Source organism: Peribacillus sp. P4_D6 (assembly GCF_056401795.1).
The window spans coordinates 1-50033 of sequence record NZ_JBFUIQ010000030.1 but is presented as its reverse complement, the minus strand read 5'-3'; the positions used below and the strand labels follow the sequence as shown (position 1 = coordinate 50033).

The following is a 50033-nucleotide window of genomic DNA, read 5'->3' as shown; positions in this document are numbered from 1 at the left end:
GAGGAGGCTTGGCAGACAGTCGGCGGAAAGGGAGCGGATTTCTGAAATCAGCTGGAACGTTTATTAAGAAAAAACTGTAGACTACTCTGATCTGCCCCGTAAATGTTAGACACCAAACTAACATTTACAGAGTGTTTTTATGGCTAATTTTTCTGCCGAAAAACTGGCTAGCCGAGACCCACAGACTTCTTGCATCGAGGAGGCTTGGCAGACAGTCGGCGAAAGGGAGCGGATTTCTGGAATCGACTGAAATSARATTTAAGAAAAACAGTAGGCTGGACACACCTGAACCAAGTTTAAGACGAGGTGATCCTTGAGGTTTTTTACATTAACCCTTAAAGGATGGAAGAAATATGCGACACTCCTGCCGAAAAACTGGCTAGCCGAGACCCCACAGACGCTTGCGTCGAGGAGGCTTGGCAGACAGTCGGCGGAAAGGGAGCGGATTTCTGAAATCAGCTGGAACGTTTATTAAGAAAAAACTGTAGACTACTCTGATCTGCCCCGTAAATGTTAGACACCAAACTAACATTTACAGGGTGTTTTTATGGCTGATTTTTCTGCCGAAAAACTTGTTAGCTAGACCCCGCAGCCGTTTACCGTCGAGGAGGCTTGGCAGACAGTCGGCGGAAAAAGGAGCGGATAAATAACTTTTCTCTTCTATTCTCTAATAAATGAAGACAAACTTTTCCAACCCTGCTACTTTTCCGTTAAAAAGTCTTATATAAACTTTGATGGGAACTTAAAAGGAGGGATGACAGTGAAAGTAGCATTACGGACATTATTGGAGCGATCAGTGAAAAAGATGGGCAAAGGGATGAATCCTGTTGTGAAGGCAGCAGCATTGGAAATGGTGGAACGTGCTTATAATGAAGGAATCACTGTACAGATAAGTGCAGGTTACCGCTCTTTGGAAGAACAAGCCAACCTTTTTGGTCAAGGACGAGTTTACAGCTACAAAGGAAAAAACTATAGTAATCTAGCTAAACCGATTGTGACGAACGCTAAGCCTGGGCAATCCTATCATAATTATGGACTGGCTATTGACTTCTTCATTGTAAGTGATGATGGCAGGAGAGCAATATGGACAGTTAATTCAAAATGGCAGCGAGTGGCTGCCATAGGTAAGGGTTTAGGATTTAAATGGGGCGGGGATTGGAGTTCATTCAAGGATTACCCCCACTTGGAGATGACAGGCGGGTTATCTTATACACAGTTACAAGCAGGAAAAGAACCCCGCCTTACCTTCAAATTAGAAAAAAGGGAAATGCAGAAAACCGGCAAAGGAGATAATCATATCATTTCGATTCAAAAAACGTTAAATGGCCGATATGAGGCGAATATTGAGTGTGATGGGTTTTATGGTCCCAAAACTCGAAGGGCCCTTATAATAGGTTTACAAACGGAATTGAATAAGCAATTCAATAAAAAGCTTGTTGTCGATGGAAAATGGGGGCCTAAAACGAAGAATGCTACCGTCACAATAAAAAAAGGAGCTAGCTGCAAAATCACATGGATCCTGCAAGCAGCGTTATATATGGAAGGGTTTAACCCCGGTCCTCTTGACGGAGAATTCGGGGAAAAAACCGAGGCGGCATTATTCAAATACCAGAAAGCAAGCAAGATTTCCGCTGATAAGCTTGCAGGCAAAGTAACATGGAATGAATTGTTTGCTTGATGGAAAATCCATACCGTTAGCAGAAAATAAAACTATGCAAGAGCGCATCAACTACCTTTTCCTCATTACTTATACTTCCACTCAAATAGTAATGATGGATTGCAAAGTTCTTAATATTCCTTTGGAGTACGTACCTGTCGCTATTTTAGTATGAGCTTCCTTTGCTTCTTGAGTTGCATTCCCAACAAGGTAACCATGTTTAACACTTTTTAACATGAGCAGATCATTGCCGCTATCCCCGAAAGCAAAGGCATGCTCCCGACTCAGCCCGAATTTGTCTAGCATAAAACGGACAATCTCATTTTTTCCAGTGCCTAATGGAATGAAGTCTATATCATAACTATCTTCAGGATCGCCGGCAAGGGGATTGCAACGATTGATATTTACCCCTATCCCATACTCTTTGGCCACCCTCTGGATGGTAGCTAAATTCTTCTTGTCGACGGATTCCTGTTGTATTTGATAATAATAATTTCTTTTGTAGCGTGAACTTCCCATTTGAGTCTGAGGAATCAATGGTATATTGCCGTTAAGTAGAACATTATAAATTTCATCGACTTTCCCCTTATTAAATTCTTCGATATTAATCTGCGAATGCCAATCTGGATCACTTTCCAAAAAGTTATTTTCCGAGAAATAGGTGATTTCGGTACCTAAGTCGCTGGCAATAAAATGCGGGAAAAACCTGAATCCACCTTGTTCCATTTTATGTAATATTGATTCGATACTACTCCCGGTGACCCAGCCAAAGACAAGTTCTTCATCCATGCTTTTTGCTTCTAAGTAATTTTCAAGCTCATATAAATCTTCCTGTCTCTCGTGACTCATGGAATGAGGATAATAGGTCTCATCGAAATCACAGAATACAATGTATTTTGGGTCTTCAACCTTTGGCAATAACTGAAACCCGCCCTTTTTATTCAAAAACATAACAATCCCTCCATTCGCTTAAAATATAACTTTTTAAAAATACAACTCAGATAAATTTTGTTAATATATTAGGAACGGTTTAATCATAACTTCTGAAATCGATAACATGTCAACCACATATTGCAAGGATGGGATTAAATGACGAGAATTAGCGAGATAGCCAAGATATGTAATGTCTCTAAAACAACGGTATCCAGAGTCTTAAATAATCATCCATATGTATCGAAAGAAAAGAGGGAACAAATCTTAAAGGTCATGGAAGAGCTTGATTATGCACCAAGTTCACTAGCCCGGAATTTTAGGGCAAATAAAACCCAAACCATTGCAATATCAGTCCCAAGTTTCGATCATCCATTCTTTGCCCAATTGGTTAAAGGAGTATCTCTAGCAGCCTTGGAAAATGATTATAAAGTTCTCATTTTTCAAACCTTTTATGATGCGAAAAATGAATTGGATGTTATGGGGAAATTAAAGAATAGAGAAGTAGATGGGGTTATTTTAGGAGCGTTAGAAAATGAATGGAATGTAATCAAGCCTTATTTGAAATACGGCCCGATTTTACTGTGTAATGAATACCATCATTCCGCTTCTATACCGATTATTGGATATGACGAATTCGAAGCGACATACAAAGCGGTTAATCATTTAATAGAAAAAGGCCATAGGAAAATAGGTTTTTGTTACGATACTTCTTATAGTCAGGCTCAGGGTCAAAGAAAAGAAGGATTTATAAAAGCGTTAGCGGATAATAATTTAATGCATAATGACGATTGGATATTTGGACATGGATTTAATATTGAAGATGGATTCCGTATTTGTGATGAAATAGTAAAATTAAAAGAAAAACCTACTGCCTTATTTACTGGAAATGACCAGGTAGCAGCAGGAATTATTAAAAAGGCAACTGTGTTGGGCTACAAAATACCGGAATGCCTAGCCATAGTTGGTTATGATAATCAATCTATTTGCCAAGTCACAACCCCCACCATAACCACAATCGATATACCGATTATGGAACTGGGACAACGCACTGTAATAGAATTGATAAAATATTTAAATGAAGATTTGAAATTAAAGCGCGACATTATTAAATTGCCTACAGAACTTAAAATCAGAGAATCAACCTAACCTTCATAAAGATATAAAAGCTCCTTATTCAGTACATTATCCTTTCAGACAAATACTAAAGAAATTCTAAGGGATGTAATCGGCCCTACCCCGGGAATAATCTGACCAACCCCCAGAATAATTCGACTTTCCCGGGAAATAATTCCCCTAAACCTAACATAATTCGACTTACCACGGAATGATCCTTCCTATACACAAATTCGCTATTCATCTATGGAATTCAATCAAGTTCCAGGCACCAATCATTGCATTGCATAAAGGTTCCTGGCGGGTATTCGAATTCACATTCGGAGATGAGATTGAAGCCGAGCTTGCGGCAAATTGCGTTAGATGCAGGATTAGTGATCGAAGGGAATGCGTGAATGTATTTGTAATTTCGTTCGGCTTTGATTTTCTCTATCAGTGCCTTCACGGCATGTGATGCGATTCCTTTTCCTTGAAAGGAAGGGAGGACGCTCCAACCGATTTCGTACACAAATTCATCGTTCCGCACTTTTTGCCAGTAGCCAACGGAACCGGCTGCCTTTGCCTCTGGAAACGGGATGATGCTAAACATGCATCCCTTATCACCAATCTGTAGATACCGCTGATGACGCTTCAGGATTTGTTCAATACTTTCTGGTCCGCCAAGATGTTCCATCATTTCTGGGGCATTTAGTTGAAATAGTAATGGAAGGTCTTTATCTTCCCACGGTTTAATTTCCAATCTAGTTTCCGAAATCCGACTCACCCCTAAATATTATATTTTCTCTTATAATCTTCTTGGCTTAATGCGAGATTCCTTTATTTGACCTTATTATTCTATTGCCTTTGTGCTGAAGTTTGGTTTTAATAAGATTAAAGAGATGAATGTTTCCCATTAAATGCTATAATTTACAGGTGATTCTATCAAATGGCAGAGAACGGAGATGAAGAAATGAAATCTTCAGTAAATCAGTTTTCCACTCAATTTGAATGGATATTGAATGTGATCAATGTGGGTGTCCATATTGTGAATAAAGATGGGGATACGGTCTTTTACAATGAAATGATGGCGCATATCGACGGGCTGGATCGGGAGCAGGTGCTGGGGGAGAATATTTTTCAGCTTTATCCTTCATTGACAGATGAATCCAGTACGCTGCATGTGGCCTTGGAAAAAGGCAATGAAACGATTGAGTCCATTCAAACATATGTCAATTTAAAGGAGAAAAAAATAACGTCGATCAATAGTACGTATCCTTTGTATGAGGATGGTGAAATTATTGGGGCAGTGGAAATCGCAAAGGATATTACGAAGGTCATGAATATGTATGACCAAATTGTCGATTTGCGTTCCCAGCTGGCCGAGACGCATAGGAAAAATAAGTTTTCTGAAGGGACGGCGACCTATCATTTTAGTGATTTGATTGGCAATAGTCCTGCTTTTAAGCAAGCGATTTCCTTGGCGAAAAAAGCGGCCCGTACACATTCCCCAGTCATGATTTATGGACCAACAGGGACAGGGAAGGAACTGGTCGCGCAAAGTATACATAATGTAAGTGCTCAGCGAAATCAGCCTTTCATCGCGCAAAACTGTGCGGCCGTTCCAAAGGAATTGATGGAGGGACTGCTGTTCGGCACGACGAAAGGGGCTTTTACCGGAGCGATGGATCGCATGGGCATTTTTGAGCAGGCAAATGGCGGTACTCTTTTCCTTGATGAGCTGAATAGTCTCGACCTCGGTCTGCAGGCAAAATTGCTGCGGGTGCTTCAGGAAGGTGAAGTGCGCCGTGTTGGAGGTTCGAAGGAGCAAAAGATTAATGTGAAAATCATAGCTGCGATGAACATTTCTCCGGAAGAGGCGTTGGAGCGGGGAATCATTCGTTCGGATTTGTTTTTTCGCCTCAATGTCGTAACGGTCCAGATGCCTTCTCTTTCCGAGCGTAAAACGGATATTCCGGAAATCGTCAGTCACTTCATTCAAAAATTCAACAAATCATTTTTTACGGAAGTGCGCGGAATCAGTCAAAAGGCGATGCAGCGGCTTCTTCAATATCCATGGCCCGGGAACATTCGTGAACTGGGACATGCCATCGAGTTAACCTTTAACGTAATGGACGCTGGGGAAGATATGATTGATGAACATCATCTTCCTGCTTATCTTTTCCCTTCAGGAAATTATGCTGCAGCAAATGCGCAGAGCCAGCCTTCCCCATTGAAAAACAGGATTGATTTACCTGTCGTTCTTGAAGAAATGGAAAGGGAAATGATCATCAATATGTTCGAGAAATATAACGGGAATATCAGCAAAACGGCAGAAGCCCTCAATATTAAAAGGCAGGGACTGCAATATAAGTTAAACAAGTACGGCATTGAAAAAGTTTATACGGCAGGGTCGAAGGAATCCAAGTGAATTCAGTTTTTTTGGAAACGCTGTCACTGTCATATCATGATGTAATCTAAAGAGACTTCAGAATGTAGACAAGCTCGATGAAAATCGAGTTCGTCTACATTTTTTTGCTTTTACAAATTTGGACGTTGATTGGAACGGTATCCCTTGGACTCGCTATTCCCGCAGGATTCTCGCACACTCGCTCTCCAATCAACTATGTTTAAAAATTTGGATAGAACTCCTTTTGTCTACAAACTGGAGGGCTCTTGTGTAAAGAGAGCCTTCTTTTTTATTGCTTGGCGCAAAGAATCTGGCTGCAAAAAATTATGCATAATGAAAAATATCTTGCGATTTTAAGCTCGGTTTGCCCCCTTTTGCTTATGTTTTCCTTGTTATTCATGTTGGCATCATTCTTGCGAGAGTATATATATAAGTTCTTACAATAAGGGGGCATATTAAATGAATTTGATGGGAATGGATGTAAAACATAAAGAATACCTAGGTGGACGCAGGCATTATAATGATATCGAATTATGGAAGGATGTAACGGAAGAGCAGTGGAATGATTGGATCTGGCAATTGACCAATACGATTAAAACACTGGATGATCTGAAAAAGGTCGTCAACTTGACACCGGATGAAGAGGAAGGAGTCCGGATTTCGACTCAAACGATTCCGTTGAACATTACGCCTTATTATGCTTCATTGATGAATCCCGATGATCCTCGCTGTCCGATTCGTTTACAGTCGGTACCGCTTTCGGCAGAAATGAACAAAACTAGATATGATTTGGAGGATCCGCTGCATGAGGATGAGGATTCCCCTGTTCCAGGATTGACACATCGTTATCCGGATCGCGTTCTATTCCTTGTAACGAACCAATGCTCCATGTACTGCAGATATTGTACGCGACGCCGCTTTTCAGGTCAGGTTGGCATGGGTGTTCCCAAGAAGCAGCTTGACGGGGCGATTGAATATATCCGGAACACTCCGGAAGTGAGGGACGTGCTGATCTCTGGTGGAGACGGCCTGCTGATCAATGATAAGATCCTTGAATACGTATTGAGTAACTTACGTGCCATCCCGCATGTGGAAATCATTCGGATCGGAACTCGTGCACCGGTTGTTTTCCCGCAGAGGATTACAGAAAATTTATGTAATATTCTGAAAAAATATCATCCGATTTGGTTGAATACGCATTTCAATCATTCACTTGAACTGACGGATGAAGCGAAAAAAGCATGTGATATGCTGTCGATGGCAGGCGTGCCGCTTGGTAATCAGGCAGTCATCCTGGCTGGAATCAACGATAGTGTCCATATCATGAAAAAGCTTATGCATGACTGTGTAAAAGCAAGGGTAAGACCTTATTACATTTATCAATGTGATCTATCTGAAGGGATTGGCCATTTCCGTGCGCCGGTTTCAAAAGGACTGGAAATCATTGAAGCGCTCCGCGGCCATACATCAGGATATGCGGTGCCGACCTTTGTGGTGGATGCTCCTGGCGGTGGCGGAAAGATTGCCTTGACTCCGAATTACCTTCTTTCGCAAAGTCCGGATAAAGTCGTTTTACGGAACTTTGAAGGAGTAATCACAAGCTATCCGGAGCCGAAGAATTATGTTGCCGGCAGTGCGGATGCTTACTTTGATGATGTGTATGGTACTGCGGATAGGAAAGAAGCCGTCGGGATTTCCGCTCTCATGACGGACGAGAAATTCAACTTGGTGCCGGAGGGCCTTCGTCGTCTTGACAAGAGAAAAGCTTATGAAAGCACTGATGAACATGCTTCTTTGAAGGATCGCCGTGATAAACGGGATGAAATGAAGGAAAAATTAAGGTTAGCCCAAGAAAAAAAGAACGCCATGGCCGCCAGTGGCTCGGTGAAATCTGATGGCAAGGAGGAATGAAGATGGACTGCTTGTGGTGCAATACCCCAAACGTAGAAGAAAGTGAAAAGAAGGATTGTTACTGGATCATGCCTGACGGGAAACGCTCAATAAAAGTCCTTCAAGTTCCAGCCTTGAACTGTCCTGAATGTGGAATCTATGTGTCTGATTCGATGAATCAAAAGGTGGATGAAGCCTTATCCATCTATGATGTGAGTGAATATCCTGATGAGTTTACGTATGATCAGCTTCTTCAGGCACCTGTCAAAAAATTATTTAATTGGAAATAGAATGCCGGGAGAAGCGGATGATATGCATCTCTTCTCCCGAATTCTTTAAATAAGGGGGGTACATAATGCCTGTTCAAAAGCTGCCTTTTTTCACCCAAATGGAGACTGGGGATTGTTATACGATGGAACTCTATCATGATCATGCCAATCAGCGCTTACGCCTGGATGATTATCGGGGAAATATCAACAAAGCGATCGATCGGGCCCTTGCCATCGCAAAGGAGCAGGGCTTTACTAAAGTGATACTTAAAGCCAGGAATGAAGATTTATCCGCTGCATTGAGTCAGGGATTCATGCTGGAAGGAATATTGAGCAAGTATTTCAAAGGGAATGATGCCTATTGCATGGCCTTCTATTTAACGGATGAAAGGCGGACTAGCGACTTTTGGGTCAAGGAAGATATGGTCATCCATGATGTAACCAAGGTTTCTAGACCGATTGAATCCCTGCAAATACCTGACGGTTATATCCTCCGGTCTGCTGCGGAGAAAGATGCACAAGAGCTGGCGAAGCTATATGGTGCCATTTTTGAAACCTACCCTACACCGATGAATGATGAACGGTATATCAAGAAAGTGATGGAGGAAGGGACGATCTTTAGTGTTATCGAATATGAAGGAACCATCGTGAGTGCTGCATCCGCTGAAGTGAATGAAATGTATCATAATGCTGAAATAACGGACTGTGCAACAATTCCCCAGCATCGAAAGCATGGTTTCATGAAGGTGCTCATCTCCGCATTGGAACAAGAATTATTCAAGAAAAACATTTATTGCTCATATTCATTGGCCCGTTCATTGTCAATGGGCATGAACGCCGTCTTTCATCAGCTGGGTTATGAATATGGCGGCAGATTAACGAAGAATTGCAATATTTGGGATAAGTATGAGGACATGAATATTTGGGGTAAAGATTTATCCCTCAAGTAGGAGGATTTTTCTATGGCTAAATACACATGGGTTGATAAAGAAACGTGCATTGCGTGCGGGGCGTGCGGTTCAACAGGTCCTGAGATTTATGACTATGACGATCAAGGGATCGCTTTCGTCATCCTGGACGATAATCAGGGGATTGCCGAAGTTCCTGAAATCCTGCATGATGACATGCAAGATGCCATGGAAGGCTGCCCTACAGAATCCATCCTGATTCAGGATGAGCCTTTTAGGGTCGGTTCCTTTTAAGAACTTAATTGATTAATAGATATTGCACAGTGGGTAAGAACGTAAAAAGGAGAGATGACATGACACGCAATTATTTGATTAAGCCTACTTTAGATCATGACTATCCCACTATCTCTCATGGGAATGGAATTTATCTTTATGATATAGATGGAAATCAGTATATAGATGGATCATCAGGAGCGGTCACGGCAAGTATTGGCCATGGCGTATTGGATGTTGTCGAGGCAATGACGGAGCAGGCCCGCAAAGTTTCTTTTGCATATAGGTCTCATTTTACGAGTGAAGCCGCAGAGGCATTGGCCAAAAAGCTAAGTGAGCTGGCTCCAGGGGATTTGAATTGGTCATTTTTCGTGAATAGTGGATCGGAAGCGACCGAAACGGCGATGAAGATCGCGATTCAACATTGGCAAGAAAAAGGGTTTGAGCGAAAAAACCGCATCGTTTCCAGGTGGACGAGTTATCACGGGATCACGATGGGCGCTTTATCGATGTCCGGCCATGTACCAAGAAGAAAGCGTTTTGTGCCGCTATTGGAGGATTTCCCTAGCATTTCGGCTCCATACTGTTATCGCTGTCCTTATAATAATGAAACTTCCGGATGCAAGCTTCAGTGTGCAAATGAACTGGAGACAGCCATTCAAAGGGTCGGATCCGAGAATATCGCCGCCTTCATTGCAGAACCGATAATCGGGGCATCCGCTGGTGCTGTAACACCGCCGGATGGCTACTATCAAAGGATTAAGGAAATCTGCGAAAACTATGACATTCTTTTTATTGCCGATGAGGTAATGACGGGAATCGGACGGACAGGAAAAATGTTCGCGATGGAACACTGGGGAGTCACTCCGGATATCATCGCATTGGGTAAAGGAATGAGCGCAGGCTATACTCCAATGGCAGCCACAATGGTTACTGACCGTGTCATGGAGCCCATTTTAAAAGGCTCGAAATCAATCATGGCTGGACACACATATAGTGCAAACCCTCTATCTGCTGCCGTTTCATTGGAAGTGCTTTCCTACATTGAGGGAAATGACCTGGTTCAGGCAGCGGAAAAGAAAGGTCAATATCTGTTTAAGAAGCTGCAAGGATTGGCTGAGAAATTCGACATCATTGGTGATGTAAGAGGGAAAGGGCTGCTCCTTGGGCTTGAGTTTGTCTCCGATCGGATTTCAAAAACTCCATTCGACTTGCAAATCGGCCTGACTACAAGGCTTGTCAATAAGGCTTTTGCGAAGGGGTTGTTAATCTATCCTGCTGCAGGTGCGATTGAAGGAATCGCTGGCGATGCGGTTATTTTATCTCCGCCATTAATCATTACGAATGAAGAAATCGATCGCCTCGTCATGATACTGGAAGCTTCCCTAGCAGAGTTGCAGCAAGAATTGTACGCGGAAGGTTTGATTGAGGACATGCAGGCTATTTAGGAGGAACGATATGAAGCAGGTCATTACGAAGAAAAACAAAATTGTGACCTTGGAAGAAGCGCTGGAGCTTATTTCCGATGGATGCACACTCATGTATGGCGGATTTGGAGGGGTGGGAACTCCTCCTACGCTCGTACAGGGTATCCTTGCCAAGGGCGTCAAGGAATTGACGTTGATTGGCAATGATACTGGATTTCCTGACATCGGCATAGGCCGGCTTGTGACTGCTGAAAGGGCAAAGAAAGTGATCGCCTCGCATATCGGATCCAATCCTAATGCCGGCAAGCTCATGACTGAAGGAAAGCTGCAAGTCGAATTTTCACCGCAAGGGACATTGGCCGAACGGATTCGTGCCGGCGGTGTAGGCTTAGGCGGGATTTTTGTCGATGTCGGGATTGGTACGATAGCCGAAGAAGGCAAGGACAAGATTGTGATAGAAGGAAAAGAATATTTGGTGGAAACCGCTTTGACGGCTGAGGTCAGCATCGTCCATGCCAAAAAGGCCGATTCACTTGGGAATTTAGTGTACGACAAGACTGCATGTAATTTCAATCCGCTGGTAGCGATGGCAGGGGCCTTCACGATTGCGGAAGTGGAGGAAATCGTTCCTGCAGGCGAATTGGATCCGGAATGTATTGCCACACCAGGCATTTATGTAGATATGGTGATTCCGACAAAAGGGGTGAATTGGAAATGGGCATGGCAGTAGATGTTCGAAATCGCATCGCGAAACGCGCCGCCAAGGAAATCCATGACGGATTGATCGTCAACTTAGGCATCGGCATCCCTACCTTGGTGGCCGACCATATTCCTCAAGATATCCATGTGCTGTTCCATGCGGAAAATGGGGTTCTCGGTACAGGTCCAAGTCCTGATCCCGGAAAAGAAGATCCTGCCCTCTGTAATGCGGGAGGTTTCCCAATCACCACTGTAATGGGAGCTTCTTACTTTGACAGTGCAACGGCATTTGGGATGATCAGGAAAGGATACATCGACATCACCATCCTTGGGGCCCTGGAAGTCAGTGAAAAAGGGGATTTGGCGAATTGGATCGTCCCAGGAAAGCGGGTGCCGGGTATGGGCGGGGCAATGGAGCTTGCCCAGAAAGCCAAAAAGGTGATCGTACTGATGAATCACGTGAATAAGCAGGGTGAATCTAAGATCTTGAAGACTTGTACGCTGCCATTGACGGCTAGAAAGAGTGTGGATTTAATCATTACGGATATGGCKGTCATGGAAGTTACTGAAGAGGGATTGGTGCTAAAGGAAGTCATGGCGCCATATACAGTGGATGATGTGCTAAGGAATACGGAGGCAACGTTGAAAATCCATGCTGCTGTCAACACCATTGAATAGGTAAGAGGAGGAAAAAAGCATGAATGAGGTTGTCATCGTTGCTGGAGCGCGAACTGCAGTTGGATCCTTTGGAAAATCACTCAGGAATGTTAAAGCCACCGAATTGGGCCGTCAAGTATTGGAAGGTTTAATGGATAATTCCGGTTTGGGTAAAGAAAAGGTAAATGAAGTGATTTTCGGACATGGCTATGTCCACGGAGGCGGACTTAACTCGGCCAGAATTTCGTCGCAGATGGCATGTTTCCCCCACAGTGTCCCAGGGCACGTTGTAATCAAAGCATGTGGATCAGGTTTAAAGGCCATTACCAACGCCGCTTTAACTATCGCTGCTGGTCAAGAAGACGTAATCATTGCCGGCGGAGTGGAGAGCATGAGCAATGTGCCATATATCGTGAAAAATAGATGGGGCGGTAAATTTGGAAACGTAACGATGGAGGATGCTCTGCTGGCAGATGGATTAATATGTTCCTTGGAAAATGATCATATGGGAATCACTGCCGAGCGCTTGGCTGAAAAATATGGTATCAGTCGTGAAGAACAGGATCAATTTGCTTATCAAAGCCACAAGAAGGCTTGGAAAGCTATAGAAGAGGGTCGCTTTAATAGAGAAATCATTTCACTTAAAATCAAGGATCGAAAAGGTCTTCAAATCTTCAGCCATGACGAAGGGGTACGCGAGGACATTCATCTAGATCAACTAGCCAGTCTTCCAGCAGTATTCAAAAATGAAGGGACCATTACGGCAGGAAATGCCTGTCCTATGAATGATGGGGCGGCAGCTGTACTTTTAATGTCCAAGCAGCAAGCAGAAGAAAAGGGATTAAAACCGCTCTTGAAAATAAAGGCTTTCGCCAGTGCAGGAGTTGAACCTGGAGTTATGGGGATTGGACCAGTACCCGCTACTCGAAAGGCATTGGAAAAAGCAGGTCTATCTTTACGGGATATCGGACTGATTGAACTTAATGAAGCCTTTGCTGCCCAAGCACTTGCAGTGATCAAGGAGTTAGATTTGAATCCGGATATTGTCAATGTCAATGGGGGGGCAATTGCACTTGGTCACCCTGTAGGAGCAACAGGTGCAAAATTGACAGTCACACTGATGCATGAAATGTTGCGTTCACAAGTTAAGTACGGAATGGTAACGTTGTGTATGGCAGGAGGAATGGGACTTTCAGTAATCTATGAGAATATGTGTAATTAAGGAGGATAAACGTGCCGGATATACAAAAACGGATAAACCAATGGATCAAGGATCATCGGGAAGAAGGAACGAACCTATTGCAAAAAATGGTACAAGCCCCGAGTACACAAGGAAATGAAGCGGGGGCACAGGCCATCGTCGCCCAAAAGCTGAAGGAAATGGGTTTGCAGATTGATAGTTGGGAACCAGACGGCAGCGAGCTGAAAAAGCATTCTTATTTCTATTCACCGCGCAGTGAATTTTCCAACAGCCCCAATGTGGTGGGTATCATGAAAGGGACTGGAGGCGGACGTTCCATCATCTTGAACGGACACATCGATGTGGTTCCGGACGGAGACCGAGATCAGTGGGACGACGACCCATATAGCGGAGCGATTAAGAATGGAAGGATGTTTGGACGCGGCGTAACCGATATGAAGGGTGGAAATGTTTCGCTGATCCTGGCGATGCAGGCTTTGAAGGAAAATGGCATCCAATTAAAAGGAGATGTCATTTTTCAAAGTGTGATTGAAGAAGAAAGCGGCGGTGCCGGAACATTAGCGGCTGTCCTGAGAGGATATAAAGCCGATGCCGCCCTGATCCCTGAACCGACGAATATGAGGATCTTCCCGAAACAGCAGGGTTCGATGTGGTTCCGAATCCAAGTTAAAGGACGGTCAGCCCATGGCGGAACGAGGTATGAAGGCGTTAGTGCGATTGAAAAAAGCATGACCGTCATCAATCATATTCGTGCATTGGAAGAAAAGCGAAATGCACGTATCAGTGATCCGCTTTATCAGAACACGCCCATTCCGATTCCAATCAATCTAGGCGTCATTGAAGGCGGTAATTGGCCGTCATCCGTTCCCGACCTTGTGAAAGTCGAAGGAAGGATGGGTGTTGCGCCGGAGGAAACGATGGAGCAGGCGAAAGACGAAATGGCGACCTGGTTGCTGCAACTCGGGGAAGCGGACCAATGGTTCAAGGAAAACCCGCCCGTATTGGAATGGTTCGGGGCACGCTGGGTTCCAGGGGCAATTGATGTAGAGCATGAACTGATGAATGCACTTGTTCATCAATATCGGCAGGTTGCCGGACAGGACCCGGTCATTGAAGCCTCCCCTTGGGGAACGGACGGGGGATTGCTGACACATGTCGGTGAAACGCCAGCAATCGTTTTCGGACCGGGAGTAACCGAGGTTGCCCACTATCCAAATGAATACATCCTGCTCGACAACGTGTTCTCCACAGCCGAAATCATTGCGCTCACTCTAATTCAATGGTGTGGAATGGAGACTGAGCAGGATGGGGTCACCCAATCCGGGAAGAGAGAGACTATACCGGGAAATGGCAATTGAACTGGATGGCATCCCAGCAAGTGAAGCGAACGATTAAGTCTTTCACAAAGCGGTTGTTAATAAACTCTTTTATTCTTGAACTTTTAACTTTAAAAGAAAATGAGGTAGGAACCTTATGGACATGAATCTCATTGATAATGAAGAACCGACAGTTAAAAGGAATCCCATTGATAATCAAGAACCGACAGTTAAAAGGCAACTGAAAGCAAGACATATGACCATGATTGCCATTGGCGGTTCAATAGGAACCGGATTATTCCTGGCGAGCGGGGCAACCATCCAGAGCGCAGGGCCCGGCGGTGCCCTCGCTGCCTATGCCTGCATTGGGATCATGGTTTATTTCCTGATGACGAGCTTAGGGGAAATGGCGACATATATGCCTGTGTCGGGATCCTTTTCCACCTATGCCACACGCTTTGTTGATCCCGCATTCGGTTTTGCACTTGGCTGGAATTACTGGTTTAACTGGGCAGTCACCCTTGCCGTGGAAATAGCTGCAGCAGCCATCATCATGAAATTCTGGCTCCCTGATGTACCCAGCCTGATTTGGAGTGCCTTATTTCTTGGAATCGTCTTCACCCTCAACGCCMTATCCATTAAAAGCTATGGTGAATCTGAATATTGGTTTGCACTAATAAAAGTCATTGCCATCATTTGCTTCATCATTATTGGTTTATTGACCATATTGGGGATTTTTGGCGGAAAGGTGATCGGATTTGAAAACTTCACCATGGATGAGGCACCATTCAAGGGAGGATTTTTATCGATCATCTCAATCTTTCTAATCGCGGGATTTTCTTTTCAAGGCACAGAACTGGTTGGTATTGCTGCCGGGGAAAGTGAAGAACCCGAAAAAAATGTTCCGAATGCAATCCGCCAAGTATTTTGGCGCATCCTATTATTTTACATCGGTGCGATCCTGATACTTGGTCTCTTAATACCGTATACGAGTCCAAGCTTGTTGAACGGAAATGTCGAAAACATTTCTGTAAGCCCTTTCACGCTTGTCTTTGAACGGGCAGGGCTGGCATTCGCGGCATCCGTCATGAATGCGGTCGTGTTAACTTCCTTACTGTCCGCCGGAAACTCGGGGCTATATGCATCAACGCGGATGTTATGGTCGATGGCAAAAGATCATCAAGCTCCCAAATTCCTGGCCAAAGTCAACCGCAGGGGGATCCCGATGAATGCCTTGATCATGACATCCATAATTGGGGGATTCGCCTTCTTGACCTCCATTTTCGGGGACCATGTATTTACATGGCTATTGAATGCATCCGGGCTGACTGGCTTCATCGCCTGGATTGGAATCGCCATAAGCCATTATCGCTTTAGACGAGCCTATGTTGCACAGGGTGGTGACCTGAACGAACTCAAATATAAAGCAAAATGGTTTCCATTCGGTCCGATTCTTTCATTCACCCTGTGCATACTCGTCATAGCAGGACAGAACTATGGAGCATTCCTAAGCGGCAGCATCGACTGGTATGGAGTCGCCGTCTCCTATATTGGATTACCGATATTCCTGGGAGTCTGGCTAGGATACAAGATTTATCACAAGACCAAATTAATAGCATTAAAAGATTGTCAATTCGATAAATCAGATGTGGCTTGATACCAATGGAAAAAACCTGAGCTCCCCTTTGGGGACTTAGGTTTTTTTATGAAGATTTGTATCGAAATCGAGTTATATCTGCGAAAATCGGAATATATCTGCGAAAAACGGAATATATCAACGAAAATCCAGTTATATCTGCGAAACGGCAATTATCTCATCTCAAATGATTTTTTTATAGCTGAATAATTGGGGAAGTGGTGCAATATTATTCTATGTACGATTATACTGTGGATGAAAGGAAACTGATGATGAAAGAGGCGTTTCGCGGTTCTGGAATTGGAGTCATTTTCATGGCGGTCTTCGGAACACTGTGGGCGGGTACCGGTGTAATGGGATTGCAGGGGTGGGGGTTTCCCTATGTGGAACTCGCAGCCATATTCGTGGGAATCATCATGGTTATCGTTGGCATTTCATTAATACATGCTTCACAAAAAATGTCCAATCAAGTTTCAGATGATGGGGCAAGACGTCTTAAGCGTATCGGATTTTTGTTTAATATGGTCTTCATTGCCGAAGGTTTGCTGATTGGGATTGCCATTGCCATCTGTAACTTGATCAATCAGACGGATCTTATACCGGGAGTCATCGCCATTATTGTAGGGATTCATTTTTTACCATTGGCGTCACTTTTCCAAATCAAGGTTTATTATGCAACAGGTATGCTTCTCTGTTTATTGGCGCTTATTACATGGCTGATTGTGCCAGACACCGTCATGGTTGGGGAGCACCAAATCCTTGCACCGTTATCATTGCTCGGCTTTGGATGCGCGCTAATACTCTGGACCACTGGACTTACGCTATGGCTTGGAATAAAGAATTCAAGCCGAACGATAACCGATGAAGAATGAATCAATGAAAAAACCCGTCATGGTGAACGGGTTTTTTCATTTAATTTTTCATCCAGGTCAAGAGCCTGACAATTTGAAAGGGTTCATTCCAAACGAGTATAAAACTTAAAAGAAAGAATACAGCCACAGCCAGAAATTTCGACTTTCCTTTTTCATTTTTATACATGGCGCCGAAACTGCATAACATACCAATAACTAACGCACCGAATCCCGAAATCATTAGCAGTTCGGAGGCTGTTGGTAAGGCAAGGGAACAGCAAAATGATAGTGTACCAATCATTGCAAATAGAATTGACCAATTGCTTAAACGTTTCATAGAGACTCCTTTTTTACTAATTATACCAATTCGGTGCTTGCAATGAAATTAATAAATTTGAGGTTGTCACTTATGGGAATATATTGTAATATATATAACAATATAAAAATCCATTTCATTTTAGAAGCATTGATAAGGACATGAATCATTTTTACGGTCTTCAGAGAGGGAAGAGAAGCTGCGAACTTCCTGGCTTAGGAAAATGTTTTACCGCCTTTGAGCYATATCGGTGAACAAGAGTAACTGATATCGTCTAAGCTGCGTTACAAGCTCCAGAGCCATGAGTATTTCTTGCTTATGGGAAATTGGGTGGAATCACGGGTATAAACGCACTCGTCCCTTACTTAGGGATGGGTGCGTTTTTTTATATATAAAAATATTGCCATGATAAGGACATGAATCATTTTTACGGTCTTCAGAGAGGGAAGGGTTAGCTGCGAACTTCCTGGCTTAGGAAATTGATTTACCGCCTTTGAGCTATATCGGTGAACAAAAGTAACTGATATCGTCTAAGCTGCGTTACAAGCTCCAGAGCCATGAGTGTTTCTTGCTTATGGGAAATTGGGTGGAACCACGGGTAAACGCACTCGTCCCTTATATAGGGATGAGTGCGTTTTTTTATATATAAAAATATTGCCATGATAAGGACATGAATCATTTTTACGGCCTGCAGAGAGGGAAGGGCAGCTGCGAACTTCCTGGCTTAGGAAACTGATTTACCGCCTTTGAGCTATATCGGTGAACAAGAGTAACTGATATCGTCTAAGCTGCGTTACAAGCTCCAGAGCCATGAGTGTTTCTTGCTTATGGGAAATTGGGTGGAACCACGGGTAAACGCACTCGTCCCTTGCATAGGGATGAGTGCGTTTTTTTATTACTTAAAAAGGGGTGTTTATGTGATGGGTGAAAAAATGATTAAAGTTCAATTCCCGGATGGGCAGCAAAAGGAGTATCCGCAAGGGATCACAGTGGAAAGTGTGGCAGGCTCAATCAGCCCAAGTTTAAGGAAAAAGGCAGTAGCTGGAAAACTGGATAAGCAATTGGTTGATCTAAGTCATAAGCTTAATAAGGATGGCGAACTGTCGATCTTGACTCTCGATTCGGTTGAAGGATTACAAGTATTGCGACATACATCGGCGCATGTTTTGGCACAGGCTGTGAAAAGAATTTACGAAAATGTGGAATTAGGGATGGGACCAGTCGTGGAAGACGGTTTTTACTATGATTTTAAGTTAGACCACTCTTTGAGCTCAGAAGATCTGCAAGCCATTGAAAAAGAGATGGAACATATCATAAGTGAAAATCTGGAAATTAAAAGGATAGAAGTGACTTATGAAGAAGCTGTGAAGTTATTCAAGGGGAGAGGGGAGTCATTCAAGTTGGATATAGCAAAGAACATACCCAATGGTGAAAAATTAACGCTCTATCAACAGGGGGAATTCATCGATCTTTGCAGAGGGCCGCACCTTCCATCCACATCATTTGTAAAATCATTCAAATTGACTCGTGTATCTGGTGTATATTGGCGAGGAGACAATCAAAATGAAGTTCTCCAAAGGGTGTATGGCGTGGCTTTTCGAAAGAACAAGGATTTACAGGATCATTTTAAATTCCTGGAAGAAGCGGCCAAACGCGACCACCGTAAATTAGGGAAGCAGTTGGAGTTATTCATGTTTTCGGAGGAAGCCCCTGGAATGCCATTTTATTTACCGAAAGGACAAATCGTTAGAAATGAATTGGAGAAGTTCTCGCGCGAGCTTCAGACTGAAGCTGATTATGACGAAGTTCGGACTCCTTTGATGATGAACCAGCGGTTATGGGAACAATCGGGCCATTGGGATCATTATCACGAGAATATGTACTTCACTGAGGTGGATCAAACAAAATTCGCGATGAAGCCAATGAACTGTCCGGGTCATATGCTTATTTTCAAAAACAGTCTTTATTCTTACAGGGATTTACCCATCCGGATGGCCGAATTCGGTCAAGTCCACCGTCATGAATATAGCGGTGCATTGAACGGGATGCTGCGTGTCCGTACATTTTGTCAGGATGATGCCCACATCTATGTACGGCAGGATCAAATCGAAAGTGAAATTAAACAAGTGTTTCATCTGATCGATAAGGTGTATCGCACTTTCGGATTCGAGTATTCCGTGGAGCTCTCGACTCGTCCTGAGGATTCAATGGGCGATGATTCCCTTTGGGAAGCTTCTGAAACAGCCCTGAAAAATGTTCTGGAAAGCATCGGGATACAATATCAAGTAAATGAAGGAGACGGGGCATTTTATGGACCGAAAATTGATTTTCATATTAAAGATGCATTAAAACGAAGCCACCAATGTGCAACAATCCAACTTGATTTTCAAATGCCCGACAAATTTGATTTGACTTACATCGATGAAAATAATGAAAAAGTCCGTCCGGTCGTCATTCATCGTGCCATCTTTGGATCGATCGATCGATTTTTTGGAATCCTCATAGAACATTTTGCCGGTGCTTTTCCGGTATGGCTCGCCCCGGTGCAAGTACAGATCATCCCAGTCTCACAAGTTCATCTGGATTATTGTTTACAGGTTCAAAATGCACTGAAGAATCAAGGCATAAGAGTGAAGATCGATGATCGGAATGAAAAGCTGGGGTATAAAGTCAGGGAAGCGCAGATGGGGAAAATCCCATATATGCTGGTCCTTGGAGATAAAGAAGAGAAAGAAAATGAAGTAAATGTCCGGAAATACGGGGAACAAGAATTTGAAAATGTCACAATAGAAACGTTCATCAAGAAAATGGTCCAGCAAATAAAAGAACGCAGCATCTAACAAGAAAGCAGCTTAAATTGGAACTCACGAGTAAATGGCCGAAATTCACGAGTAAAAGCGAGAAACTCACGAGTAAAAGGCCGAAATTCACGAGTAAAAGCCCGAATCTCACGAGTAAACGGAATAAAAAAGACAGCCGAATAAATCGGCTGTTTCTTTTTATCTACAAATCCATACCCAGCCAACACCAGGAATGAACTGCTGAAAACAGTTACCCCCAGGGCCGCCATGCCCGCTGCCAGGGCAGGTTAATCCTAAGTAGTGTAATCAAACTATATCTAGAAATCCTCCCTTTGTGTTTACCCTTTCAGGCTATGAACAATGAGGGATAAGTGTCCGACATGGACAAAGAAGGATAATAAAATAGGCGGCCTATTTTATATAAAAGCAAGAAATTTATTCGAATTCCCGAGTAATTGCTCAACTTCTTATGTAAATAAAACCTTTGCTGCCTGGATGGCAAAGTATATGCCGATCCCTATAAGGGATATCCCCGAAATGATCGAGATGCCCATTAGAATGGGTTTGGATAAAAAGCGTCTGAAGGTGCTGGCGATGATGGCCATTACGAAATCCCAGATTAAGAGGCCGATAAGGATTCCTGAGCTGTATAAAAGTAAATGATCCATATCATATTTTGAAGCGGAGTTTGCGAGAATGGATCCGTAAATCCCCAGCCAAAACAAAATGGATAAAGGATTCGAAAGGGACATGATGAATCCTGTCAGGAATGAAGAAAAAAGGGAATCTTTCGCTTTTCGTGCATTCACTTCAATTTTACCTGCACTTAGCAGACTTTCGATTCCGGTATAGGTCAGGACGAAAAATCCAAAAAGCCATAAAAATGTCTTCATGAAGGAGTTGTCCAAAAAGTGGACGACACCGAAAAAGACGAGGGCTATAAAAACAAAATCCGCTAAAATGGCACCCCAGCCAAAAATCCAGGCATGCCAAAAACCCTTCTTGATTCCTTTGTCCAATTGAGCAGCGTTTATGGGACCGATAGGAGCCGCCAGTGATAAACCTAATAATACATAGCTGAAAAAAACACCCAATTCATCACCTCATTGTTTAATACATTTTCGCTTATTTGAATGTATTCAAACAATTGGACTTGTACCACCTTTTTAGTCCTTTTTGAGTGGACATGGTGAATCAGTCCGGTTTGCGCTTACCTAGTTGTGACAATTTTAAAAAAGAGAAGAATATTTTTCTTTTATGAAGACGAAAGCGGGAAACCCATTCTTAAACAGAATAGTTTTTTTGTTTTAAAGGGAATAGGGGTAATTTTGGGAGAAGCGCAACTGAATAAATGTTTCTGCACTATAACATAATAATTTAAGACATCTAATATATGATGGCAAAACAAATTGGTTTCACAAATGGTTACCTTTTATGCAATAAGTTGCTTTTATAATGGATGAGGAGTGTAAGTATGGAAGGTCATGAGAAGCAAAATAAAGATGTAAGCGTGTGGTGCTTGATTAGTATGGCATCGATTCCATTGGTTATGACACTTGGAAATTCAATGCTTATCCCGGTTTTGCCCATTTTCGAGGAAAAGGTGGGGATATCTTCATTTCAATCAAGTATGGTGATAACAAGCTATTCCGTTGCATCCATCTTTTTAATTCCCATTGCTGGTTATTTATCAGATCGATTCGGAAGGAAAATGGTCATTCTGCCAAGCTTGATCCTAGCCCTTATCGGTGGTTTGATAGCTGGTTATGCGTCATGGAAAATGGAAAATCCCTATACATGGATTATCATTGGGAGGGTATTGCAAGGGATTGGGGCGTCTGGTGCCTCACCAATCATTTTGCCTCTGGTGGGGGATTTATACAAAGATGATGATGAAAAAACGAGTTCTTGTTTGGGAATCATAGAAACCTCGAATACGTTTGGGAAAGTGCTTAGTCCAATATTGGGTTCCCTGTTTGCTGCATTTATCTGGTTTTTACCATTCTTCTCGATTTCATTCTTCAGTTTAATATCTATTGTTTTGGTCTTTTTCTTTATAAAGGTACCAAAGGAGAAGGATGAGCCGAAGAAATTCAAAGATTTCTGGCATGATACGAAAAAAATATTCAAGAAGGAAGGAAAATGGTTATATACGGTTTTCCTCATTGGTGTCTTTGTCATGTTGGTTTTGTTCGGTGTTCTTTTCTTTTTGTCTGATAATCTGGAAAAAATCCATGATTTGCATGGAATCAAAAAAGGTTTAGTGATAGCGATCCCGCTATTTTTTCTTTGCGTATCTTCTTATGTTGCAGGGAAAAAAATCAAGGGGGAATTACCAATCATGAAAAAGATCATCATGATCAGTTTAGCTGTCCTTTCAATCAGCCTTGTATTTGTCGGTTTTACTAAAAACAGGGTCGTCCTTCTATTGGTAATAACAAGCTTGGTGGGCATAGCAATTGGTGCTTTATTGCCGACACTCGACGCAATCATCACTCAAAATATAGAAAAGGAACAGCGGGGGACGATAACCTCCTTCTACATGTCATCAAGGTTCATCGGCGTTGCGGCAGGCCCTCCGGTCATGTCCCTTGTCATGAAAAATCATATCAATATGACCTATATCATTTCTGGGATCATCGGTATAGGCATCGTATTGATTGTTATGAAATTCATTAGTTCGGACAAAAAAGAAGCTGCTGCCTAATCGCTTCAATACATCTCCAAAAAGCCGGGATTTCCCACGGATTTTTTTGTGTGAATTGGGAAATTTTTTTGGCATGTGGTTATAGGGAGAGGGGTGTCACATAAAATGTACAAGTCATGAACTAGCTCGAAGGAGTGATGCTTTTTGAGTGTACATTTACTGCTAAGTTACTTTTTCTTAGGACTTACCCTTGCAGCACCGATCGGCCCGGTGAACTCCGCTCGTATCGATAAAGGAATCAAGAACGGGTTTTGGCACGCCTGGATCGTTGGGGCAGGGTCGATGATCGCAGATGCCTTGTTCATGATTTTAGTATATGTAGGAATGGTACGATTTTTAGAAATCCCGATCGTCCAGATATTTCTTTGGCTTTTTGGCGGATTTGTGCTTATTTATTCCGGGGTGGAAAGTGTATTGCGGGTTAATACGATATTATTAAATGAATACAGGAATAGAGATTCATTAATTTCCTGTTTTTTGACCGGGTTCATCATGTCCGTGACCAGTCCATTATCCATTTTATTTTGGTTGGGGATTTATGGATCTGTTTTAGCTAAAACAGCTTCAAGTTATGGGACATCCCAACTTTTCATTTATAGCGGGATGATCTTTCTTGGTCTTACCTGCTGGGATTTTTTTGTAGCGGCATTAACGAATGGATTTCGCAGGTTCTTAAATGAAAAAAGCTTAATGGCCATTTCGATCATCTCTGGATTATCATTGGTCGGTTTTGGGGTTTATTTTGCTTACCAAGGAATTGATGCCATCCTATCATAAAGCAGAATGCATTAGATTATTACATAAGGTATTTGAAAACTTCTTCCTTGCATAATTCATTGTGGATTATCAACACTATGAATGTTGGAAGGGGGTAATGTTATGACAACAAAAGCCAATTGCAGTTCAGCGAAAGGAAAGGCTGTCCAAGATTCCAATGCTTCGGGTGAACAACAGGGCGACATGAAATGGTGGCAGCTTTCATTGGTCGGCGTAGGCTGTACGATCGGGACAGGGTATTTCCTCGGATCGACCATAGGGATTAAAACGACTGGGCCTTCCATTGTATTTTCATTTGTATTGGCTGCACTGGGTACCTATATCGTTTATAATCTGCTTGCCAAGATGACGGCGGCCGATCCTCAAGAAGGTTCTTTTTGTTATTATGCCAATAWAGCATTTGGACGATGGGCGGGCTTTAGCTGTGGCTGGAATTATTGGTCCTCCAATATATTGATCATGGGAAGCCAGCTTACTGCGCTTTCGCTATTATCTCAATTTTGGTTCCCGAAAGTGCCGCTTTGGCTATTTGCATCCGGTTTTGCCATTGTTTCAATCGTGGTGGTATTGCTTGGAACAAAAGGGTTCGACAGGGTGGAAAACATCCTTGCTGTAATTAAGACAGCAGCAATCGTAATGTTTATCATCATTGCAATATGTGCCGTTTGCGGCTGGTTCGGTCTTGCTGGAGCAAAACCGCCATCATTTCCGAATACGTTCAATGAATTATTCCCAAAAGGGTTAAAGGGGTTTTGGACATCCCTTATCTATGCCTTTTATGCGTTTGGCGGCATTGAGGTCATTGGATTGATGGCGATGCAGCTTAAAAAGAAAGAAGATGCACCAAAGGCAGGGACGATCATGCTCTTGGTCCTTACCATTATATATGTGGTTTCATTGGGATTAGCCGTAACCATGATTTCGTTAGGGGCATTCAGTGAAAAAGAAAGCCCATTCGTTACGGCATTGGACAGTTACCACCTGACATTTTTCCCGCACGTTTTTAATGGTGCGATCATCATTGCCGGTTTCTCGACGATGACCGCTTCACTATTCGGTGTAACCAATTTATTGGTAACGCTATCCAATGATGGGAATGCACCCGCATTATTCATGCAAAAGATCAAGAAATTCAAAGATCTTCCGCTGCCGTCACTGGGGCTTGGAGCCTTAGGTCTTTTAGGATCAATCATCACTGCCTTGCTCCTGCCAGGAAAGATTTATGAATACATTACAACATCTGCCGGTATATTGCTTTTGTATAACTGGGCATTCATCATTCTTTCTTCATTCAAAATCTTGGAAAATAAGATGTGGAGTAAGATTACGGCGGTTTTCGGACTGCTTTTAATTTTAGCGGCCGTAAGTGGAACACTGCTTGAAAAAGAGATACGTCCAGGGTTTTTCATCAGCCTTTTATTCATTGTGATCATCGGTCTTGCAGCCCTTTTCATGAAGTTCAAGGTATGGAATAAGAACAAGGCAATGGCCGCAAAAGCGAGTAAATCAGGACTCGATTAAAAAAGGAACTCGACTAATTCAAAGTCGAGTTCCTTTCAATTTGGCGCTAAATTTCAATGATTATTGGAAGGATCATTGGTTTTTTCTTAGTTTGATTAAAGAGATATTGCCCCAGTTCCTTCTTAATGGTTTGTTTAATGATGTTCCACCGGTATATTTTTTCACTTTGTAAGTCGTTGACCGTTTTCGTGACAATACGATTTACATTTTTAAGGAGGTCCTCGGAATTTTGAACATATACAAATCCACGGGAAATGGTATCGGGTCCTGAGACTATTTTTCTTTCTGTCTTGCTTAGTGTTATGACGATGACGAGCATTCCATCTTCGGAAAGCTGTTTGCGGTCCCGCAGAACGATTTCTCCAACATCCCCGACGCCAACACCGTCGACAAAGGTATTGCCGGCAGCCACCTTTCTTGTTTGACGGGCAACGGAGTTTTCAATATCCACCACATCACCATTATTGATGATGAAAGTGTGGTCCTTCTCCACCCCGACAGACTCAGCTAACAATCGATGCTGGTGCAGCATCCGATACTCACCGTGAATCGGGATGAAATACTTAGGTTTCATCAGGGTAAGCATGAGCTTTAACTCTTCCTGATAAGCATGTCCGGATACATGCATGCCCGTTACAGTCCCAGAACCGTAAATGACCTTGGCACCTAGTTGAAACAGGTTGTCGATGATACGTGAAACATCCCGTTCATTTCCGGGTATTGGTGTGGAGGCAAGAATCACTGTGTCATCAGGCAATATGCTCATATCCCGATAATTCGAACTGGAAAGGCGGGAAAGGGCGGCAAACGGCTCTCCTTGACTTCCTGTACATAAAACCGCGACCCTTTCAGGGGCATAACTATCGACTTCTTGTGGTTGGATAAGCATCCCATCAGGAACCTCGAGATAGCCGCGTTCAATGGCAACGGTTACGACGTTCACCATGCTTCGTCCAATCAGGGCTAGTTTCCGGTTTGTCTTTTGTGCAGCGTTCACAACTTGTTGAACACGATTGACATTTGAAGCGAATGTCGAAAGGATGACTTTCTGTTTTGCCTGCATGAAGGCCTCTTCAATATGGCTGCCAACCAGATGCTCCGAGGGACTGGAGCCGGGACGCTCTGCGTTCGTGCTTTCCGATAGTAGAACGAGGACACCTTCACTCCCGATTTTGGCCATTTTATGAATATCGGGATACTGATCATTCATCGGAGTCAAGTCAAACTTGAAGTCCCCTGTATGAACGACCGTGCCTTCCGGCGTATGCATGGTGACTCCGAGGCAATCGGGAATACTATGATTCGTTTTGAAAAAGTCCAGAACCATTTCCCCGAATTCCAGCTTTGAATCCGAATCGATCTGGATTAATTCCGTATCACCCAAAAGGTTATGTTCTTTTAACTTCAATTCAATCAAACCAAGTGTTAAACGTGTGGCATAAATGGGCACATTCAATTTTTTCAAGAAATAAGGGATACCGCCGATATGATCTTCATGCCCATGTGTCACAATCAAAGCGCGGATCTTCTCCTTATTCTCCTGAAGAAAGGAAATATCAGGAATGATCAAATCGACTCCTAATAAACTTTCATCAGGAAACTTTGCACCACAATCAATAATGACGATATCGTTGGAATATTGAATCACATACATGTTTTTACCGATTTCATTCACTCCGCCCAGAGCCAATATGGACAAAGCATTCTCTTTCACACTCAAGTAGATGGACCTCCCTTTATTATGATAAGGATAGTGTTTCCTTAGGTTGCTTTTATAAAACTAACTCTTTTTTTAAATCAGGCTAATTCAAAAAGCCATAAAAAAAACACCTGCCGCTTTCGGTAGGTGCGTATCTTCAATCTTCATCGGCTCAAGCAAGAATGGATGCTTTCTTCAAAAGTCTCCAATGCTTGGATCTGTGAAGCATATCCAGTTTTCAGAGTGGCCAGCAGACTTTCTATCAGAAATTCTCGCGGTTTGTCTGACTGCATCAGCTCATCTTGGATGAAATCGACCAATTCAATGGCTCTTCTTCGATCTTCATCGCAAGGAATAGCTTTGTTTATCGCTTTTTTCAATTCCGTGGTGGAATGAAGCAAATCATTATGGCAAGCATCAAGCTGGTTTGTGAATTCGGGAAACCACGTATCCATTAATTCCGGGTCAATGATCTGTTCCCCGCTTTCAGCCACTTCATTGACTAAATGGACAATGCGATTCATGCAATAGCGGATAATTTGTATGTCCGGTGTACCGGCGGGATTAGCACGGTAACTAAAATGATTCATGTGGGTCATCATCGAATGAAAGATAATGACGCTATCTAAAAGATAGGGTTTTTTACTTTCACCGAAGATATCGATAAAACGGTTATACATCCAGCGTAAGCTCAACAATAGCGTCTTATTGATGAATTGCTTTAATTCTTCATCATTGGAAACACGGACTTCTTCGATCAAGATAAGCAATTTGCTTTGCTTGTTCACCATCAATTGCAGTTCGAGCTGCCGGATGAAAATTTCAATATCGGCGGAATCTTGACCAATCAATAGTTTTTCCCGTTCATGGCGAATCTTTGTATAAAAGGAGCGGAAAATAGCTATAAATAATTCACCCTTCGAAGGGAAATAATTATAAAATGTACCTTTTGATATACCGCTGCCGTCTAAAATGTCCTGAATGGACGTCGCCTGGTAGCCTTTGTCAATAAACAGCTTATGAGCCGTATCGATGACATTCTGCCTTCGATTGTTCATTATATCACCTGATTTTCATTATACTGCTTGTATAAAATTAATCGTACTCTATTTTTCATCACAGCACAAACCCTTATTTAAACCAGTAAATTTTTATTGCAAAAAATGAACTAGGGGTATATTATTGATTTTGTGAGTTTTTAATATACCGCTCGTCTAATTAAATGAACCAATAGTTTGAATGGAGGAATAGATAAAAAGTGAGTACTGCACAAATAAATGAGAAAAAAGGTTCGTATGGCATTTTGGCCATACTGATGGTCGGTGCGTTCATAGCGATACTGAATTCAACCCTTTTAAATATTGCACTGCCATCAATCCAAATAGACCTGGGAATCGAGACTTCCACAGTCCAATGGCTGACAACAGGCTACATGCTCGTGAACGGAATCATGATTCCGACAACTGCCTTCTTAATAAAAAAATATTCGGTGCGTAATCTGTTCCTGACAGCCATGCTCCTATTCTCAATCGGGACGATCGTGGCAGGTGTAGCGCATGTATTCCCGCTATTATTGAGCGCACGTATGGTTCAGGCTGCAGGTTCGGCAATCATGATGCCATTATTAATGAACGTACTTTTAACTTCTTTCCCTGTTGAAAAACGGGGCTCGGCAATGGGACTATTCGGTTTGGTCATGATGTTTGCCCCTGCAATCGGGCCGACGCTTTCAGGCTGGATCATCGAACATTATGATTGGAGAATGCTATTCCATTTCATTACTCCGCTAGCTTTACTAGTGCTTATTTTCGGCTTCTTTAAACTTAAAGACCACAAGGAAAAAGTCGATATCTCAATTGATAAAATATCGGTCATCCTTTCAAGCTTAGGCTTCGGCGGTTTGCTTTACGGATTCAGTTCGGCAGGCAGCAAGGGGTGGGATAGCCTTGAGGTATACGGAACACTGATTGTCGGTGCCATCTCCCTGATCCTTTTCATAACACGCCAGCTTAAAATGGAAACACCAATGCTTGAGTTCAATATCTTCAAGCACCCGATGTTCGCTTTATCCGCAACGATCTCAATCGTACTGAACATGGCGATGTTCTCGGGGATGATCTTAATTCCGATGTACACACAAACAGTACGTGGCATTTCACCATTCGATTCTGGATTATTGATGCTTCCAGGTGCGTTATTAATGGCCCTCATGTCACCGGTCACCGGTAAGCTTTTCGATAAGTTCGGTGCCCGCATCCTTGCTTCAATCGGTTTGCTTATCACCGTGGTAACTACGTATTTGCTAAGTAAATTATCAATGGAAACCACGTATACACAAATTGTAATCCTGTTTTCCGTTCGTTCCTTCGGGATGTCAATGTCCATGATGCCGATCATGACAAATGGTTTGAACGCGTTGCCAGCCCGCATGAACCCGCACGGTACAGCCATGAATAACACACTGAACCAAATTTCCGGTGCGATCGGTACGGCATTGCTCGTTACGGTCATGTCTAACCGTGCAGCTTCTACTGCCGAAGATTTAATGACGAAAGCGATGAGCAAATTAACGAGCCAGCCCACCGCTGAGATGATGGGCCAAATGAAAGCCCAAATCGGGATGCAGGCAATGCTGGATGGAATTAACTTCTCCTTCTTTGTATCTACCTTCATTGCCGGTGTGGCGCTGATTCTGGCATTATTCATTAAGCGTGCTTGGCCGGCTGAAGAAAAACCAGCTGTGAAAAAAGATCAAACCGCTTAAATGAAACAATAAAAGGCCCTATGCCACCTGAATCGTTCAGGCAGCATGGGGCTTTTTCTATTCTGCTTTTCACGTTAAGGCCCGTAACGGAATGTAATTCAGGCTGCTGCGGAATGAAGCCAAAGGATGAATAAATGGATGAAGGCAGGAATAGAAGGTGTGAAGGCAGAAATGAACAGATGCAGGATGAATAAATGGGTGAAGGCATAAACGTATAATTTACTTATAGTCAACATAGTATTTTAGAGGTTTTTTTAAAAATAGATCGGGGTTCAAAATGGCGAATCCGATCCTGGGAGTGAACGGAGATGGAAATTCGGGTTAATCAAATTGAGTTGAATGGACTCACGTTTCAATATCGGGAGTGCGGGGATGTTTCTGCTCCACCGCTTGTTGTTCTTCATGCACTGGGAAAAAGTTCGGAATCATGGGATGAAGCGGCTGCCGCATTAGGAGAAAGTTATCGTGTTTTAGCTTTAGATCAACGGGGCCACGGTGGGAGTGCGAGAACGAATACATATACTTTTGAATCGATGCGTGATGATTTGCTTCTTTTTGCAGATGCGCTTGATTTGGGAAGGTTTTCGCTAATGGGGCATTCCATGGGGGGGACGGTTTCCTATCTTTTCTCGCAAACCTTTCCTTCGAGGATAGAAAGGTTGATTGTCGAAGATACGCCGCCTCCTTTCTCGGATAAACCAATGGAGGTTCCTTCCAGGCCTTCTGTCCCACTGCCGTTTGATTGGCAGGTAGTGCCTTCGGTTCTACAGCAGCTTAATGAACCCGATCCCGAATGGTGGGAACGCCTCACCGATATTATGATGCCGACGCTTGTTATAGGGGGTGGGGCCAGCCATATTCCCCAAAACAAATTGCAGGAGGTTTCCGAGCTTATCCCGAATTGCGAATTGGTGACGATAGAGGATGCCGGACACTTTGTCCATGAAGATGATTTATCAGCTTTCTTGTCTGTTGTAAAAAGGTTTCTTTCCAAAGGGCAGGCGCTTTAATACGATAGGAGGGTTGCCTGCGCAGCCCTCTTATTTCTGCTTTAAGTGGTTTATTTTAAAGACGGCATTTACCGATTTATTATTAAGGATTTCCAGTAGCTGTTCAGCCATATAGTCAGCGCTATATTTAAAGCCAGTGTTGACCCATTCGATGATCATGCCCAATATCGCATATGCTTGGTAACTGGAGGCAAGTTCTTTATTGATCTTAGGGTTCGGCCGGTAATCTTCCAGGTCCTCCACTGGAAGCTTCTTCAACTCATTACAAATCCGTTCCAGTAATGTAGGCCATGCATTCGACTTTAGGATGAGGGTATAAATGTTTGCATGGTTAGCTACATGTTCAAATATTTTGATGACCGAAGCCGTTAGTTCATTGATGGTGAAAGTTTCGGCGTTCTTATAAGGTTCCCGGTAAGATATGATCAAATCGGCAATCACATCCTCCATGACCTCTTCAAGCAGCTCCTCTTTGTACTGATAGTGTTTATAAAATGTACCCCGATTAAGGTCGGCGAGTTCTACAATATCAGTAATCGATATCTCCCTGAAATCCTTACTTTGCATTAAAGAAATGAGGGATTCTTTCAAAGCCATTTTGGATTTCCTGATCCTTCTATCAATCCCAGTATTATTATCAGTCATTTTCTTCATCCTTTGTTCGTTATTGTGCTTTTAATAAACATAGTTACTACTTTCTGTTCATTATTCAACATTGAGGACAGCATTTGCTGATTGTATAAGCCTACTGAAACTAATTATACTATAAAGGAAGGTAGATAATGAACATCTGTACAATAAGTAACGCTTCACTAGAATGAATGGGGGAGTTCAAATGAAATTACAAGACAAAGTTGCCGTTGTGACAGGAGCAGCATCAGGCATGGGGAAACAAATTGCCATAGATTATGCTCGAGAAGGAGCTAAAGTCGTCGTATCGGATTTAAATCTTGATGGTGCGAACGATACGGTGGAAGAAATAAAAGCGAATGGCGGAGTGGCCTTTGCCATTAAAACGAACGTAGCGGTGGAGGAAGATATTCAACATTTAATCGATACCACGGTCAGTACGTATGGAACGGTGGATATTTTGGTGAATAACGCGGGTATCATGGATGGCATGGAACCTGCTGGGGACATTGAAGATTCTAAATGGGATCGGATTTTTGCCATTAACACGACAAGCGTCATGCGTTCGACTAGAAAGGTGATGCCGATCTTTTTAGAAAAACAAAAAGGGGTCATCATCAATATTGCTTCTGCTGGCGGTTTGTACGGTGCCCGGGCTGGTGCTGCTTACACTGCCTCTAAACATGCAGTCGTTGGTTTCACGAAAAACACGGGCTACATGTATGCCAATAAAGGGATTCGCTGCAATGCTATAGCACCAGGCGGAGTAGAAACCAATATTGGTTCCAGCATGACGAATATCAATGAGTTTGGCTTCTCTCGCCAACAACTGGGTATGGCGATCAATCCACGAAACGGCAAACCTGAGGAAATCGCTAAAGTGGCATTATTCCTTGCTTCAGACGATTCCAGTTTTGTTAATGGTACTGTCATTACGGCAGATGCTGGTTGGAGTGCATATTAAGCCATGAATTAAAAAGAATCCATGCATTCCTGCCAGTAAGCAGGGATGCATGTTTTTTTGAGTGGAGCCTTGGCAGGGTATTTGGAGGAGGATTGTGGTTAGCCAACAATTTCCATGAGGAAGGTTCTGACTTCAACGGGTGATTTCAATCGAAAGTGGATTAGTGGGGGCTGGATAGTTCCGCTACTATCCAGTTTTTCTCAAAAAGAATTATGCTATCAATGGATTTAAAAGATAAATTGAACTCTGAAATCTCGGAAGCAAAATACGTTCCCTGAAAAAATCCACTTTCCTTATGAAATAGAATCATTGAGTGATCCATTAGTTTGCTGCGGTACCTCGCAAACAATATATTAATGTTCGTGAGAATATTGAAGGACTTTCTGACGGACATAATCAAGATGCTTGTACATTTGGCTGAATGCTTCATGTGGATCATGTGCTGCAAGTGCAGCATAGATGGCTTTATGATACTTCACGGTCAGTTCCCGTTCCCTGAATTGAATCAAGCTATTTATTTTATTATGAGTGATCAATAAGGAATCGATCATGCCTTCAATGATGGGATTGTTCGCACTTAAAGCGATGATCTTATGGAATTCTTTATCGGCCTCTCCATAATCGTTGTCTTCACTATTGGCAATCGTGTCAATCGTAACCTGCAGTTTCTCCAGTTGCCCGTCTGTGATCTTCTCGGCAGCCATTGTTACTAATCCCAACTCCAAAGCCATTCGCGCTTCGATGATCGCTGGTAAATTATCCGTAGCCAGCGCAAGCATGACAGAGAATGGATGTGTACCGATTTTATCGTTAAAAAAGGTTCCTTCACGCGTTTTCCGCGTAATGACCCCTAGTGTATCAAGGGCACTGAGCGCCTCACGTAAAACAGGCCGGCTTACTTCAAGTTCTTTCATAAGTTCCATTTCAGGAGGCAGTTTGTCGCCCGCTTTCATTTGTCCAGTGACGAGCAGATGCACAATTTGATCCACGACTTGTTGTGAAAGAGTGTTGCGATGTACCGATTGTACGCCTAATTTCTTTGACGATTCTTCCATTGTGTAACCCCTTTTCTGTTAAATCCTATATGTATTCCTACTGTAAGACTAATTATATAATATAATACACTTATTTGCATGTAGACCTATGTCCAAAAAAAGTAAAATGCGCCGCTCTTAAGAGAGAGACGCACGCATTGTTGGAAAAAAATCATCTGACAAGGCAAGGTGATTTCGGATTGAACTTCCATCCGGAAACCAAGTATTGCATAGCCATTGAATCATCACGGGCACCAAGTCCTTTTTGTTTATAAAGCTGATGTGCCTTCTCGATTTGTTCCATATCCACTTCAATTCCAAGTCCGGGTTTGGAAGGGACATCGACCATTCCGCCGACAATTTTAAAAGGTTCTTTCGTCAAACGCTGCCCATCCTGCCAAATCCAGTGGGTATCGATCGCAGTGATTTTTCCAGGTGCGGCTGCAGCAACGTGTGTAAACATGGCAAGTGAAATGTCAAAGTGATTATTCGAGTGTGATCCCCAAGTCAAGCCCCAGTCGTTACACATTTGAGCGACACGGACGGACCCTTGCATCGTCCAAAAATGCGGATCGGCAAGAGGAATGTCCACGGATTGAAGTTGAATGGAGTGCCCCATTTGCCTCCAGTCCGTTGCAATCATATTCGTAGCGGTTGGAAGGCCCGTTGCACGCCTGAATTCCGTCATGATTTCCCGGGCGGAAAAACCATTCTCCGCTCCGCATGGATCTTCCGCATATGCCAAAACATGATGTTGATCGCGGCAAAGTTTAATCGCATCCTCAAGCAGCCAGCCGCCATTTGGGTCAAGGGTGATCCTGGCTTCAGGGAAGCGTTCAGCAAGTGCCGTCACCGCTTCGATTTCTTCTTCCCCGCGCAAAACCCCGCCTTTCAATTTAAAATCATTGAATCCATAGCGAGAGTGGGCGGCTTCTGCCAAGCGGACGATCGATTCGGGTGTCAGCGCTTCCTCATGACGGAGGCGAATCCAGTCATCTTCCGCTTCCGGTTCGCTTAAATAACCAAGATCTGTTTTATTGCGGTCGCCTACATAAAATAAGTAGCCCAGCATTTCCACTTTATCACGCTGCTGTCCTTCGCCGAGAAGGGCTGCGACTGGAACACCTAAATGTTGGCCAACTAAATCAAGAAGTGCCGCTTCCAATGCTGTTACGGCATGAATGGCAATACGAAGATCGAACGTCTGAAGGCCGYGCCCTCCAGCATCCCGGTCCGCAAACTGCTTGCGGATGGCATTTAGAATGTTGTTGTATGTCCCAATGGACTGGCCCACAACCAATTCTTTAGCATCTTCGAGTGTCTGGCGGATTTTTTCGCCTCCAGGAACTTCACCTACACCCGTATTACCTGCATTGTCTTTTAGAATGACGATGTTCCGGGTGAAATAAGGAGCATGGGCACCACTCAAGTTCAAAAGCATGCCGTCATGGCCCGCAACTGGAATGACGCTCATTTCTGAAATTACCGGTGTGCCGATTTTTACATGATCCTTTAGTAATTGATTGTTCATGATCTTTCCCCCTATATCAGAATATTTAGTTGATTATGATTTTAACTTTACACGTTTAATTTCACCAACTAGGAATAAATAACTTAAAATCGCGACAAGAGCATTGGCACATACGAAGACTAGCGCACCATTAAACGAGCCTGTCGTGGCAATGATATATCCGATGATAATCGGTGTTGTAATGCCGGCAATGTTTCCAAATGTGTTGAAAAGCCCGCCGCTGACACCTGACATTTCCTTTGGTGAGGTATCGGCCACTACCGCCCAGCCGAGTGCCCCGAATCCTTTACCGAAAAACGCAAGGGCCATAACGAAAATGACAACCCATTCCGTATCTACATAGTTTGCTGCCACCAAGCTCATCGATAGAATCATCCCAACAACAATTGGCACTTTTCGGGCGACAGTCAATGAGAATCCCTTCCGTAACAAGAAATCCGAGAATGTCCCTCCGAGAATGCCGCCAAAAAATCCACAAATGGCCGGAAGGGAAGCGACGAATCCAACTTCAAGAATGGTCATGCCCCTTTCTTGTACTAGGTACACAGGAAACCATGTCAAGAAGAAGTACGTTAACGTCGTAATGCAATATTGTCCGAGATAAACACCTAACAGCATGCGATTTGATAATAGCTGCTTAATATGATTCCAGTTGACGCCTTTCTTTTCCTCCTTATTTGTACTGGTTTGATCCATATTGATCAAAGCGCCGCCCGCTTCGATATATTCAAGCTCAGCTTGGTTGATGCGAGGATGTTCCTTTGGGCCATATATCGTTTTCATCCAGATGAAAGCAACGATGATCCCTAAAGCACCCATAAAGAAGAAGACGTATTCCCAACCGAATTTATACGTAATGTAACCCATGATCGGTGCAAAGAGAACGGTTGCAAAATACTGTGCCGAATTGAAAGTGGCAGCCGCGGTTCCGCGTTCATGGCTTGGGAACCAGGTGGCAACGATGCGGCTGTTGGCCGGAAAGGAAGGGGCTTCCGCCAATCCAACTAAGAAGCGCAGTCCGAACAATACCATGACAGCCGTTCCCGCAGAACCGAAAAAACCGAGAAACCCTTGTAAAAGCGTAAAGGTGGACCATAACGTAATACTCCAAAAATAAACTTTTTTCGAGCCAAAACGGTCTAAAAGCCAACCGCCTGGAATTTGTCCAGCTACATAAGACCAAGCGAAAGCGGAGAAAACATAGCCCATCATGACTGAATCGAGACCAAGCTGACCAGACATGTCCGTACCCGCAATGGATAGCGTCGCACGATCCGCATAATTCAGGGCTGTAACCAAAAAGAGCATAAAGACAATGAACCATCGTGTGCGTGTTTTTTTCTGGGCACTTGGCAGTTTAGGAGATGGTTGAAAAACTTTTTCTTCAGCGTTCATATACTCACTTCCTTAATCGTATTTTATTATATTTTCTAATTGATACCGCTTACAATGTTAACTGTTTCCTCCTTCGTGAAAATTCTTAATATTTAGTTTTGTCCAATGGTAAGACAAATAAAATTGTTTGTCAATGGCTTTTTTTCTTAAAAGTTTTTCATTTTAGCTCCTTCATTATCGTGTTTTTTTTGTATATATTAGAAGCGAAATTATCGAGGGATAAAGTAGTGCTTCATTTTTCAGAAAATAAAAAAAATACGATTGACCAGATGGTGTATTTGTCTTACAATAAAACAATAATACACAAGGGGGAATAAAAAATGAATAAGATCCGCAAGGCACCTAAAGGAATTCTCGGATTTCCCGTGGCACCATTCACAACGAGTAATAAGCTTGATGAACAAGCACTCGCCCAAAATATCCAATTTTTATTAGATGAGGGACTAGAAGCTATTTTCGTGGCATGTGCAGCAGCGGAATATCCATCATTAAGTAAAGAGGAATATGAAGCGATGGTTGAGGTAGCCGTATCCGTCACCGCTGGAAAAGTACCTGTATACACAGGGGTAGGCGGGAATATTCAAACTTCCCTCGAACTTGCCAGAATATCTGCGGATAAAGGGGCAGATGGTTATTTAATATTACCTCCATATCTCGTTACTGGAGAACAGGCTGGTCTGTCGGCTTATTTCAAAGCCATCGCAGAGAGTACAGACTTGAATTCCATCGTATATCAGCGTGATAATGTGGCATTTTCACTTTCAACTTTGGAAGCGCTTGCTGAGGTCCCGCAGGTAGTCGGCGTCAAAGACGGTCTGGGCAATATGGAGTTGAATGGACTCCTTACACAAACCTTCGGAAAACGTTTCGGCTGGCTGAACGGAATGCCGCTTGCGGAAGTTACCATGTCGGCCTACGTTCCACTTGGCTTTGATTCCTATTCATCGGCGATATCCAATTACATCCCGCATATCTCACGAAAGTTCTATAATGGCATCCTGAGCGGAGATCAAGAAACGGTCAATGAAATTTACCAGCAGGTCATCATGCCGATCAACAACATTCGCCGTCAGCGAAAAGGGTATGCCGTTTCTCTCATTAAAGCAGGTATGGAGATTATGGGAATGCCGGTTGGGCAAACAGTCAGATTACCGATTCTTCCGGTGGAAAAAGAACATTATGCAGAAATGCAAACGATATTAGAGAATGCTTTAGATCGTTTTCCAAAAGAAACACCAATTCAATCAATCTAATAAGGGTGGGGATTATATATGATAACTACAGTTCAAACAAAAACGTATCTTAACTATATTAATGGTGAATGGGTTGCTTCCATTTCAAATGAAGTTGAAAAAAGTTTAAACCCGGCAGATAAACAGGCAATTGTCGGTTATGTACAAAAATCCACCAAGGAAGACTTGGACCTGGCAGTGGAAGCAGCGAAAAAGGCGAAAGATAAATGGCGCAAATTAGCTGGTTCAGAGCGCGGGGAGTATCTATATAAAGCAGCGCAGATTCTTGAAAAGCGGATTGATGAAATCGCAGAATGTGCAACACGGGAAATGGGCAAGACATTTGCTGAAACAAAAGGGGAAACGGCACGCGGTATTGCGATCCTGAAATACTATGCAGGAGAAGGAATGCGTAAGGTGGGGGATGTCATTCCATCCACCGACAGTTCTGCGCTTATGTTCACGACGCGCGTTCCGCTTGGTGTTGTCGGCGTCATTACACCTTGGAATTTCCCGATCGCCATCCCAATCTGGAAGATGGCTCCTGCCCTCGTATATGGGAATACGATTGTGGTGAAGCCAGCCACCGAGACGGCGATCACCTGTGCGAAAATCATGGAGTGTTTTGAAGAAGCCGGTTTCCCGGCGGGTGTTGTCAATATGGTTACAGGGCCGGGCAGTGTCATAGGGCAGGGCATCGCCGATCACGAAGATATAAACGGGATTACCTTTACCGGCTCAAACGGAGTCGGAAAAAGGATTGGACAAGCGGCGTTAGCACGCGGAGCGAAATACCAGCTTGAAATGGGCGGGAAAAACCCGGTGATCGTTGCAGCGGATGCGGATCTTAACCTGGCTGTAGRAGCAGTCATTACAGGTGCGTTCCGTTCAACGGGGCAAAAATGTACCGCGACAAGCCGTGTCATCGTTGCAGCTGAAGTATATGAAGAGTTCAAGCAGCTGCTGGTGAAAGAAACGAAAGGCATTTCCATCGGGGATGGATTGGACAGCGGGACATGGATGGGACCATGTGCCAGCGAAAGTCAATTGAATACGGTTCTTTCCTATATCGAAAAAGGAGTGGAAGAAGGTGCTGCACTTCTAATTGGCGGGAAGCGTGCTGAAGAAGGCCCTCAGGCGAATGGTTTTTATGTAGAACCTACGATTTTTGATAATTGTACGTCAGATATGACAATTGTACAGGAAGAAATTTTTGGTCCGGTGATTGCCTTATTGAAAGCTGATTCAGTTGAAGAAGCCCTGCAACTTGCGAACAGCGTGGAATATGGCCTTAGTGCTTCAATTTTCACAGCCAATATCAAACATCTGCTTTCATTTGTTAATGATATGGAAGCGGGATTGATCAGGGTCAACGCCGAGAGCGCAGGCGTTGAATTACAGGCGCCATTTGGCGGCATGAAAAACTCCAGCTCCCACTCCAGGGAACAAGGAGAAGCAGCAAAAGAGTTTTTTACTTCAATTAAAACGGTGTTTGTCAAATAAGGGAAAAAAACAGTATTTTAACTGAAAATTACCGGCACGTGTATGTTTAGTGATGTCTGTTTGCTTTTTTAGAATGAAGGAGTGGTGAAGTGGATACGAAAACGCAACTGACGGAGGTACCGCTTTATATTAAGGTGAATGGGATCGACAATGTCGCCATCGTGGTTAATACGGGAGGCTTGGATCAAGGAACCGTATTCCCTTGTGGGCTTGAATTGAAAGAAAGAGTGCCACAAGGGCACAAAGTGGCTTTAATGGATATAGTCGAAAATGAAGCCATCATACGCTATGGGGAAGTTATCGGTTATGCGGCTAAATCAATCAGTAAGGGATGTTGGATTGACGAATCACTGGTGATACTTCCGTCTTCTCCGGATTTAAAGGAATTACCGGTAGCAAATGATATTCCGAAAACTTTACCCCCGCTTGAAGGGTATACATTCCAAGGGTTCCGCAATGAAGATGGCAGTGTTGGAACCAAGAATATATTGGGCATTACAACAAGCGTCCAATGTGTAGTGGGCGTGCTGGATTTCGTCGTGAACCGGATAAAAAAAGAGCTACTCCCGAAGTATCCCAATGTTGATGATGTTTTCGCCATAAATCACAACTATGGATGCGGAGTCGCTATCAATGCACCGGAAGCGGTCATTCCCATTCGCACGATACAGAACCTTGCGAAACACCCGAATTTCGGCGGGGAAGCCTTGGTAGTCGGACTGGGGTGTGAAAAACTGTCTCCAATGAGAATAAATCCAAGCGGGGACGATTCAGATATCATTTCACTTCAGGACCAGCAGGGATTTGCGGGGATGGTCCAATCCATTATGGACATGGCCGAGGAACGTTTAATCAAGTTGAACCGCCGGGAGCGCGAGACATTTCCGGTTTCCGAATTAGTCATCGGCACCCAGTGCGGAGGAAGTGATGCATTCTCTGGTGTCACAGCTAACCCTGCCGTAGGATATGCCACAGATCTGTTAGTCAGGGCAGGGGCAACCGTTCTATTTTCCGAAGTCACAGAAGTACGGGATGCGATTCATCTATTAACGCCTCGTGCAGTGAATGAAGAAGTGGGGAGAGCTTTAATAAAGGAAATGGATTGGTATGATAACTACCTTGCTTTAGGTGATGCCGACCGAAGTGCCAATCCGTCGCCAGGAAACAAAAAGGGCGGGTTGGCCAATGTAGTGGAAAAATCATTAGGCTCCATTGCCAAATCCGGAAGCAGCCCCATTTCAGGCGTACTGGCTCCAGGTGAAAAAGCAACGGAAAAAGGGCTGATTTTTGCTGCTACACCAGCTAGTGACTTTGTTTGCGGAACGCTTCAGCTAGCTACCGGCATGCACCTTCAAGTTTTTTCAACTGGAAGAGGCACACCTTATAATCTCGCAATGGCTTCCGTCATCAAAGTATCTACACGAAATACATTGACCGAGCAATGGAAAGATCTGATCGATATAAATGCTGGAACGATCGCTACTGGTGAAGCAACCATAGAGGAAGTCGGGTGGGAAATATTTCACCTTATTCTGGAAGTGGCCAGCGGTAAAAAGAAAACCTGGGCAGAACATTGGGGCCTGCATAATGATTTGGCACTGTTCAATCCTGCGCCAATTACCTAATAGTGAATGAATTGAAGGACTTCCTTTTATAGGGGGTCCTTTTTTTGATGGTCCAATTTTTACAGTTGCATTATTTTTCCTCCAGAAAAGAGGACCGCCGGACTATTGGCAGAAGTTATTAATGAAGGAATGATTTACATCAGGGTGATACGGAAGTACATTATGAGGAGGGATACCATGGTCACATTCAGGAATGCGACGGCAAAAGACTTAAGTGAAATCGTACGGATGCTTGCGGATGATGCATTGGGGAGGGAGAGGGAGCGATATGAAAATCCGCTTCCTGAAAGCTATCTAAAAGCATTTGAATCCATTGATGCAGATGAAAATAATGAATTGATCGTTGCATGCCTTGGTGCGGAAATCGTTGGAGTGCAGCAAATCACGTTCACACCTTATATTACCCATCAAGGCGGCTGGAGAGCTACGATCGAAGGAGTTCGGACGGCATCTACAGAACGGGGGAAAGGCATTGGAAGCAAGTTGATTCAATATGCGATTGACCGTGCAAAGAAGCGGGACTGCCATATCATTCAGCTCACGACTGATAAAAAGCGGGAAGAAGCGCTGCGATTTTATGAACGGTTAGGATTCAAAGCCACTCATGAAGGCATGAAAATGAAGCTTTAATTCACGGTCTTTTGTCCCCATTTTTTGTGCACAACAATTCGTCTGGCATTATATGTTAAAATTATGCGTGAGATAGTAATAGATGTATATAGGCTTTAAAAACTGATGAAAGGGGTGAGCTCGATGGAAAACGAAGCTTGTATTCAGAAGAGGTACGGTGTAATTAGTTTTACTTCATTCATCATTGGAATCATTTGCTTTTTTACTGTTTTTATTACACCTATCAGAATAGGAAATATCGGAAACTTGACTGGTGGTTATATCACATTTTTCCTTACGGTTGCCGGCATCGTTCTCTCTGTCATGGGAATTTTGAAGAAATCGGAGAAAAACATGATTTCCATCATCTCATTGGTTTTCTCCTCATCATTCTTTATATTTTGGGTAATCATCATCACTTTGTTGTTAACGGGTGAAATAGAATGGCCCCGCAGATCATACTAGCAGTTGCATTGGTAGAGTTAACCTTTCGTGATGCTCAGCGGAGCTGCAAAACAGAATGGAGAATCATAGAATGAATGTCAAAGCGGAATTATATTGGAATGAATATTGGCAAGGGAAAGATGAAAAACCCCAGTCTGTCAGTGCATGGCAATTCGGGGCCGATCCCGATCATTTGGCTCAGTTAGTGATGGATAGGATAAAAACGGCTACCTGCTCTGGGCATGTTTTTTACGGAGAGGAAAATGAACCATTACCATCCGTGGGTGATTACAGCATTATCTTAAGCAGTGAGGATTTGCCCTTAGCCATCATACAAACAGTGAAAGTCGAAGTATTGCCCATGAATGAAGTGAGTGAAGAGTTTGCGATTGCAGAAGGGGAAGGAGATCGTACCTATACTTACTGGTGGGATGCTCATGAGAAATTTTTTAAAGAAGAACTGGACAAAATTGGCCACACCTTTAAAGAAGAAATGCTGCTGGTGTGTGAGCGTTTTGAGTTGATAGATGTAAAGTGAGTGTGAACGGTTCAATTGGAAGATAACTAGTCTTTTATAGAGATTACCTAGTTATGGTTTCTTCAAAATGATGATCAACATTGAGTAATAACCTTCGATTTTAATAAGGGGCAAGATAAGCCTTCATGTAAATGCTTGCCCTTGACTACTACCATCCATCCCCCGTCACAGCGAATCCCCATCATGATCACAAATAATTTGGAGTCTCTTTTCCCACTCTTCCATTCTTTTTAATACGTTCTCCTCTTGGAACAATTTTAAGATGGTATTAATACAGAAATCATATTTTCCTTTGTGGTAATATAAGGTGAACTAGTACGTTTTAGGTAGAAAGTAATGAATTTGGAAGTTGAAGAATGAGTTCTATTAATTGTTACTAGTGAAAGAAGTGTGGAAAGGAGTGTTTCGTATGCAGTTGACGATTCAGGCATCGGGCGACAATGTGCAAGCAATATCTTATTTATTGTCTAAGAACCCGAATAATTTATATGAAAGAAATCATAAAGGGCATTTAGTGCGCCTTTTTTATAGTAAGTTCACGGAATCAGAAATGGAGGCAACAATCTTTGTTACTCCGGATCCCATAGAGTTAGTGAAAAATAATGCTAATTCCTACGATATCACTCACTACATAAATGATCGGGAATTCGCGGTGAGCAGCATTTTCTGTTCATTGATCAGGTCAGCACTTGGAACAGCTTTGAATGGGCAGCCGAAGGAAGAACATGCAGAGTGGGTGAACCATCCGTTTTCATTTCAGTTCAATTTTGGTCCGGTGGTCTCTACTCTATCCGATAATCAATTAAGTGAATTATTTGAGCCGATTGGTTATGAAGTGATAATTACGCGCCCGGACATCAAGTATTCTTTCGATATTAAGGATAGGAGTTCGGCAAGAAATGTTTCCTTGAAAGGAATGAAGACGCTACAGGATGGGTTAAGGCATTTGTTCATATTGATTCCAGTCATCGACAACTATAAGCATTATTATATTGATGAAAAGGAAATCGAAAAACTTGAAAGATATGGTGAGGGGTGGCTTGACGATCATCCTATGCGTGACTTTATCTATCGCCAATCCCTTAGATTCAAGGACGTATACAGCATCGTGGAGAACAAGAAACCTGAAATGAAGAAAGATGAAAAAGAAAGCAAGGTTCGGTTGAATGATCTTCGCTATGAAAAAATCGTTGATATCGTAAGTCAAATGCACCCAAGAAGCGTGGTTGATTTTGGGTCAGGCGAAGGAAAACTTTCAGTTCGTCTTGGATTTATTGAGGGGGTAAAGGAAATCTTGGCCGTCGAGCCATCCGAATCTGCATCCATCAAAGCGTTAGGGCGATTCGATAAAGTGAAGKATAAAGAAAAATTCGTGATTCCAGAGACACTATGGGGTTCACTCTTTTATTATGATGAAAGATTGAAGAATAAAGATGTCATCATTTTATGTGAGGTCATTGAGCATATCGATGAGTGCCGCCTTCCTAAGGTGATGGATACGACATTGCATGATTATCAACCGAAAGCATTGATCATTACAACGCCAAACCGTGAATATAACGAGGTATATGATATGGACGATTCCCTTCGGCACAATGATCATCGGTTTGAGTGGACAAGAGCTGAATTTCATCAGTGGTGCACTTCGCGAAATCATGGCGGTTACTATGATCTTCGATTCGAAGGAATTGGTGAAGAGCATGCCACACAAGGCTTTCCGACACAAATGTGTGTGTTCGAAAGGAAGGGGGACTGAATATGAATATCGTATTGCCATATGCAGGGATTGTCTTGTTGATTGGACCATCAAATAGCGGTAAGTCAACCTTATTAAAAAGAATGATTGAAAAAGAAGAGATTTTACCTTCTGAAGTAATAAGTTCAGATGACTTTAGGATAATGGTAAGTGATGTGGAATTCATTGATTGGCATGATAGACCAAAGGATGAAGCGGACAGCCTGATGGACGAATACCAAACCATTTCAGGTGAAGCCTTTTCAATGATGGAATCTGTCATTGAAGCAAGATGCCGTTTAAATAAATTAACCATTATCGACGCGACCAATCTTCACCCTGATGATCGGAAAAGATATATCACTTTAGCCAAAGATCATAATGTTCCAATTCAATCGATTGTGCTGGATATCGCTGAAGATGAACTGCTTGCAAGGGATGAACGAAGAGAACATCCAAGGGGAAAAAGACGGATTAGACAGCAATGCCAGACCTTCAAAAGAGAAAAGCGATACCTGAAAAAAGAAGGCTATGCATCGGTTTACACTATAAAGGAAGCAGAAAATCTGCGGGTCAGCAGAGGTACCAATCCTCTTGAACAAGACATCGGGTATGGGATCGATATCATCGGGGATATTCATGGCTGCMATGAAGAGTTGATTCTCATCCTTAAGAAGCTAGGCTATCAAAAAAATCAGGAAGGTATTTATCTGCATCCCGAAGGACGCAAGTTCGTTTCAGTTGGAGATGTCATGAGCAGGGGGCCGGAGTCGCTTAAAACCATGCTCTTTTTCCATGAACATGTTCAAAAAGGCGTTGCCTATATGATTGACAGTAATCATGGATGGAAGATTGCCAGATGGTTGGATGGAAGAGGCGTCACATTAAACCATGGAGATGAAAAAGTTGAAGAAGAATTTAAAAGATATGAAGAGGAATATGGCAGCGAAAAAGCAGCGGAAACGAAAAACAAGCTAAAAGAGTTTCTCCTGCATGCCCCTTCGCATTACGTGTTCACCAAGAATGGTGTGCAAACCGTGATTTGTGTGCATGCCGGAATCAAAGACACATTCATCGGGAAACATTCTGAGGCCATAAGTGACTTCTGCCGTTATGGTGATACGGATGGTTTTGATGAAAGAGGAAAGCCAGTACGTAAAGATTGGTATATTTCCCATAAGAAAAGTTCCCTAATTGTCTGGGGACACGATCCCAAGCCGCAGCCGTTATTGATCAATAATACCATCAATATTGATCAAGGTGCTGTCTTTGGCGGAGCACTGACCGCTTTCCGCTATCCGGAAAGGGAGGTCATTTCCGTACAAGCGAGTCAAAATCATTCCGGGGACGACGACAACCCATTGAAAGAATGGGAGAAAAATCGGCTGAATCCGCCGAATATCGGTAAATTCATCAATGGCTATTCAGTATTGACAGAAAAAATGGGCGAGATAAAAGTCCAAAAGGATATTGTAAAACCTGCAATCGATAAAATATCACACTTTACGATACCTATTGAACAATTAATCTATATCCCGCCAACCATGAGCCCGACACCTAGTCTCTCTTCATCGGCAATCTATCTGGAACATCCAAGAGAGGCCATCGATTATTACAGAAGCCAGGGAATCCAAACCTTGATAGCTGAAAAGAAACATATGGGAAGCCGGGCCATCCTTTTTCTATTCCGGGATACTGAAGCATCTAAAAAACATACGGGTATCGAATCATTGGGGGTTATCTATACAAGAACGGGCAGACGTTTCTTTGACGTAAAGACGGAGGAACAACTTATCTTGAATATCAATCGAGATTTACATGAAAGTGGCTATTTTGAAAAGTATGAGACGGATTATGTCCTTCTGGACGCTGAAATCATGCCATGGAATCTGAAGGCAAAAGAGCTCATCAGAAATCAATATGCCCATGTAGCTGAAAATGCGATTCTTGACCGAACCATGCTTAAGGAAAAAATCGAGAAAGCGGTCCATGAAAATGCCGATTTAAAAGGATGGCTGGAAGAATATGAGCTGAAGCTGGAAAATGCCCATACTTTCAAAGAAGTCTTTCAAAAGTACTGCTGGGAAATTGAAGATATGAATTCCATTCAAATTGCACCATTCCATGTGCTTGCCCATAGTGATCATACCTTTTTCGATAAGCCACATAAATGGCATATGGAGATGAACCGAAATTTTGCAAAGTGTTCCCGTTTATTTGTGGAAACAGAATATAAAATGATCACGGATGAAACAAGTGAAGAAGAAGTCATTAAATGGTGGGAGGATATCACCAGCGAAGGCCATGAAGGCATTGTAATCAAGCCGGAATTCTTCATCGCAAAAAATAAAGGCAAGCTTTTGCAACCTGCCATAAAAGTAAGGGGAAGAAAGTACCTAAACATCATTTATGGAATGGACTATTTGCTTCCGGAAAATCTTGAGAGACTGAAAAACAGGAATACAGGCAAAAAGCAAAAACTGGCACTGAGAGAATTCTCCCTGGGAATCGAAGGCATTCAAAGATATGTAAAAGGTGAATCGATCGAGCGAGTACACGAATGTGTTTTGGGAACCTTGGCCATGGAATCAGATCCTGTTGATCCCAGATTGTGAGAGTTTAGCTTAAAATGGGGTTGCTGCAGCAGCCCCATTTCTATTTGTAGAAGGACTAGGGCGTTAAATATAAAGTTGAAACGTTCAGTGATTTGCTATAATAGGTCATTGAATTAAAAAACTTATAGAAAGATAGGTATTTGCATGAAAAAGAAACTGATATTCATTGGCTTGGGAATCCTGGTTGTTTTCCTGCTGATGCTTGGTACGTATAAATTAATGAATTCGAGAACCTATCAGGTGTTCGGTGGATTAACGGATAATGTCGAGACGAATGAAAAAGTGGTCGCTTTGACTTTTGATGACGGCCCATCGAAGAATGTAAATGAGATTCTGCCGTTGTTGGCTAAATACGATGTGAAAGCTACATTCTTCCTGATCGGTAACGAAATCGAAAAGTACCCGGAGGAAGCTGGGAAAATAGCGGAAGCGGGACATCAGATTGGGAATCATACGTATTCACACAGGCGGATGGTGTTCAAATCGCCTTCTTATATCAAGGAGGAAATCGAGAAAACGGATAAATTGATTCAGAACGCCGGATATAAGGGTGAAATTGATGTCCGGCCTCCAAACGGGAAAAAAATCATAGGTTTGCCTTATTATTTAAATAAAAATGATAGAGAGACCATTACCTGGGATCTGGAACCAGATAGCTATTACACTACCGCTTCTGACAAAGTGAAGTATGTGAAGGAAAATATAAAACCAGGTTCGATCATCCTGATGCATCCGATGTATGATGATACGGGTAAAGAGCTTCAAGCGATTGAAGGGATCTTACGAGAGTTAACGAACGAAGGGTATACGTTTGTGACGGTCAATGAACTTCAGGAAATGTAGTTTTTGGTCCAGACGATTTTCGAAGAATCGGGGTGCTGCGGCAGCCCTTTTTTATTTGATATAAAGAATAGTACAAAACATGGGCTGCATATTGTTTCTTAACGGAAGGTTGTTGTTAGGGCTTGGATTCGCATGAATTTTTCCTTAGTGGAAATAAAGCTATTAAAATGGGGCTGGTTACTTGTATCGGAATAAAAACACCGCTCTGATCATGATTTTGTGTTTCCTGTTATTCCTATTTCTTGTGGTGCTCATTTTTCGCCACATCACGGTATACTTCGTGTATAGCTCGGGCATCGGCCCGTTATTACTTATCGGGGTAATGGTTTTGGCTATCGTTATGCTTTTTATCAAAGGGTATAAATAATCGAGTTTCTTCATTTTTTTAGGTTTGTGCATTTTGAACGTTGATTTTCACTCCAGGCACTCGCTTTCCGCGGGCGGTCCGCCCTCGGCGCCTTTGCGCCTGCGGGGTCTCCCCTGGACACGTTTTTCCCGCAGGAGTCTCGTACCTTACGTTCCAATCAACTTTGTTTTGAAATTTAGAAACCCCTTTTGTCTACAAACTGGAGGCTGCTGCGCAGCCTTTTTTTATGTGGAAAAAGTTCTCCGCATCGATAGACCTAAAAAAATATAAAAATCAATAAAAAATTAACACTCCAACATTAGTAATATATGGTAAGATTTGAAATGGAATTATTTTCTTATAAATTTTATTCAGGGGTGATTAGTGCGTGGAGTTTTTTACTAAGTGGTCGTTTAAGAACAAGGCTGCCGTTTCATTGGTAACCATATTTATTTTGATGATAGGAGTTGTCAGTTATTTTAAACTGCCGATGGAGTTTTTACCATCTGCTGATAATCCACAAGTTACGATTATCACAATGGGGCAGGGCACCGATTCGAAAACGATGGAAGCACAAGTTACAGATCCGATTGAAAGGGCAGTTACGGGCGTTAAAGGAAAGAGTTCCATATACTCCACCACTGGAGATGGTTTTTCTAAAGTAGATCTATTCTTTGAAGCCGGATCGGATATGAAACAAGCGAAACTTGATGTTCAGGAAGCATTAGGCAGTGTAGCATTGCCGCAAAGCATGGCAAAGCCTACTGTTACACAGTTAAATACGTCAATGATTCCCATTTCATTTGTATCAGTTACTTTTAAGGATGGGTTAACAGCTGAAAATATAGACTTTGCCAAGAAAGAATTGGAGCCTTTGTATAAAGATATTAAAGGGGTTTCGGATGTCCAGACATTCGGGGTTTCGCAATCCATTCTTTCAGTCAAAGTGGATAATGAAGAATTGGCTAAAAAGAAAGTCTCCATTCAAGATGTCATGAGCGTTCTTAACGGTCAGAATGCAGCTCTGGCCGTAGGCGAAAAAGTGATTGATGGGAAGGCAAGTAACATCAAGGTGATTGGTGATTTAACAAGTATTGAAAAATTAGAAGCGCTGAAGGTCACTCCTAATGTCGCACTTGGACAGATAGCAAATGTTCAAGAAGCGAATGATGGCAACCTCATCAGTCGTTTTAATGGAAAGGAAAGCATTGATTTAAGCATTATCAAGGACAGTCAATCAAATGCTGTCACAATCAGTAAAGAGGTTGAAAAAGTAGCGAAAGAAATTAATGAAAAGTATAGTGACCAGAAATCGACCATTTATTTATCTACAGCTGATATGGTGGAGACGTCCGTTCAGACGATGGTAAAAGAAGTTCTGCTGGGTGCGCTATTCGCTACGATTGTAATCATGGTCTTTTTACGGAATGTACGATCTACATTCATTACAATCGTATCCATACCGCTATCTCTTGGCTTTACGTTATTTTTGCTGTCATTGTCGGGAGTGACGCTGAATATTTTGACGCTGGGCGGTGTCGCTGTAGCAATCGGGCGCTTGGTGGACGATAGTATTGTCGTTATTGAAAACATTTTCCGGAAAATGCAGCAGGAGAAGATTTCAGTCGAATTGGTGATGGATGCAACGAAAGAGGTGGGAGTGGCAATCACAGCTTCAACCCTTACGACTGTAGCCGTTTTCTTGCCGGTTGCTTTATTGAATGGAGGGCTTCAGGAGTTTCTTCTTCCTTTTGCTTTGACTGTCACTTATTCTTTGCTGGCTTCATTAATTGTGGCATTGACGGTTGTTCCGTTAATGAGCGCAGGATTGCTGAAAAGGACGGAGCTGCCAAAACATCGACCGGCCAAGCGTTTTACAAAGCTGGTTACTTGGTCACTAAACCATAAATGGGTTATCCTGATTGTTGCGATGCTGTTGTTTGTCGGTTCCATTGGTACATATTTTGCCATGCCAAAAGGGGCGATTGATAATTCTTCAGCAGACTATGTCTCTGTGACATTAACTTATCCAAATGATCAGCCCTATGAGAATGTAAAGGAAAAAGCGATTGAACTCGAAGAAACGATGCAGGGTATGAGTGAAGTGGATAATATTTTCATGCAATTAGGAAACTCGCCCGAGACAGCACAATATGGCGAAGTCGCATCACCTACAGA

The 50033-nt window shown here is 42.9% G+C and carries 43 protein-coding genes and 3 other annotated features; of the genes, 32 read left to right on the top strand and 11 right to left on the bottom strand.

Annotation, left to right across the window (positions count from 1 at the left end; all coding sequences use genetic code 11):
• The first annotated feature begins 313 nt into the window (after positions 1-313).
• Both AC1DVB_RS12035 and AC1DVB_RS12030 read left to right on the top strand, forming a co-directional pair.
• The gene (locus tag AC1DVB_RS12035; protein WP_477589399.1) at positions 314-475 is read left to right on the top strand and encodes a hypothetical protein; all 162 of its coding nucleotides are present in this window, start codon (positions 314-316) and stop codon (positions 473-475) included.
• A gap of 279 nt (positions 476-754) precedes the next feature.
• Positions 755-1678, top strand: coding sequence for a M15 family metallopeptidase (locus AC1DVB_RS12030; RefSeq protein ID WP_477589397.1), 924 nt, complete (start codon positions 755-757; stop codon positions 1676-1678).
• Positions 1679-1759: 81 nt separating this feature from the next.
• On the opposite strand, the gene AC1DVB_RS12025 is transcribed toward AC1DVB_RS12030, so the two are convergent.
• Positions 1760-2608, bottom strand: a complete 849-nt coding sequence (locus AC1DVB_RS12025) for an HAD-IIB family hydrolase (RefSeq protein ID WP_454861658.1) — start codon at positions 2606-2608, stop codon at positions 1760-1762.
• 138 nt (positions 2609-2746) lie between these two features.
• Here AC1DVB_RS12025 and AC1DVB_RS12020 point away from each other — a divergent pair, with 138 nt between their 5' ends.
• Positions 2747-3736 (top strand): LacI family DNA-binding transcriptional regulator, encoded by a 990-nt coding sequence (locus AC1DVB_RS12020; protein ID WP_454861657.1) that lies wholly within the window; start codon positions 2747-2749, stop codon positions 3734-3736.
• Positions 3737-3956: 220 nt separating this feature from the next.
• On the opposite strand, the gene AC1DVB_RS12015 is transcribed toward AC1DVB_RS12020, so the two are convergent.
• Positions 3957-4442, bottom strand: a complete 486-nt coding sequence (locus AC1DVB_RS12015) for a GNAT family N-acetyltransferase (RefSeq protein ID WP_477589394.1) — start codon at positions 4440-4442, stop codon at positions 3957-3959.
• 186 nt (positions 4443-4628) lie between these two features.
• On the opposite strand from AC1DVB_RS12015, the gene AC1DVB_RS12010 reads away from it, so the two are divergent.
• The 12 genes from AC1DVB_RS12010 (at position 4629) to AC1DVB_RS11955 (ending at position 17237) form a co-directional block, all read left to right on the top strand.
• Positions 4629-6110: a sigma-54 interaction domain-containing protein gene (locus tag AC1DVB_RS12010; protein WP_454861655.1), complete on the top strand. Its 1482-nt coding sequence runs from the start codon at positions 4629-4631 to the stop codon at positions 6108-6110.
• 453 nt (positions 6111-6563) lie between these two features.
• Positions 6564-8000, top strand: a complete 1437-nt coding sequence (gene kamA / locus AC1DVB_RS12005; RefSeq protein WP_477589405.1) for a lysine 2,3-aminomutase — start codon at positions 6564-6566, stop codon at positions 7998-8000.
• A gap of 2 nt (positions 8001-8002) precedes the next feature.
• On the top strand, positions 8003-8269 hold the full coding sequence (locus AC1DVB_RS12000) for a YokU family protein (protein ID WP_057276913.1): 267 nt from the start codon (positions 8003-8005) through the stop codon (positions 8267-8269).
• A gap of 65 nt (positions 8270-8334) precedes the next feature.
• Positions 8335-9198 carry a putative beta-lysine N-acetyltransferase gene (gene ablB / locus AC1DVB_RS11995; RefSeq protein ID WP_082609284.1) on the top strand — a complete coding sequence of 288 codons (864 nt, stop codon included), beginning with the start codon at positions 8335-8337 and terminating at the stop codon, positions 9196-9198.
• Between the two features lie 12 nt (positions 9199-9210).
• Positions 9211-9450 carry a ferredoxin gene (locus tag AC1DVB_RS11990; protein ID WP_057276912.1) on the top strand — a complete coding sequence of 80 codons (240 nt, stop codon included), beginning with the start codon at positions 9211-9213 and terminating at the stop codon, positions 9448-9450.
• Positions 9451-9509: 59 nt separating this feature from the next.
• A complete protein-coding gene (locus AC1DVB_RS11985; RefSeq protein WP_057276911.1) occupies positions 9510-10877 on the top strand; it encodes an aspartate aminotransferase family protein in 1368 nt (455 codons plus the stop codon).
• 10 nt (positions 10878-10887) lie between these two features.
• Positions 10888-11586 carry a CoA transferase subunit A gene (locus AC1DVB_RS11980; protein WP_057276910.1) on the top strand — a complete coding sequence of 233 codons (699 nt, stop codon included), beginning with the start codon at positions 10888-10890 and terminating at the stop codon, positions 11584-11586.
• Positions 11571-12233, top strand: a complete 663-nt coding sequence (locus AC1DVB_RS11975) for a 3-oxoacid CoA-transferase subunit B (protein WP_057276909.1) — start codon at positions 11571-11573, stop codon at positions 12231-12233. Before AC1DVB_RS11980 ends, AC1DVB_RS11975 begins: the two co-directional genes overlap by 16 nt.
• Before the next feature lie 19 nt (positions 12234-12252).
• Positions 12253-13434, top strand: a complete 1182-nt coding sequence (locus AC1DVB_RS11970; protein WP_057276908.1) for a thiolase family protein — start codon at positions 12253-12255, stop codon at positions 13432-13434.
• 11 nt (positions 13435-13445) lie between these two features.
• Complete coding sequence (locus AC1DVB_RS11965) at positions 13446-14771, top strand: peptidase (RefSeq protein WP_328118212.1); 1326 nt, start codon at positions 13446-13448, stop codon at positions 14769-14771.
• Positions 14772-14892: 121 nt separating this feature from the next.
• Positions 14893-16386, top strand: a complete 1494-nt coding sequence (locus AC1DVB_RS11960; RefSeq protein WP_477589403.1) for an amino acid permease — start codon at positions 14893-14895, stop codon at positions 16384-16386.
• Positions 16387-16601: 215 nt separating this feature from the next.
• The gene (locus AC1DVB_RS11955; protein ID WP_328118210.1) at positions 16602-17237 is read left to right on the top strand and encodes a DUF7010 family protein; all 636 of its coding nucleotides are present in this window, start codon (positions 16602-16604) and stop codon (positions 17235-17237) included.
• A gap of 40 nt (positions 17238-17277) precedes the next feature.
• On the opposite strand, the gene AC1DVB_RS11950 is transcribed toward AC1DVB_RS11955, so the two are convergent.
• Positions 17278-17553, bottom strand: coding sequence for a hypothetical protein (locus AC1DVB_RS11950; protein WP_057276906.1), 276 nt, complete (start codon positions 17551-17553; stop codon positions 17278-17280).
• Between the two features lie 120 nt (positions 17554-17673).
• Positions 17674-17897 (top strand) — a binding site (T-box leader).
• 31 nt (positions 17898-17928) lie between these two features.
• Positions 17929-18151: a binding site (T-box leader), on the top strand.
• 31 nt (positions 18152-18182) lie between these two features.
• Positions 18183-18404 (top strand) — a binding site (T-box leader).
• A gap of 60 nt (positions 18405-18464) precedes the next feature.
• Here AC1DVB_RS11950 and thrS point away from each other — a divergent pair.
• Positions 18465-20372, top strand: coding sequence for a threonine--tRNA ligase (gene thrS, locus AC1DVB_RS11945; protein WP_477589401.1), 1908 nt, complete (start codon positions 18465-18467; stop codon positions 20370-20372).
• Here thrS and AC1DVB_RS11940 read toward each other — a convergent pair.
• Both AC1DVB_RS11940 and AC1DVB_RS11935 read right to left on the bottom strand, forming a co-directional pair.
• Complete coding sequence (locus AC1DVB_RS11940; RefSeq protein ID WP_477589388.1) at positions 20369-20602, bottom strand: hypothetical protein; 234 nt, start codon at positions 20600-20602, stop codon at positions 20369-20371. The two genes, thrS and AC1DVB_RS11940, sit on opposite strands and share 4 nt — an antisense overlap.
• 198 nt (positions 20603-20800) lie before the next feature.
• Positions 20801-21427 (bottom strand): LysE family transporter, encoded by a 627-nt coding sequence (locus AC1DVB_RS11935; protein WP_230135864.1) that lies wholly within the window; start codon positions 21425-21427, stop codon positions 20801-20803.
• Between the two features lie 380 nt (positions 21428-21807).
• Between AC1DVB_RS11935 and AC1DVB_RS11930 the strand changes: the two genes are divergently transcribed.
• The 3 genes from AC1DVB_RS11930 (at position 21808) to AC1DVB_RS11920 (ending at position 25338) form a co-directional block, all read left to right on the top strand.
• Positions 21808-23040, top strand: coding sequence for an MFS transporter (locus tag AC1DVB_RS11930; protein WP_034309678.1), 1233 nt, complete (start codon positions 21808-21810; stop codon positions 23038-23040).
• A gap of 144 nt (positions 23041-23184) precedes the next feature.
• Positions 23185-23817, top strand: a complete 633-nt coding sequence (locus AC1DVB_RS11925; protein ID WP_057276902.1) for a LysE family transporter — start codon at positions 23185-23187, stop codon at positions 23815-23817.
• Positions 23818-23919: 102 nt separating this feature from the next.
• Positions 23920-25338: an amino acid permease gene (locus tag AC1DVB_RS11920; protein ID WP_477589386.1), complete on the top strand. Its 1419-nt coding sequence runs from the start codon at positions 23920-23922 to the stop codon at positions 25336-25338.
• Positions 25339-25384: 46 nt separating this feature from the next.
• Here AC1DVB_RS11920 and AC1DVB_RS11915 read toward each other — a convergent pair whose 3' ends face one another.
• Both AC1DVB_RS11915 and AC1DVB_RS11910 read right to left on the bottom strand, forming a co-directional pair.
• Positions 25385-27058: a ribonuclease J gene (locus AC1DVB_RS11915; protein WP_106026133.1), complete on the bottom strand. Its 1674-nt coding sequence runs from the start codon at positions 27056-27058 to the stop codon at positions 25385-25387.
• A 143-nt stretch (positions 27059-27201) separates the two neighbouring features.
• Positions 27202-28095 carry a TetR/AcrR family transcriptional regulator gene (locus AC1DVB_RS11910; RefSeq protein WP_230135039.1) on the bottom strand — a complete coding sequence of 298 codons (894 nt, stop codon included), beginning with the start codon at positions 28093-28095 and terminating at the stop codon, positions 27202-27204.
• Positions 28096-28352: 257 nt separating this feature from the next.
• Here AC1DVB_RS11910 and AC1DVB_RS11905 point away from each other — a divergent pair, with 257 nt between their 5' ends.
• Together AC1DVB_RS11905 and AC1DVB_RS11900 are read left to right on the top strand one after the other, a co-directional pair.
• Positions 28353-29801, top strand: coding sequence for a DHA2 family efflux MFS transporter permease subunit (locus AC1DVB_RS11905; protein WP_328097929.1), 1449 nt, complete (start codon positions 28353-28355; stop codon positions 29799-29801).
• A gap of 308 nt (positions 29802-30109) precedes the next feature.
• On the top strand, positions 30110-30811 hold the full coding sequence (locus tag AC1DVB_RS11900) for an alpha/beta fold hydrolase (protein ID WP_095679122.1): 702 nt from the start codon (positions 30110-30112) through the stop codon (positions 30809-30811).
• Positions 30812-30841: 30 nt separating this feature from the next.
• Here AC1DVB_RS11900 and AC1DVB_RS11895 read toward each other — a convergent pair whose 3' ends face one another.
• On the bottom strand, positions 30842-31456 hold the full coding sequence (locus AC1DVB_RS11895; RefSeq protein WP_054399846.1) for a TetR/AcrR family transcriptional regulator: 615 nt from the start codon (positions 31454-31456) through the stop codon (positions 30842-30844).
• A 190-nt stretch (positions 31457-31646) separates the two neighbouring features.
• On the opposite strand from AC1DVB_RS11895, the gene AC1DVB_RS11890 reads away from it, so the two are divergent.
• Positions 31647-32405, top strand: coding sequence for an SDR family oxidoreductase (locus AC1DVB_RS11890; RefSeq protein WP_034309660.1), 759 nt, complete (start codon positions 31647-31649; stop codon positions 32403-32405).
• A 353-nt stretch (positions 32406-32758) separates the two neighbouring features.
• Here the strand turns inward: AC1DVB_RS11890 and AC1DVB_RS11885 are convergent, their stop codons facing one another.
• From AC1DVB_RS11885 to AC1DVB_RS11875, 3 genes are all read right to left on the bottom strand, one after another.
• Positions 32759-33460 carry a FadR/GntR family transcriptional regulator gene (locus AC1DVB_RS11885; RefSeq protein ID WP_095679124.1) on the bottom strand — a complete coding sequence of 234 codons (702 nt, stop codon included), beginning with the start codon at positions 33458-33460 and terminating at the stop codon, positions 32759-32761.
• 151 nt (positions 33461-33611) lie between these two features.
• Entirely contained in the window at positions 33612-34970 is a 1359-nt protein-coding gene (gudD, locus tag AC1DVB_RS11880; RefSeq protein WP_477589382.1) for a glucarate dehydratase, read from the bottom strand.
• Between the two features lie 33 nt (positions 34971-35003).
• Positions 35004-36365, bottom strand: a complete 1362-nt coding sequence (locus AC1DVB_RS11875) for an MFS transporter (RefSeq protein ID WP_145504492.1) — start codon at positions 36363-36365, stop codon at positions 35004-35006.
• Between the two features lie 320 nt (positions 36366-36685).
• Here AC1DVB_RS11875 and kdgD point away from each other — a divergent pair, with 320 nt between their 5' ends.
• From kdgD to AC1DVB_RS11825, 10 genes are all read left to right on the top strand, one after another.
• Positions 36686-37618: a 5-dehydro-4-deoxyglucarate dehydratase gene (gene kdgD / locus AC1DVB_RS11870; protein ID WP_034309652.1), complete on the top strand. Its 933-nt coding sequence runs from the start codon at positions 36686-36688 to the stop codon at positions 37616-37618.
• Between the two features lie 18 nt (positions 37619-37636).
• Positions 37637-39100 (top strand): alpha-ketoglutaric semialdehyde dehydrogenase GucD, encoded by a 1464-nt coding sequence (gene gucD, locus AC1DVB_RS11865; RefSeq protein ID WP_477589379.1) that lies wholly within the window; start codon positions 37637-37639, stop codon positions 39098-39100.
• A gap of 89 nt (positions 39101-39189) precedes the next feature.
• Positions 39190-40725 (top strand): galactarate dehydratase, encoded by a 1536-nt coding sequence (gene garD / locus AC1DVB_RS11860; RefSeq protein WP_477589377.1) that lies wholly within the window; start codon positions 39190-39192, stop codon positions 40723-40725.
• 177 nt (positions 40726-40902) lie between these two features.
• Entirely contained in the window at positions 40903-41355 is a 453-nt protein-coding gene (locus tag AC1DVB_RS11855; RefSeq protein ID WP_477589375.1) for an N-acetyltransferase family protein, read from the top strand.
• Between the two features lie 123 nt (positions 41356-41478).
• On the top strand, positions 41479-41799 hold the full coding sequence (locus AC1DVB_RS11850) for a hypothetical protein (RefSeq protein WP_098865514.1): 321 nt from the start codon (positions 41479-41481) through the stop codon (positions 41797-41799).
• A gap of 70 nt (positions 41800-41869) precedes the next feature.
• Entirely contained in the window at positions 41870-42316 is a 447-nt protein-coding gene (locus AC1DVB_RS11845; RefSeq protein ID WP_095679132.1) for an ASCH domain-containing protein, read from the top strand.
• Between the two features lie 409 nt (positions 42317-42725).
• Complete coding sequence (locus tag AC1DVB_RS11840; RefSeq protein WP_477589372.1) at positions 42726-44072, top strand: 3' terminal RNA ribose 2'-O-methyltransferase Hen1; 1347 nt, start codon at positions 42726-42728, stop codon at positions 44070-44072.
• Between the two features lie 2 nt (positions 44073-44074).
• Positions 44075-46666 carry a polynucleotide kinase-phosphatase gene (locus tag AC1DVB_RS11835; protein ID WP_477589370.1) on the top strand — a complete coding sequence of 864 codons (2592 nt, stop codon included), beginning with the start codon at positions 44075-44077 and terminating at the stop codon, positions 46664-46666.
• Between the two features lie 144 nt (positions 46667-46810).
• Positions 46811-47509 carry a polysaccharide deacetylase family protein gene (locus tag AC1DVB_RS11830; RefSeq protein WP_095679133.1) on the top strand — a complete coding sequence of 233 codons (699 nt, stop codon included), beginning with the start codon at positions 46811-46813 and terminating at the stop codon, positions 47507-47509.
• A gap of 734 nt (positions 47510-48243) precedes the next feature.
• On the top strand, positions 48244-50033 hold a 1790-nt coding region (locus AC1DVB_RS11825; protein ID WP_477589368.1), incomplete at its 3' end, for an efflux RND transporter permease subunit.

Coding starts and splice junctions, on each gene's coding strand:
- AC1DVB_RS12030 (WP_477589397.1), top strand. CDS start 755: ATGACAGTGAAAGTAGCATTACGGACATTATTGGAGCGATCAGTGAAA.
- AC1DVB_RS12025 (WP_454861658.1), bottom strand. CDS start 2,608: ATGTTTTTGAATAAAAAGGGCGGGTTTCAGTTATTGCCAAAGGTTGAA.
- AC1DVB_RS12020 (WP_454861657.1), top strand. CDS start 2,747: ATGACGAGAATTAGCGAGATAGCCAAGATATGTAATGTCTCTAAAACA.
- AC1DVB_RS12010 (WP_454861655.1), top strand. CDS start 4,629: ATGGCAGAGAACGGAGATGAAGAAATGAAATCTTCAGTAAATCAGTTT.
- kamA (WP_477589405.1), top strand. CDS start 6,564: ATGGATGTAAAACATAAAGAATACCTAGGTGGACGCAGGCATTATAAT.
- AC1DVB_RS12000 (WP_057276913.1), top strand. CDS start 8,003: ATGGACTGCTTGTGGTGCAATACCCCAAACGTAGAAGAAAGTGAAAAG.
- ablB (WP_082609284.1), top strand. CDS start 8,335: ATGCCTGTTCAAAAGCTGCCTTTTTTCACCCAAATGGAGACTGGGGAT.
- AC1DVB_RS11990 (WP_057276912.1), top strand. CDS start 9,211: ATGGCTAAATACACATGGGTTGATAAAGAAACGTGCATTGCGTGCGGG.
- AC1DVB_RS11985 (WP_057276911.1), top strand. CDS start 9,510: ATGACACGCAATTATTTGATTAAGCCTACTTTAGATCATGACTATCCC.
- AC1DVB_RS11980 (WP_057276910.1), top strand. CDS start 10,888: ATGAAGCAGGTCATTACGAAGAAAAACAAAATTGTGACCTTGGAAGAA.
- AC1DVB_RS11970 (WP_057276908.1), top strand. CDS start 12,253: ATGAATGAGGTTGTCATCGTTGCTGGAGCGCGAACTGCAGTTGGATCC.
- AC1DVB_RS11955 (WP_328118210.1), top strand. CDS start 16,602: ATGTACGATTATACTGTGGATGAAAGGAAACTGATGATGAAAGAGGCG.
- AC1DVB_RS11950 (WP_057276906.1), bottom strand. CDS start 17,553: ATGAAACGTTTAAGCAATTGGTCAATTCTATTTGCAATGATTGGTACA.
- thrS (WP_477589401.1), top strand. CDS start 18,465: ATGATTAAAGTTCAATTCCCGGATGGGCAGCAAAAGGAGTATCCGCAA.
- AC1DVB_RS11940 (WP_477589388.1), bottom strand. CDS start 20,602: ATGGCGGCCCTGGGGGTAACTGTTTTCAGCAGTTCATTCCTGGTGTTG.
- AC1DVB_RS11930 (WP_034309678.1), top strand. CDS start 21,808: ATGGAAGGTCATGAGAAGCAAAATAAAGATGTAAGCGTGTGGTGCTTG.
- AC1DVB_RS11910 (WP_230135039.1), bottom strand. CDS start 28,095: ATGAACAATCGAAGGCAGAATGTCATCGATACGGCTCATAAGCTGTTT.
- AC1DVB_RS11905 (WP_328097929.1), top strand. CDS start 28,353: ATGGTCGGTGCGTTCATAGCGATACTGAATTCAACCCTTTTAAATATT.
- AC1DVB_RS11900 (WP_095679122.1), top strand. CDS start 30,110: ATGGAAATTCGGGTTAATCAAATTGAGTTGAATGGACTCACGTTTCAA.
- AC1DVB_RS11895 (WP_054399846.1), bottom strand. CDS start 31,456: ATGACTGATAATAATACTGGGATTGATAGAAGGATCAGGAAATCCAAA.
- AC1DVB_RS11890 (WP_034309660.1), top strand. CDS start 31,647: ATGAAATTACAAGACAAAGTTGCCGTTGTGACAGGAGCAGCATCAGGC.
- AC1DVB_RS11885 (WP_095679124.1), bottom strand. CDS start 33,460: ATGGAAGAATCGTCAAAGAAATTAGGCGTACAATCGGTACATCGCAAC.
- AC1DVB_RS11875 (WP_145504492.1), bottom strand. CDS start 36,365: ATGAACGCTGAAGAAAAAGTTTTTCAACCATCTCCTAAACTGCCAAGT.
- kdgD (WP_034309652.1), top strand. CDS start 36,686: ATGAATAAGATCCGCAAGGCACCTAAAGGAATTCTCGGATTTCCCGTG.
- AC1DVB_RS11855 (WP_477589375.1), top strand. CDS start 40,903: ATGGTCACATTCAGGAATGCGACGGCAAAAGACTTAAGTGAAATCGTA.
- AC1DVB_RS11850 (WP_098865514.1), top strand. CDS start 41,479: ATGGAAAACGAAGCTTGTATTCAGAAGAGGTACGGTGTAATTAGTTTT.
- AC1DVB_RS11845 (WP_095679132.1), top strand. CDS start 41,870: ATGAATGTCAAAGCGGAATTATATTGGAATGAATATTGGCAAGGGAAA.
- AC1DVB_RS11830 (WP_095679133.1), top strand. CDS start 46,811: ATGAAAAAGAAACTGATATTCATTGGCTTGGGAATCCTGGTTGTTTTC.